Annotated in this window: 49 protein-coding genes and 1 pseudogene (1 of these 50 only partly in view); 22 read left to right on the top strand and 28 right to left on the bottom strand. The window is 71.3% G+C overall.

All coding sequences use genetic code 11. From position 1 onward, the window contains the following. Positions 1–540 carry the 5' portion of a D-Ala-D-Ala carboxypeptidase family metallohydrolase gene (locus AB0I73_RS15705; RefSeq protein ID WP_363037600.1) on the bottom strand. 195 nt of this gene lie to the left of the window's left edge, so only the first 540 of its 735 coding nucleotides appear in the window; its start codon is at positions 538–540; the stop codon falls past the left edge of the window. Positions 541–840: 300 nt separating this feature from the next. Between AB0I73_RS15705 and AB0I73_RS15700 the strand changes: the two genes are divergently transcribed. From AB0I73_RS15700 to AB0I73_RS15690, 3 genes are all read left to right on the top strand, one after another. Next, a complete protein-coding gene (locus tag AB0I73_RS15700) occupies positions 841–1,689 on the top strand; it encodes a 3-hydroxyacyl-CoA dehydrogenase family protein (RefSeq protein ID WP_363037598.1) in 849 nt (282 codons plus the stop codon). 197 nt (positions 1,690–1,886) lie between these two features. Continuing rightward, a complete protein-coding gene (locus tag AB0I73_RS15695; protein ID WP_363037596.1) occupies positions 1,887–2,210 on the top strand; it encodes an STAS domain-containing protein in 324 nt (107 codons plus the stop codon). A gap of 300 nt (positions 2,211–2,510) precedes the next feature. Continuing rightward, entirely contained in the window at positions 2,511–5,081 is a 2,571-nt protein-coding gene (locus AB0I73_RS15690) for an ATP-binding protein (protein WP_363037594.1), read from the top strand. 111 nt (positions 5,082–5,192) lie between these two features. On the opposite strand, the gene nucS is transcribed toward AB0I73_RS15690, so the two are convergent. After that, a complete protein-coding gene (gene nucS / locus AB0I73_RS15685) occupies positions 5,193–5,864 on the bottom strand; it encodes an endonuclease NucS (protein ID WP_109378005.1) in 672 nt (223 codons plus the stop codon). A 314-nt stretch (positions 5,865–6,178) separates the two neighbouring features. Here nucS and AB0I73_RS15680 point away from each other — a divergent pair, with 314 nt between their 5' ends. Beyond that, positions 6,179–6,571 (top strand): SCO5389 family protein, encoded by a 393-nt coding sequence (locus AB0I73_RS15680; RefSeq protein ID WP_363037592.1) that lies wholly within the window; start codon positions 6,179–6,181, stop codon positions 6,569–6,571. A gap of 82 nt (positions 6,572–6,653) precedes the next feature. On the opposite strand, the gene AB0I73_RS15675 is transcribed toward AB0I73_RS15680, so the two are convergent. Continuing rightward, positions 6,654–7,682 carry an LLM class flavin-dependent oxidoreductase gene (locus AB0I73_RS15675; protein WP_363037590.1) on the bottom strand — a complete coding sequence of 343 codons (1,029 nt, stop codon included), beginning with the start codon at positions 7,680–7,682 and terminating at the stop codon, positions 6,654–6,656. Between the two features lie 240 nt (positions 7,683–7,922). On the opposite strand from AB0I73_RS15675, the gene AB0I73_RS15670 reads away from it, so the two are divergent. Further along, complete coding sequence (locus AB0I73_RS15670; RefSeq protein WP_363037588.1) at positions 7,923–8,255, top strand: ATP/GTP-binding protein; 333 nt, start codon at positions 7,923–7,925, stop codon at positions 8,253–8,255. 31 nt (positions 8,256–8,286) lie between these two features. On the opposite strand, the gene AB0I73_RS15665 is transcribed toward AB0I73_RS15670, so the two are convergent. The 7 genes from AB0I73_RS15665 to mce form a co-directional block, all read right to left on the bottom strand. Continuing rightward, positions 8,287–9,144: an ABC transporter permease subunit gene (locus AB0I73_RS15665; protein WP_363037586.1), complete on the bottom strand. Its 858-nt coding sequence runs from the start codon at positions 9,142–9,144 to the stop codon at positions 8,287–8,289. After that, positions 9,141–10,412: an ABC transporter ATP-binding protein gene (locus AB0I73_RS15660; protein WP_363037584.1), complete on the bottom strand. Its 1,272-nt coding sequence runs from the start codon at positions 10,410–10,412 to the stop codon at positions 9,141–9,143. Before AB0I73_RS15660 ends, AB0I73_RS15665 begins: the two co-directional genes overlap by 4 nt. Before the next feature lie 173 nt (positions 10,413–10,585). Further along, entirely contained in the window at positions 10,586–11,362 is a 777-nt protein-coding gene (locus AB0I73_RS15655) for an ABC transporter permease (RefSeq protein WP_363037689.1), read from the bottom strand. Next, positions 11,359–12,312 carry an ABC transporter ATP-binding protein gene (locus AB0I73_RS15650; protein ID WP_363037582.1) on the bottom strand — a complete coding sequence of 318 codons (954 nt, stop codon included), beginning with the start codon at positions 12,310–12,312 and terminating at the stop codon, positions 11,359–11,361. The genes AB0I73_RS15655 and AB0I73_RS15650 overlap by 4 nt, the downstream gene beginning before the upstream one ends. Positions 12,313–12,413: 101 nt before the next feature. Next, positions 12,414–13,349: a cellulose-binding protein gene (locus tag AB0I73_RS15645; RefSeq protein WP_363037580.1), complete on the bottom strand. Its 936-nt coding sequence runs from the start codon at positions 13,347–13,349 to the stop codon at positions 12,414–12,416. 234 nt (positions 13,350–13,583) lie between these two features. Further along, positions 13,584–17,432 (bottom strand): polarized growth protein Scy, encoded by a 3,849-nt coding sequence (scy, locus tag AB0I73_RS15640; RefSeq protein ID WP_363037578.1) that lies wholly within the window; start codon positions 17,430–17,432, stop codon positions 13,584–13,586. A 273-nt stretch (positions 17,433–17,705) separates the two neighbouring features. Then, complete coding sequence (mce, locus tag AB0I73_RS15635) at positions 17,706–18,146, bottom strand: methylmalonyl-CoA epimerase (RefSeq protein WP_363037576.1); 441 nt, start codon at positions 18,144–18,146, stop codon at positions 17,706–17,708. A 147-nt stretch (positions 18,147–18,293) separates the two neighbouring features. Here mce and AB0I73_RS15630 point away from each other — a divergent pair, with 147 nt between their 5' ends. Further along, the gene (locus AB0I73_RS15630) at positions 18,294–19,535 is read left to right on the top strand and encodes an acetyl-CoA C-acetyltransferase (RefSeq protein WP_363037574.1); all 1,242 of its coding nucleotides are present in this window, start codon (positions 18,294–18,296) and stop codon (positions 19,533–19,535) included. Positions 19,536–19,582: 47 nt separating this feature from the next. After that, a complete protein-coding gene (gene meaB / locus AB0I73_RS15625) occupies positions 19,583–20,539 on the top strand; it encodes a methylmalonyl Co-A mutase-associated GTPase MeaB (RefSeq protein WP_363037572.1) in 957 nt (318 codons plus the stop codon). A gap of 57 nt (positions 20,540–20,596) precedes the next feature. On the opposite strand, the gene AB0I73_RS15620 is transcribed toward meaB, so the two are convergent. Further along, the gene (locus AB0I73_RS15620) at positions 20,597–21,304 is read right to left on the bottom strand and encodes a PepSY domain-containing protein (protein ID WP_363037570.1); all 708 of its coding nucleotides are present in this window, start codon (positions 21,302–21,304) and stop codon (positions 20,597–20,599) included. A 116-nt stretch (positions 21,305–21,420) separates the two neighbouring features. Here AB0I73_RS15620 and AB0I73_RS15615 point away from each other — a divergent pair, with 116 nt between their 5' ends. Then, on the top strand, positions 21,421–22,143 hold the full coding sequence (locus tag AB0I73_RS15615) for a response regulator transcription factor (protein ID WP_363037569.1): 723 nt from the start codon (positions 21,421–21,423) through the stop codon (positions 22,141–22,143). Then, positions 22,140–23,663, top strand: coding sequence for a HAMP domain-containing sensor histidine kinase (locus tag AB0I73_RS15610; RefSeq protein ID WP_363037567.1), 1,524 nt, complete (start codon positions 22,140–22,142; stop codon positions 23,661–23,663). The genes AB0I73_RS15615 and AB0I73_RS15610 overlap by 4 nt, the downstream gene beginning before the upstream one ends. A 13-nt stretch (positions 23,664–23,676) precedes the next feature. On the opposite strand, the gene AB0I73_RS15605 is transcribed toward AB0I73_RS15610, so the two are convergent. The 4 genes from AB0I73_RS15605 to AB0I73_RS15590 form a co-directional block, all read right to left on the bottom strand. Then, entirely contained in the window at positions 23,677–24,153 is a 477-nt protein-coding gene (locus tag AB0I73_RS15605) for a MarR family transcriptional regulator (RefSeq protein WP_363037565.1), read from the bottom strand. Between the two features lie 99 nt (positions 24,154–24,252). Further along, complete coding sequence (locus tag AB0I73_RS15600; RefSeq protein ID WP_363037563.1) at positions 24,253–25,065, bottom strand: AIM24 family protein; 813 nt, start codon at positions 25,063–25,065, stop codon at positions 24,253–24,255. After that, positions 25,062–25,712 (bottom strand): AIM24 family protein, encoded by a 651-nt coding sequence (locus tag AB0I73_RS15595; RefSeq protein ID WP_363037687.1) that lies wholly within the window; start codon positions 25,710–25,712, stop codon positions 25,062–25,064. Before AB0I73_RS15595 ends, AB0I73_RS15600 begins: the two co-directional genes overlap by 4 nt. Position 25,713: 1 nt before the next feature. Further along, positions 25,714–26,346, bottom strand: coding sequence for an AIM24 family protein (locus tag AB0I73_RS15590; RefSeq protein WP_363037561.1), 633 nt, complete (start codon positions 26,344–26,346; stop codon positions 25,714–25,716). Positions 26,347–26,524: 178 nt separating this feature from the next. On the opposite strand from AB0I73_RS15590, the gene AB0I73_RS15585 reads away from it, so the two are divergent. Beyond that, a complete protein-coding gene (locus tag AB0I73_RS15585) occupies positions 26,525–26,869 on the top strand; it encodes a DUF3817 domain-containing protein (protein WP_363037559.1) in 345 nt (114 codons plus the stop codon). Then, positions 26,866–27,177: an MTH1187 family thiamine-binding protein gene (locus AB0I73_RS15580; RefSeq protein WP_363037557.1), complete on the top strand. Its 312-nt coding sequence runs from the start codon at positions 26,866–26,868 to the stop codon at positions 27,175–27,177. Before AB0I73_RS15585 ends, AB0I73_RS15580 begins: the two co-directional genes overlap by 4 nt. Positions 27,178–27,234: 57 nt before the next feature. Here AB0I73_RS15580 and AB0I73_RS15575 read toward each other — a convergent pair whose 3' ends face one another. The 3 genes from AB0I73_RS15575 to AB0I73_RS15565 are packed head-to-tail and all read right to left on the bottom strand — an operon-like array spanning position 27,235 to position 29,290. After that, on the bottom strand, positions 27,235–27,876 hold the full coding sequence (locus tag AB0I73_RS15575) for a TetR/AcrR family transcriptional regulator (RefSeq protein ID WP_363037555.1): 642 nt from the start codon (positions 27,874–27,876) through the stop codon (positions 27,235–27,237). Continuing rightward, positions 27,873–28,553, bottom strand: coding sequence for a DUF4166 domain-containing protein (locus AB0I73_RS15570; protein WP_363037553.1), 681 nt, complete (start codon positions 28,551–28,553; stop codon positions 27,873–27,875). Before AB0I73_RS15570 ends, AB0I73_RS15575 begins: the two co-directional genes overlap by 4 nt. Continuing rightward, complete coding sequence (locus tag AB0I73_RS15565) at positions 28,550–29,290, bottom strand: hypothetical protein (RefSeq protein ID WP_363037551.1); 741 nt, start codon at positions 29,288–29,290, stop codon at positions 28,550–28,552. The genes AB0I73_RS15570 and AB0I73_RS15565 overlap by 4 nt, the downstream gene beginning before the upstream one ends. A gap of 173 nt (positions 29,291–29,463) precedes the next feature. Here AB0I73_RS15565 and AB0I73_RS15560 point away from each other — a divergent pair, with 173 nt between their 5' ends. Continuing rightward, entirely contained in the window at positions 29,464–29,973 is a 510-nt protein-coding gene (locus tag AB0I73_RS15560) for a MarR family transcriptional regulator (RefSeq protein ID WP_363037549.1), read from the top strand. 259 nt (positions 29,974–30,232) lie between these two features. Next, positions 30,233–30,604 carry a hypothetical protein gene (locus AB0I73_RS15555; RefSeq protein WP_363037547.1) on the top strand — a complete coding sequence of 124 codons (372 nt, stop codon included), beginning with the start codon at positions 30,233–30,235 and terminating at the stop codon, positions 30,602–30,604. 21 nt (positions 30,605–30,625) lie between these two features. Here the strand turns inward: AB0I73_RS15555 and AB0I73_RS15550 are convergent, their stop codons facing one another. Next, positions 30,626–30,967, bottom strand: coding sequence for a DUF3817 domain-containing protein (locus AB0I73_RS15550; RefSeq protein ID WP_363037545.1), 342 nt, complete (start codon positions 30,965–30,967; stop codon positions 30,626–30,628). A 94-nt stretch (positions 30,968–31,061) separates the two neighbouring features. On the opposite strand from AB0I73_RS15550, the gene AB0I73_RS15545 reads away from it, so the two are divergent. Then, complete coding sequence (locus AB0I73_RS15545; protein WP_363037543.1) at positions 31,062–32,762, top strand: methylmalonyl-CoA mutase family protein; 1,701 nt, start codon at positions 31,062–31,064, stop codon at positions 32,760–32,762. Positions 32,763–32,786: 24 nt separating this feature from the next. Here AB0I73_RS15545 and AB0I73_RS15540 read toward each other — a convergent pair whose 3' ends face one another. Further along, a complete protein-coding gene (locus AB0I73_RS15540) occupies positions 32,787–33,422 on the bottom strand; it encodes a TetR/AcrR family transcriptional regulator (RefSeq protein ID WP_363037541.1) in 636 nt (211 codons plus the stop codon). 257 nt (positions 33,423–33,679) lie between these two features. On the opposite strand from AB0I73_RS15540, the gene AB0I73_RS15535 reads away from it, so the two are divergent. The 4 genes from AB0I73_RS15535 (at position 33,680) to AB0I73_RS15520 (ending at position 38,085) form a co-directional block, all read left to right on the top strand. Beyond that, entirely contained in the window at positions 33,680–34,660 is a 981-nt protein-coding gene (locus AB0I73_RS15535; RefSeq protein WP_363037539.1) for a tetratricopeptide repeat protein, read from the top strand. A 646-nt stretch (positions 34,661–35,306) separates the two neighbouring features. Next, positions 35,307–35,951, top strand: a complete 645-nt coding sequence (locus tag AB0I73_RS15530; RefSeq protein WP_363037537.1) for a DUF6230 family protein — start codon at positions 35,307–35,309, stop codon at positions 35,949–35,951. Between the two features lie 192 nt (positions 35,952–36,143). Continuing rightward, on the top strand, positions 36,144–36,728 hold the full coding sequence (locus AB0I73_RS15525) for a DUF6114 domain-containing protein (protein WP_363037535.1): 585 nt from the start codon (positions 36,144–36,146) through the stop codon (positions 36,726–36,728). Between the two features lie 97 nt (positions 36,729–36,825). After that, positions 36,826–38,085 carry a hypothetical protein gene (locus AB0I73_RS15520; protein ID WP_363037533.1) on the top strand — a complete coding sequence of 420 codons (1,260 nt, stop codon included), beginning with the start codon at positions 36,826–36,828 and terminating at the stop codon, positions 38,083–38,085. A gap of 96 nt (positions 38,086–38,181) precedes the next feature. On the opposite strand, the gene pyk is transcribed toward AB0I73_RS15520, so the two are convergent. The 3 genes from pyk to pta all read right to left on the bottom strand — a co-directional run bounded on the left by pyk (position 38,182) and on the right by pta (position 43,092). Then, on the bottom strand, positions 38,182–39,609 hold the full coding sequence (gene pyk, locus AB0I73_RS15515; protein ID WP_363037531.1) for a pyruvate kinase: 1,428 nt from the start codon (positions 39,607–39,609) through the stop codon (positions 38,182–38,184). Between the two features lie 73 nt (positions 39,610–39,682). Further along, entirely contained in the window at positions 39,683–40,957 is a 1,275-nt protein-coding gene (locus AB0I73_RS15510; protein ID WP_363037685.1) for an acetate kinase, read from the bottom strand. A 26-nt stretch (positions 40,958–40,983) separates the two neighbouring features. Continuing rightward, positions 40,984–43,092 carry a phosphate acetyltransferase gene (gene pta / locus AB0I73_RS15505; RefSeq protein WP_363037529.1) on the bottom strand — a complete coding sequence of 703 codons (2,109 nt, stop codon included), beginning with the start codon at positions 43,090–43,092 and terminating at the stop codon, positions 40,984–40,986. A gap of 272 nt (positions 43,093–43,364) precedes the next feature. Between pta and AB0I73_RS15500 the strand changes: the two genes are divergently transcribed. Then, a complete protein-coding gene (locus tag AB0I73_RS15500; RefSeq protein WP_363037527.1) occupies positions 43,365–44,390 on the top strand; it encodes an ATP-dependent 6-phosphofructokinase in 1,026 nt (341 codons plus the stop codon). A 317-nt stretch (positions 44,391–44,707) separates the two neighbouring features. On the opposite strand, the gene AB0I73_RS15495 is transcribed toward AB0I73_RS15500, so the two are convergent. Beyond that, entirely contained in the window at positions 44,708–45,391 is a 684-nt protein-coding gene (locus AB0I73_RS15495) for a response regulator (protein WP_363037525.1), read from the bottom strand. Further along, complete coding sequence (locus AB0I73_RS15490; RefSeq protein WP_363037523.1) at positions 45,388–47,058, bottom strand: sensor histidine kinase; 1,671 nt, start codon at positions 47,056–47,058, stop codon at positions 45,388–45,390. Before AB0I73_RS15490 ends, AB0I73_RS15495 begins: the two co-directional genes overlap by 4 nt. A 156-nt stretch (positions 47,059–47,214) precedes the next feature. Here AB0I73_RS15490 and AB0I73_RS15485 point away from each other — a divergent pair, with 156 nt between their 5' ends. From AB0I73_RS15485 to AB0I73_RS15475, 3 genes and pseudogenes are all read left to right on the top strand, one after another. Then, positions 47,215–48,606 carry a cation:dicarboxylase symporter family transporter gene (locus AB0I73_RS15485; RefSeq protein WP_363037683.1) on the top strand — a complete coding sequence of 464 codons (1,392 nt, stop codon included), beginning with the start codon at positions 47,215–47,217 and terminating at the stop codon, positions 48,604–48,606. Positions 48,607–48,720: 114 nt separating this feature from the next. Beyond that, positions 48,721–48,900, top strand: a pseudogene (locus AB0I73_RS15480) (thioredoxin family protein); the annotation flags it as partial. 133 nt (positions 48,901–49,033) lie between these two features. Beyond that, positions 49,034–51,316, top strand: a complete 2,283-nt coding sequence (locus AB0I73_RS15475; RefSeq protein WP_363037681.1) for an ATP-dependent DNA helicase — start codon at positions 49,034–49,036, stop codon at positions 51,314–51,316. Between the two features lie 15 nt (positions 51,317–51,331). Here the strand turns inward: AB0I73_RS15475 and glgB are convergent, their stop codons facing one another. The 3 genes from glgB to AB0I73_RS15460 form a co-directional block, all read right to left on the bottom strand. After that, positions 51,332–53,866 (bottom strand): 1,4-alpha-glucan branching enzyme, encoded by a 2,535-nt coding sequence (gene glgB / locus AB0I73_RS15470; RefSeq protein ID WP_363037521.1) that lies wholly within the window; start codon positions 53,864–53,866, stop codon positions 51,332–51,334. A gap of 60 nt (positions 53,867–53,926) precedes the next feature. Then, positions 53,927–55,369, bottom strand: a complete 1,443-nt coding sequence (locus tag AB0I73_RS15465) for a maltokinase (protein ID WP_363037519.1) — start codon at positions 55,367–55,369, stop codon at positions 53,927–53,929. Between the two features lie 93 nt (positions 55,370–55,462). After that, a partial coding sequence (locus AB0I73_RS15460) for an alpha-glucosidase C-terminal domain-containing protein (protein ID WP_363037517.1) occupies positions 55,463–55,788 on the bottom strand: 326 nt, incomplete at its 5' end.

Below are 55,788 nucleotides of genomic sequence, written 5' to 3'. Positions count from 1 at the left end.
GCCGCCGACCGCGCTGTTGCAGGCGTAGGAGCGGAAGCCGCTGGAGATGGTGATCGGCACGTCACCGAGCGCGTGCCGCAGCGCTTCCAGCTTCCACATGGTCTTCAGGGCGTTCGCCTTGGCGGTGGCCGCCGAGACCGCGCCGCCCGACCAGGTGGAGTTGCACTTGTTGAGCTCGGCGTAGCTGAAGTGGACGGGCGTGCAGTCGGCGTCCTGGAGCGCGTAGATCTTGCTGAAGGTCTGCGGACCGGCGACACCGTCGGCGGGCAGTCCGTACGCCGACTGGAACTTCTTGACGGCGGCGGCGGTGCGGGCACCGTACTGGCCGTCGTAGGAGAGCCGCTCGCCCGAGGTCACCCAGCCGGCGACCCGGATCTGCAGCTGCGTCACGTCGCTGCCGGAGGAGCCCTGGGACAGGGTGCGGTTCCAGGTGTAGCACTCGTCGGCGTGCGCCGTGCCGGCGGTGGCGCCCACTCCGAGGACCGTGCCAGCCATGACCATGACAAATGAAAGAAGGATGCGTGTCGCGCGTCTCAACATTCCGGCCTCCCGACCGTCCGTCGCTGGATGGAACGGTGCCGCCCGCCCGGACGGCACCCGTCGACCAGCGTGCGGCACGGTGCTACGCGCGTCAACAATCCGTGGATGAATACCTGGAGTTGACGGTGGGGAGGGTTGACGGCCGAACCCGAGGGGGCTCGGAGGCGCCGGAGTGATGGGCGTCTCACTGCGTGAGACGTGACACGCATTACTAACCCCTCACACATCCGCTCGCGGGCGCTAGTGTCCGCGAGTGACGTACAGGAACAGCGTGTGAGTGTTTCGAAGGGGAGTCGCACAGTGGCACGGAAGCTCGCCGTCATCGGGGCCGGTCTCATGGGGTCCGGGATCGCCCAGGTCTCCGCTCAGGCGGGCTGGGACGTCGTCCTGCGCGACGTCACCGACGAGGCGCTCACACGAGGTACCGACGGAATCAAGTCGTCGTACGACAAGTTCGTGAGCAAGGGCAAGCTCGAGGCCCACGACGCCGACGCGGCCCTCGCCCGGATCACCGCGACCACCGACCTGGACGCCTGCGCGGACGCGGACGTCGTGGTCGAGGCGGTCTTCGAGAAGCTCGAGGTCAAGCACGAGATCTTCCGCGCCCTCGACGGGATCGTGCGCGACGACGCCGTGCTCGCCTCCAACACCTCCGCCATCCCGATCACCAAGATCGCGGCTGTGACGGAGCGCCCGGAGCGGGTCGTCGGCGCGCACTTCTTCTCGCCGGTGCCGATGATGCAGCTGTGCGAACTGGTCCGCGGCTACAAGACCAGCGACGAAACCCTCGCCACCGCAAGGGAGTTCGCCGAGTCGGTCGGCAAGACCTGCATCGTCGTCAACCGCGATGTGGCCGGCTTCGTGACCACCCGCCTCATCAGCGCCCTCGTCGTCGAGGCCGCGAAGCTCCACGAGTCGGGTGTGGCGAGCGCCGAGGACATCGACCTGGCCTGCAAGCTGGGCTTCGGTCACGCCATGGGGCCGCTGGCCACCGCCGACCTGACCGGCGTCGACATCCTGCTGCACGCCACCGGGAACATCTACACCGAGTCCCAGGACGAGAAGTTCGCCCCGCCCGAGCTGATGCGCCGGATGGTTGACGCCGGTGACATCGGCCGGAAGAGCGGGCAGGGCTTCTACACGTACTGATCGCCCCGAACGCCCCGGTGCTCATCACGCACCGGGGTGAATTCGGTATCGGTTCGCTCACGCGGGGCAACCCCTGCGGGCTCCACGCGGTCAGAGGTTGCATCACCGTCGTCAAAAACGCGAGAAGCCTGAAGCTCTCAAAACTTTAAAACCTGAAAACCTTAAAAACACGGAGCACGGCACGCACGGGAGCGCATATGCATATCAGGGGCGACCACGCCGAACTGGTCGTCGGGGGCCGCCTCGATGTCCGCAGCGCGGCGGACGCCCGTACGGTCCTGCACTCGGCCGTCGACGACGGGGTCGGCGATCTGCTGCTGGACCTGTCCGAACTGGACTCCTGGGACGCCACCGGACTCGGCGTGATCATGGGGGTCCACCGGCGGGCCGGCCGCTGCGGCCGGCGGCTGGTGCTGCGCGACGTACCACCGCAGCTGCAGCGCCTGTTGGTGGCCACCCGGCTGCACCGGATCCTGGCGATCGAAGGGGGCATCGGGGTGGACACGCTGCCCCGTGTGTGAGGTCGGTACGGGGATGAACCCGACGGACCTGGCGGACCTGACGACCGGCAGGGTCCGGCCGCCCTGACGAGAGACACCGGCGACCCGTGCGACGTGCGCACAATCCTCACGAGACTGTGATGTCCCGGACCGAGCGGTACCCCGGACTGTCGTAGATACTGGGAAAAGGTTTAGGGTTCGGCTGCCCGCTGCCTCACCGACCCTCGAGCGGGCCCGGGCCAGGAGCGACAGCGCGGTGTGCAGCAAGGCCAGGAGGGCTTGGACCCAGGCACACGACGCTTTTGGGGGGGCTAGGACCTTATGGACCCGAACAACCCGGGACCCGAGGAGTACGGTCGTGACGGTGACGGGCACGCGCCGCGCCAGCGCCCGCCCAGGGAATCCCTCACATCCGACTTCGGGCAGCCCGCGCCCGTGCTCGCCCGCACGGTGCAGCTCGTCTCCGGCGACTTCCTGCTCACCGTCAACCCCGTCGACGGCAGTGAAATAGAGCCCTGCCCGCCCGCCGAGCGGCCCGCCCGCCCCGTGAAGCTGACGGAGGCCGAGCGCGCCGAGACCGAACGGGCCGCCAGGCCGCCCGTCCCGCCCGGTCCGGCCCTGCCCGAGTTCCCGCTGACGGCCCGCCAGGACGAGCGCGAGAAGCTGGTCCGGCTGCTCGCCCGCGGCCGCTCCGTGCGCCTCACCGGTCCCGCGGGCTCCGGCCGTACCCGGCTGCTCGACGTCGTCGCCGAGGACTGCGCGGACCTCGCCCCCGACGGCGTGGTCCGCCTGGACGGCCACCGCCGCAGCGCCGACGATCTGCTGTACGACCTCTTCTACGCCGTGCACAGCGCGCCGCTGTACCGCCCGGGCCGGGACGAACTCGCCGACTGCCTCCGGGAGGTCGGCGCGGTGGTCGTCCTCGACGACCTCGGGTTCGGCGGCGCCGCCCTCGACGAACTGCTCGACGCGACGCCCGAGTGCGCCTTCCTGCTCGGCGCCACCCCGGACGTGCCCGCCCCGTCGGCCGACTCCGCCGTGGAGGAGGTCGTCCTCGACGGACTCGATCGCGCGGCCGGTCTCGACCTGCTGGAGCGCGCCGTTGACCGGGACCTCACCGAGGACGAGTCGAACTGGGCCGGTGACCTCTGGTTCGAGTCCGAGGGCCTGCCGCTGCGCTTCGTCCAGGCCGGCGCCCTGCTGCGGCAGCGCGACCGGCTGCGCGCCGGCACCAGCGCCGTCGACGAGTTCGGCGTCTTCGAGGACGTCTGGCCCGGCGACCCGTCCGACGAACTGCCCGCCGACGCCGTCGACGGCGAGGAGATCCCGCTGCCCTCGCTCGGTGAGGCGGCCGCTCCCGCTCCGCTGCTCGCGGCACGGCTCAGCGCCTCCGCCCGCGCCACCCTGCGGTTCGCCGTCGCGCTCGGCGGCGAACTCCCGCACCAGGCGCATCTGCCCGCGCTGGTCGGCGACACCCACGCCGACGCCGCGCTCGGCGAACTGGCCGCCTGCGGGCTGGTCGCCCCGGCCGGCTCCCGCTACCGGCTCGCCGCCGGCGTCCCGGCCCAGCTGGAGGCCGCCGGTTACGCCGACGGGGCGCAGGCGCAGGCACGCACCGCCGCCCAGCACTACGCCTGGTGGGCCGGACACCCCTCGGTCACCCCGGAACGGGTCTGCGCCGAGGCCGACGCGGTGCTCGCCGCGCTCGCCGTGCTGTCGCCGCTCGCCTCGGCCGCCGAGGAGGGCGAGACGGACGTGGCGGTGCAACTGGCCCGCACCGCCGCACCCGCGTTCGCCGCGGGCCTGCACTGGAACGCCTGGGAGCGGACCCTGCGGGCCGGCGCGGAGGCCGCCCGGCTCGCCGGGGACGTGGCGGAGGAGGCCTACTTCCACCACGAGCTCGGCATCCACGCCCTGTGCGCGGGGGAGCTGGACCGCGCCCGTGCCGAACTGGAGGCCTCCATCGGCCTGCGCGGGGCCGCCGCCGACAAGCGCGGCACCGTCGCCGGACGCCGGGCGCTGGCCCTGGTCAGCGACCGCTCCGGCATCCCGGTGGCGCTCGCGCCGACCGCGGGGGAGGAGGTGCCGGACGCCCAGTACGAGGAGTCGGCCTCGCCGCCCCGCGGGGTGCCGACGGCCTTCCCGGAGCTTCAGCCGCCCACCGACACCGGCCTGATCGTCCACCGCACCTCGCCCGTGCCGACGCCCATACCCACGTCCAAGGCCGGCGTCGGACTGAAGGGCCTGGCCCGGCGCAACCTCGTGGCGGCCGGTGCGGGCGCGCTGCTCGTCGCCGTGCTGGGCACGGTGGTCACGCTCGGAGCCACCTCGGAGAACAACCCCGGCACCCCGTCGGAGAACGTCGGCGTCAACCCGTCCGCGAGCCAGGGTGCCGACGACGGCAGCCTGGGTGCGGACCGGCGGACCGAGGAGGGCGGTGACACCGGTGACGCCACCAGTCGGCCGGCCGACCCCGGCCCGGACGGCGCCCCCGGCACCTCCGACGACCCGACGCCGACGGCCACGGAGTCGGGCGAGGCCTCGGCCGATCCGAGCGACACCGGGAAGCCGGACGACTCGACGCCCACGCCCTCCACGCCGACGAGGCCGCCGTCCTCGTCCGCGAAGCCGTCGACGTCGCCCAAGCCGAGCGATCCCACCGACAAGCCGACCGAGCCGACGGAGGAACCGACGGAGCCCACGGAGGAGCCGACCACCCCGACGACGGAACCGACGGACGACGACACCCCGCCGCCGGCCACGTCCGACTCTGCGAGCGGCCCCACCTCCTCCACCCCGACCCAGACGGAGTCGGGGACGAGCAGTTCGGCGAGCGCTCCGCAGAGCAGCGAGGCGGGCACGCCGAGCAGCTCCGGGACGACGGTGATCTGACGTCTCCGGACGTCTCCGGACGTCCGCGGACGCCCGGAGACGCTTTCGGGCATGTGCGAAGGGCCGGGCCCCCGACGGAGGCCCGGCCCTTCGCACATGCCGTGACGCCGCTCAGAACAGGCGCAGTTTGTCGTCCTCGATGCCCCGCATGGCGTCGTAGTCGAGGACCTGGCAGCCGATGCCCCGGTCGGTGGCGAGCACGCGGGCCTGCGGTTTGATCTCCTGGGCCGCGAACACGCCGCGCACCGGGGCGAGATGCGGATCGCGGTTCAGCAGCTCCAGGTAGCGCGTGAGTTGCTCCACGCCGTCGATCTCACCGCGCCGCTTGATCTCCACCGCGACGGTCTGTCCCTCGGCGTCGCGGCAGAGGATGTCGACGGGGCCGATGGCGGTCATGTACTCGCGGCGGATGAGGGTGTAGCCCTCGCCGAGGGTCTCGATGCGGTCCGCGAGCAGCTCCTGGAGGTGGGCTTCCACGCCGTCCTTGATCAGGCCGGGGTCGACGCCCAGTTCGTGCGAGGAGTCGTGCAGGACCTCCTCCATCGTGATGATGAGTTTCTCGCCCGCCTTGTTGACGACGGTCCAGATCCCCTCCTCGTCACCGCTGCCCTCTTTGAGCGTGCAGGGCGGCGACATCCAGTTCAGGGGCTTGTAGGCCCGGTCGTCGGCGTGGATCGAGACACTTCCGTCCGCCTTGACCAGGATCAGGCGGGGTGCCGAGGGCAGGTGCGCGGTGAGCCGCCCGGCGTAGTCCACGGAGCAGCGGGCAATGACGAGACGCATGGTCGGCAACGCTACTCGACGGGCCGCGGTCGATGCGATTCGCCCGGTCCCGCGAACAACTCGGAACCGAGTCACAGGAACCACTCCAGCCCCTCGCGACGTGTCCTGTATCTCCTGGAAAACGCGTGTTCGGCGGTGGCCGATTCCCGGCCCACAGCAAGTCCCGCATCCGGGGATTCTCCTGGTGCGGCCCCGGCCAGTTGCTTACGGTATTGAACGGGAGGTCGCGGCGTGTGCACGCAGCGTGTCGGATTGTGCGAACTCCCTTATCTGTCAGGCAACCCCCGCCCGGCGGGGGTGCGAGAGGAGAACCCATGTCGCTCGACGTCTCACCGGCCCTACTCGAACAGGCCGAGCGAGGCGAGGTCGACGAAGTAGACTTCGTCGACTGCGTCCGGACCTCCCTGCCCTACGCGTGGGAGATGATCAGCTCCCTGGTGGCCCAGTTGAAGGTGGACGGCGGAGAGTTCGCCGACAACCAGACGCCTCCGCCGGACGAGCAGGCTCGCGGTCAGCTGCTGCGTGCGCTCGCGAGTGACGCGATACGCGGCGCGCTGCAGCGGCACTTCGGTGTCCGGCTGGCCTTCCAGAACTGCCACCGGGTGGCCGTGTTCCCGCTCGACTCCTCGGTCGACGAGAGGCTGGCCAAGTTCACCTCGGTCCGTGGGCAGCTGCTGAACCAGTCGCCGGAACTGCGCGACTGCTGACGTGCTCCGCCGCTTGCCGCTCCGTACGCGGGAGGTGCGCTCTGTACCGGGGCGGCAAGTCTCACCGGAATCCCCCGCTCGTTCAGACGAGTTGGGGGATCACCTCGGCGCCGAGCCGGCGTACGTTCTCCTCGGTCGCCGCGAGGTCGCCGGAACCCTCGACGAGCAGGGCGAACCGGGAGATGCCGGTCCGCTCGCTGGTCGCGGCGAGCCGGTCCGCGCACAGCCGCGGGGTGCCCACCGGGTGCAGCCCGCAGAGGAGTTCGGTGTAGGCCAGCGGGTCGCGCATCCGCCGCTCCCGGTGGTCCACCGTGACATGGGCCTCGAGCCCCTGCCGCAGCCAGCCGGGCAGCGCCTTGAGCAGCGTCTCCGCCGCGTCGGTGCGCCGGTCGGCGATCTGCACGACACCGGCCGACACATGGGCCGCGCGGTGGATCTCCGCCGCCGGCCGTCCGCACGCACGCGCGTGCCGCTGCCACAGGGCGACCATCTCGGCCTTCTCCTCGTCCCCCACATGCATGCCGAGCAGCATCGGCAGCCCGCGCTCGGCCGCGAGCCGCACGCTCGCCGGGGAGGTGCAGGCGACCACGACCTCGGGACCCTCCACCTCGGTGAGGCACTCCGACGGGCGCGGGACGACGGGCACTTCACGGAACCGGAAGCGCTCCCCGGCGGCCGCGACGGAGGGTTCGCGCAGCCAGCGCATCAGGAGATCGAGTGATTCGGGGAATCCCTTCTCGTACGCCTCGAGGCCGGACCCGAAGACCTCCAGGTCGACCCACGGCCCGCCGCGCCCGACGCCCAGCGAGAACCGCCCGCCGCTGGTGACGTGCAGCAGTGCGGCCTGCTCGCCGAGCGCCACCGGATGGACGGTGGGCAGCACGCTGACCGCCGTGCCGACCCGGATGCGGCGGGTGCGGCCCAGCAGCAATGCCGCCAGGGTGACCGCCGACGGACAGGTGCCGTACGGCACGAAGTGGTGCTCGCCCAGCCAGACCGCGTCCAGCCCCGCCTCCTCGGCCACCTCGGCCGAACGGACCGCTCGGTGCAGTGCCTCCCCTTCGCCCTGTCCGGGGAACCGGGCGGCCAACACGAAACTTCCCACGCGCATCGCTTTCCTGCTTCCTTGGCTCCGACACGGAGCTCCCCCGCAGGGCATAACCGTCTGACACGTGCCGAGGACACGGCTCGGAGAGGAATTTACGGATTGTCTGCAGAATGGGCGGTTCTGGGGCGAGTGTTGCGCCCTTGTGAAGGGAAGCTTGTGATGTCTGGTTCCGTACGCGTACCCCGGTCGGCGCCGCGTAGGCTGGAAGCGGTCCCGCATCCTGTATAGCCCGTGAGGTGTTCTGTGTCCCCGCGTCGTAACCGACCCAAGGGAGCCGGTTCGTCCGGCCGGAGCGCCGCGGACGACCGTTCCGGACGGTACGGCGGCTGGCAGTCCACCGAGAGCTGGCAGGGCGAGGAGTGGAGCGTGCGGCACGTGGCGGGCTCCAGTGCCCAGGGCAAGGCGTACCGCTGTCCCGGCTGCGACCAGCTGATCCCGGACGGGGTGCCGCACGTGGTGGCCTGGCCGGAGCACGCGGGGGTCGACGACCGCCGGCACTGGCACAAGGCCTGCTGGAACGCGAAGGACCGCCGCACCACGCGGGCGCAGCGGTCCCGTAACGCGCCGAGGTTCTGAGCCCGGCGCTCTCCCGTTCCGGCCGGGACTCCTACACGTCCCGCTTCCCCAGCAGGGCGAAGGCGCCGCCGAGCGCCGCGGCCGTGACCCCGAGCATGATCCACAGCGGGTCCCAGCCGGACGGACCGGACGTGCTCAGGGAGTTGGCGTAGAAGACGCTCATCTGGTTCGGGATGGAGTACTCGAACAGGGCCATGCGCACGTCCTCCAGCGAGGTGGAGAACATGAACATCGCGATCACCAGCGGGGCGAGCACGGCGCCGATCATGATGGTGATGGCGCCCGCCGAGTGCCGGATGATCGAGCCGACGGCCAGCGAGAGCGTGCCGAGCAGCGCGATGTAGAGCGAGATGCCGACGGTGGCCTTCAGCCACTCGCCGCCGGTGGGCTCCCCCGCGTTGTTGCCTTCCATCATCACCGTGTGCAGGAACGCGACGGCCGTCGCGGACAGCAGCGTCACCACGAAGGCGACCAGGAAGAACACCAGGGCCTTCGCCGCGAGCACCCGCCCGCGCGAGGGGCAGGCCACCATGGTGGTGCGGATCATGCCGGTGCCGTACTCCGTGGCCGTGGTCAGCACGCCCAGCGTGATGACGCACATGCCGCCCAGGAGCAGTCCGAAGAAGCCCATGGACAGCGCGCTCTCGCCGTTCAGGTCCGTGTCGGTGCTCGCCACCACCGCACCGGTCAGCAGGCCGATGCCGACGACGAGCAGCACGAACACGCCCAGCGTCCACATCGTGGAGCGCACCGACCGGATCTTCGTCCACTCGGAGGCGATCGCGTGCCCCAGGTGCGTGCGCACCACCGGGATCGGCGAGTGGTAACCGGGTTCCGTCGCCTGCCATACGGGCGCGGCCTGCGGAGTCGGGGGCTGGGGCGTGCTCATCGGGCGTCCTCGGGCTTGGTCACGTCGGAGCTGGACGGGCGGGGCGGGCTGGGCGGGGCGGTCGGTGGAGCGGCCGGAGCCGTGTCCCGAGCCGGCTGAGCGGCGGCGGGCGGCTGCGGGACGGGCTGGGCGTACGGGTTGGCCATCGGGGCCCCCGGAGCGGCTCCGGGGGCGCCCGGAGCTCCGTACGGTCCCGTGGGAGCCTGCGGTGTGCCCGGGGCCGCCGCGAACTGCGGGCCGCCCTGCTGGGGCGGCGGCGGGGCGTACCAGCCGGGCTGGCCCTGGCCCGGTACCGGCGCCGGAGGCTGCACGCCCGGCGGCAGCGGCTGCTGGAGCCCTGCCTTCTGGTCGTCGGTCGAGCGGTAGTCGACCGCTCCCTGCGTCATCCGCATGTACGCCTCCTCCAGCGAGGCCTGGTGCGGTGACAGCTCCCACAGCCGTACGCCGGTGTCGTGCGCGATGTCACTGACGCGCGGCAGCGGCAGCCCCATCACGCGCAGCGCGCCGTCCTGCTCGGGCAGCACCTGGCCGCCGGCCTCGCTGAGCGCGGCGGACAGCTTCTCGCGCTGCTGCGGCTCGGTGTCGGGCGTGCGCACCCGCGCGAAGTCGGCGGAGTTGGCCGAGATGAAGTCCTTCACACTCATGTCGGACAGGAGCTGTCCCCGGCCGATCACGATGAGGTGGTCGGCGGTCAGCGCCATCTCGCTCATCAGGTGGGAGGAGACGAAGACCGTACGGCCCTGCGCGGCGAGCGACTTCATCAGGTTGCGCACCCAGAGGATGCCCTCGGGGTCGAGGCCGTTGACCGGCTCGTCGAACAGCAGCACCTGGGGGTCGCCGAGCAGCGCGGCGGCGATGCCGAGCCGCTGGCCCATGCCCAGGGAGAAGCCCTTGGAGCGCCGCCCGGCCACCTCGTGCAGCCCGACCACACCGAGCACCTCGTCCACCCGCCGGGCCGGGATGCCGGACAGCTGGGCCAGGCTCAGCAGGTGGTTGCGGGCGGACCGGCCGCCGTGCACGGCCTTGGCGTCCAGCAACGCGCCGACCTGCCGGGCGGCGTTGGGCAGCCTGCGGTAGGGATAGCCGCCGATCGTGACGTGACCCGCGGTGGGGTTGTCCAGACCGAGGATCATCCGCATCGTCGTGGACTTGCCCGAACCGTTGGGGCCGAGGAAGCCGGTGACGGCGCCGGGACGCACCTGGAAGGAAAGGTTGTACACAGCGGTCTTGTCGCCATACCGCTTGGTCAGGCCGACTGCCTCGATCATGCTCCGCCCCATCGAGAGGTTCAGGACAACGAGGGCACACGCCCCCCGTAAGGGTTAGGAGGATATCGAGACGCTGACGGTTCCACCCAAGGGGAGGTAAAGCCGGTGGAAACCCAGCCCCGCCCCGCCTCCGGACCGGCCGGGGCACCTCCTCGCCCGGCCCGTGCCCTGCCCTACGCGTCGCGTCTCCGCAGCACCAGATATCCGCCGACGAGTGCCGCGACCACCCACAGCGCCATGATGCCGAGGCCGCCCCAGGGCCCGTACGGGGTGTCGTCGCCGAGCGGCGTGACCACCTGCATGATCCTGCTGCCCGCCTGGTCGGGCAGGAACCGGCCGACCTTCTTCGTCGCGTCGACGTTGGCCAGGATGTTGGAGATCAGGAAGAAGAACGGCATCAGGATGCCCAGCGACAGCATCGGGGAGCGCAGCATGGTGGCGACGCCCATCGAGAACACCGCGATCAGGGTCATGTAGAGACCGCCGCCGATGACGGCCCGCAGCACCCCCTCGTCCCCGATGGACGCCTTGTGCTCGCCGAGCATCGCCTGCCCGAGGAAGAAGGCCGCGAAGCTGGTGACCATGGAGACGACGAGCGCGAGCGCGGTGGCCACGCCGAGCTTGCCGACCAGGAAGGCGCCGCGCTGCGGTACCGCGGCCAGCGAGGTGCGGATCATGCCGGTGCTGTACTCATTCGACACCACCAGCACCCCGAACACGATCATCGCGAGCTGACCGAGACTCGTCCCGGCGAAGCTGATGAACGTCGGGTCGAAGGAGAGACGGCTCTGCGGACTCATGTTGTCGAACTCGTTCGCCGACAGCGCCGAGATCAGCATGCCGAGCGCGATGGTGACGACCACCGCCAGGGAGAGCGTCCACACCGTGGACGCCACCGACCGGATCTTGGTCCACTCGGACCGGACGACCTGTGCCGCCGACATGCTCAGCCCCTCTTCCAGCCGTCGCCCCACTGCTGCGGGGGCGCGGACGTGCCGGAGTGCGCGTGGTACTCCACCGACTCCGCGGTCAACCGCATGAACGCCTCCTCCAAGGAGGCCTGCTGCGGGCTCAGTTCGTGCAGTACCAGTTGGTGGGCGGCCGCCAGCTCCCCGACCTGCTCGGCCTTGGCACCGTCCACCTCCAACACCCCGCCGCCGCTCTCGACGACCGTGACCCCGGCCTCGTGCAGCACGTCCAGCAGCTGTTCCCGCTGCGGGCAGCGGATCCGGACGTACGAACGGGAGTTGTGCTCGATGAAGTCGGCCATGGAGGTGTCGGCGAGCAGCCGGCCCTGCCCGATGACGATGAGGTGGTCGGCGGTCAGCGCCATCTCGCTCATCAGGTGGGAGGAGACGAAGACCGTACGGCCCTGCGCGGCGAGCGACTTCATCAGGGTGCGGATCCAGTGGATGCCCTCGGGGTCGAGGCCGTTGACCGGCTCGTCGAACATCAGGATGCGCGGATCGCCGAGCAGGGCGCCGGCGATGCCGAGCCGCTGGCCCATGCCGAGCGAGAACCCCTTGGTCTTCTTCCTCGCGACGGACGTCAGCCCCACCGTCTCCAGTACCTCGTGCACCCGCTGCCGGGGGATGCCGTTGCTCTGGGCGAGGCACAGCAGATGGTTGAAGGCGCTGCGGCCGCCGTGCAGGGCCTTGGCGCCCAGCAGCGCACCGATGTACTTCAGCGGGTCCTTGAGCCGGTCGTAGTGCCGGCCGTCGATGCGGACGTCGCCGGCCGTGGGCCGGTCCAGGCCCAGCATCATCCGCATGGTGGTGGACTTGCCCGCGCCGTTGGGACCGAGGAACCCCGTGACGATGCCCGGTCTGACGGTGAACGTCAGGTTGTTGACCGCCACCTTCTCGCCGTACCGCTTGGTCAGCCCCTCAATCTCGATCATGCCGCCACGCTAGAACGGGACGAAGCCCTCTGCCAACTCCGTGGCAGAGGGCTTCACCGATGTTCGGCCGCCGTATCCCGGCCGGTTACCGCAACCGCCGGTTACCGGGTCTGCTGGGCCGGAACCCCGCGGGAGGCGGTCTCGTCCTCGGCCGGCGAGCCGGCCGCGGCCACCGCGGCGCCCGTGAGCGTCGCCAGCATCTCGCGGACGTTGGTCAGCTGGGCGTTGATGGAGTCGCGGCGGTTGGTCAGCGCGGCCAGCTCCCGCTCGGATTCCGAACGGATCCGGTCGGCCTTGGCGTTGGCGTCGGCCACGATGTCCTCGGCCTGGCGCTGGGCGGTCTCCACCGTCTGGCGGGCCCGGCGCTCGGCGTCGGTGCGCAGCTTCTCCGCCTCCAGGCGCAGCTGCTCCGCGCGGTGCTCGATCTCGGCGAGCCGCTTCTCGGCCTTGGCCTGACGCGACGCCAGGTCACGCTCGGACTGCTCGCGGCGCTTGGCGAGGTTCGTCTCGAAGTCGGCGGCGGCCTGCGCGGCCTTCGCGCGGGTCTCCTCGAAGAGGGCGTCCGCCTCCTCGCGCTTGGACTGCGCGTCCTTCTGCGCGTCCGACCGCAGCTGGGCGGCCTCGCCCTGGGCCTTCTCGACGATCCGGACGCCCTCGTCCTCGGCCTTCGCCTTGCGCTCGGCGGAGTACGACTCCGCGTCGTTGCGCACCTGCTGGGCGGCCGACTCGGCGAGCTCGCGGTGCTGCTCGGCCGCGCGCCGGGCCTCCTCGCGGAGGTCCTTCGCCTCCTCCTCGGCCAGGCGCAGGATCTTCTCCACGCGCGCGCCGAGACCCGCGTACGACGGCTCGGCGTCGGTGACCTGGGTCTGGGCGTTCTGCGTCTCGAGGTGGAGTTCCTCGATGCGCTTTTCCAGAGCGGTGATGCGGGCGAGAGCGCTGTCACGGTCGGAGACGAGCTTGGAGATGCGTTCGTCCACCTGAGCGCGGTCGTATCCACGCCGCACAAGCTCGAAGCCGTAGGGGGAAGTGTCGCTCATGGGGTTCCTGTCGAATGAGACCGGTGAGGTGATAGGGGGAATCCTAGGCGCCGAAGCGCTGTGTCATCGAGTGGATGCACGTTTGATACGGAGAATGGCACCCCTTTTGAGTGGCCGGCATCCGGAGCGCTTGCCAAGTGCATGCCCAAACACCCTTGTCGGCACGGGAGTTGACATGCCGACAGGGGGTCTCCCGCACCGTCGAAGAGCTTGACCGGTTCGTTATACGGCGCCCTAACTGTCCGAAGACTTGCTCCGCTGGCCCGGCGGACCGGCCGCCGCGGCGGCCTTCACCCCGTTGTCCTTGCCGCCGCCCGGAACCTCGAACGACTCCAGCGCCTCCAGGACGTCCTGCACGCGGGAGATCTCGGCGTTGATGTCCTCGCGCCGCCGCACCAGGACCTCCAGTTCGCGCTTGCCCTCCTCGACCGTGGCCCGTGCCTCGCGGATCGCCTCGGCCTTGAGCTCCTCGGCCTCCCTGATGAGCGCGGCCTTCTTCTGCTCGGCCTCCTTCAGCAGCCCCTCGGCCTTCTTCACCGCGGCGATACGCACCTTGCCCGCCTCGGAGTTGGCCTCGGACACGAGCTCCTTGGCCTTCGCCTGGGCCTTGGCGAGCTGCTCCTCGGCCGCCTTGACGAGCGCGTCGCAGCGGTCGCCGGTGGACTTCATCGTCTCGGCCGCCTCACGGCGGGCCCGCTCGTGCAGCTCCTCGATCTCGCCGGTGATGCGGTCCCGCAGCTCCTCGGCGCGCTCCCGGATCCGGGTCGCGTCCTGGCGGGCCCCGACCAGCAACTCGTCCGCGTCCGTACGGGACTTCTCCACCCGCGAGTTGCCCTCGACGGTCGCCTCGGAGACGATCCGGTCGGCCTCGGTGCGGGCCGCTCCCACCATCGAGTCGGCCTGGGCCTCCGCGTCCGCGGTGGTCTTCTGCGCCTGCTGCTGCGCCTCGGTGAGCAGCTTGTCCGCCTCGGCGGTGGTCTCCGTGATGAGCGTGTCCACCTGTTCGGCCGCCTCGGAACGCCGCTTGTTGGCGTCCTTGCGAGCCTCGTCCAGCGTGCGCTCGGCCTCCTCGCGCGCCGAGGTCACCAGACGCTCGGCCTCCTGCTCCGCGTCGACCTTGAGCCGCTCCGCCTCGCCCCGGACCTGCTCCGCGTGCTGCTGCGCCGAGTTGACCGTCCGGGACGCCTCGGCCCGCAGCCGCTCCGCGTCGCCCGTCGCGTCCGAGATCAGCTTCTCGGCCTTGGCGACCGACTCCGCGCGCTGCCGGTCGGTCTCCGCGATCGTCTCCGCGGTGAGCCGCTCCGCCTCGCTCCGCGCCTCGGTGATGAGGGTGTCCGCCTGCGTCGCCGCCTCCGAACGGATCCGGTTGGCGTCCTGGCGGGCATCGGCCCGGGTACGCGCGGCGCTCTGCTCGGCCTCGGCGACCGTGTCCGACGCCTCCGTACGCATCCGCTGGGCCTGCTCGGAGACCTCCGAACGGACCCGCTCCGCCTCGGTGATCGCCTCGGACACCGTGCGCTCGGCGAGCGACTTGGCGGCCTCCGTCTCCTCCTGCACCTCGCGCCGCAGCCGACTCGCGTCCTCGCTCGCCCGCTCCCGCTCCGCGTAGGCGTCGGCCCGGACCCGGTCCGCCTCCTCCTCGGCCTCGCGCCGGGTACGGTCCGCCGCGTGCTCGGCGGCGCTGCGCAGCCCGGTGATCTCCTCCTGCGCCTGCTCGTGCAGTTCCGCGACCGAGTCCCGGACCTGCTGCGCGTGCTGCTCGGCCGCCGACACCATCTCGGTGGCACGCCGGTCGGCCTCCTCGACCAGCCGTACGGCCTCGGCCTGCGCCTCCTCCACGCGCGTGCGCGCCGCGGCCAGCAGCTCCTCGCTCTGCTCCCTGGCCCGCTCGCGCTCCTGGTCGGCCTCCTGCCGGGCCGCGCCCAGCAGCTCCTCGGCCTCGCGGCGGCGCCGGGCGGCCTCCTCCTGCGCCCCGGCCAGCGCCTGGGACGCCTCCGTGCCGAGCCGCTCGGCGGCGGCCAGCGCCTCGGCCCGCATCCGGTCGGCGCTGTCCTGCGCCTCCGACTTGAGCCGCTCCGCCTCCGCCGCGGCCTCCGAACGCAGCCGCACGGCGACCGACTCGCCCTCCGCGCGGGACGCCGACGCGTCCGCCGCGGCCTCGGTACGCAGCCGCTCCGCCTCCGCCTCCGCCTGCTCACGGAGCGTGCGACCCCGCTCCGCCGCCTCGACGCGCAGCCGTTCGGCCTCGTCCGAGGCCTCCCGGCGGATGCGGCCCGCCTCCTCACGGGCCTCGCTCAGTGCCTGTTCGGCCGAGGCCAGCCGCTGCTCGGCCTCCGTGTGCAGCCGGGTCAGTTCCTCGGCGGCCTCCGCGCGGCGTGCCGTGACGGCCTGCTCGGCCTCCTCGTGCAGCTCGCGCGCGGCCCGCTCGGCGTCCTCCTTGAGCGCGTCGGCCTGCTCGGCGGCCTCCGCGCGGTGCCGCTCCGCCTCCTTGCGGGTGCGCTCCAGCGTCTCCTCGGCCTGCCGGCGCAGCGTCGTGGCGCGCTCGATGGCCTCGGTACGGACCTTCTCGCTGTCCGTCTGCGCGGTGGAACGCAGCTCGTCCGCGTCCGCCTTCGCCTTGGCCAGCAGTTCCTCGGCGGACCGGGCCGCCTCCTCGATCTGCGCCACGGCCTCCTTGCGGGCCTCCGCGCGGATCTTCTCGCCCTCGGCGACCGCGTCGGCACGCAGGTGCTCGGCCTCGCCGCGCAGCCGTCGGGCCTCTTCCTGCAGCTCGACCGTCTTGGCGCGGTACTCCTTGGTGTCGTCCTTCGCCGCGCCCTTGAGCTGGGTGGCGATGTCGTGCGCCTCGGCCCGCAGCCGGTCCGCCTCGGCCTCGGCCTCCCCACGGATCCGCTCGGCCTCCTCGGCCGCCGCCCTGGTGGTCCGCTTGGCGTCCTCCGACGCTTTGTTGAGCACGTCCTCGGCGGTCTTGGCGGCCTTGGACAGCTGGGTGGCGCTCTCCTCGGCGGTGATCGTGCGGGCCTTCTCGGAGGCCTCCGCGACGATCTTCTCGGCTTCCGCACGGGCGTCCGCGACGATCTGCTCGGCGTCCGCCTTGGTGGACTCGGCCTCCTTGGTGGCCTCGCCGACCAGCCGGGCGACCTGCTCCTTGGCCGTACGGGTACGGGTCTCGTTGGCGGCCTCGGCGGAGGCGAGCGCCTTCGACGCGGCCTCCTTCGCCTCGGCGAGCACCTTGTCCGCCTCGGCACGGGCCTCGCGCAGCGCCGCCTCGGCGTCCGCCATGCGCTGTTCGGCCGCCCTGGCGAGCTCCTGGGCCTCGCGGCGGGCGGACTCCGACTCGCTGGCCGTCGACGCCCGCAGCTGCTCGGCGTGGTCGGTGGCCTCCTGCGCCTGCGCGGAGGCGGCGTTCAGCAGCCGCTCGGCGTCCGCGCGGGCCCGGCGCAGGGTCTGGTCGGCCTCCGCGCGCGCCGCCTCGGCCTCGCCGCGCAGCCGCTGGCGGGCCTCGGCGGTCACCCGTTCGGCCTCCGCGCGGGCGGCGGCCAGGGCCTGTTCGGCCTCCGCGCGGGACTCGTCGAGCAGCCGGCGGGCCTGCTGCTCGGAGCGGGCCCGCACCTGCTCCGCCCACGCCACGTTCTCGTTGACGTGCGACTCGACGGTCTGCCGACGCTCCGCCAGCTCCTGGTCGAGCTGCTGGCGCCGGGTCACGGCCTCCTGGTGCAGCTCCGACTGGAGCCGGGCCGCCTGCTCGGCGTGCTCCTGGAGGATCCGCTGGGTCTGCGCCCGCACCTGGCTCAGCTCACGCTCGGCGTCCGCACGGAGCTGGTCGGCCTGCACCTGCGCGTTACGCAGCAACTGCTCGGCCTGATAGCCGATGTCGCCGCCCTCGTAGGCGGGCCGGGACATGATGGTGCGCCGCGCCTCGTGCAGCTTGGCGCGCAGCACCTCGACCTGGTAGCCGAGGTCATCGGCGTGCTGGATCGCCTTTTCCCGCTCGGTCTTCAGCCGCTTCATCTCGGCTTCGAACCGAGAGAGGTGGTCGACGTCAGCCGCCGGCTCTCGCTCCTGGCTCTCGTAGCCCCGCACTGCGCGGTCCCATCCGTCCCCTGGTCGCAACTCTGGCCGAGCCCCGCCCGTCCGCCGAACGGGGCCCCCGGGGAATGGTGTCAGATCGGTGGAGGAGCATGCGCTGCTGCCCCCGCGCTCGCCCCCCGAAACCCGGACCCCGGTGAGTCCTGCGGTCAAGAAGGACGACGTTCACCCGAATGGAGGCAGTCGTCACCTTTTTGACGGCAGGACCTGATCGCCCTGGACCGAGCGGCGACCGCACCCAACCCTACCGGCCCTTATGTACGTGGGTCAGTGCTCAGGTGACTCAACAGGCGCCGAAGTGACCAGTTCGGTCAGTACGCCGTGGCAGTCCTTGGGGTGCAGGAAGGTGATCCGTGACCCCATGGAGCCGCGCCGGGGCTCTTCGTACAACACGCGTACGCCCTTGTCCTTGATGTCGGCGGCCTCGGCGTCGACGTCCGCCGTGCCGAAGGCGATGTGGTGGACCCCCTCCCCGTTCTTCGCGAGCCACTTCGCGACGGTGGAGTCCTCCCGGGTCGGCTCGAGCAGTTGGAGGTAGGACGCGCCTCCGTCCGAGGTCTCGTTGATCTTGAGCATGGCCTCCCGCACGCCCTGCTCCTCGTTGACCTCGGAGTGGAACACCTCGAAGCCGTACGTGGCCCGGTAGAACTCCACGGTCGCGTCGAGGTCGTGGCAGGCGATCCCGATGTGGTCGATTCGCGTCAGCATGGAATCAGTGGAGCGCTACCGGGGCGGTTACGCAACGTGCGCGCGATCACACCGTAAGCCCGATGACGGGGCGGACCGCAGCTCAGTACATTCGAAGTAAACCCTCGTTCACTCCTCGGCTGTGCAGCCGGAAGGGGATCGCAGCTCATGACTTCTGCAGCTTCTGAATCCACCGCATCATCAGCGCCTTCCGCCACGAACGGCACGACGTCCGTCATCGTCGCGGGCGCCCGGACCCCGATGGGCCGGCTGCTCGGCTCGCTGAAGTCCTTCTCCGCGGCCGACCTCGGCGGCTTCGCGATCAAGGCCGCCCTCGACCGTGCGGGGATCGGCGGCGACCAGGTCCAGTATGTGATCATGGGGCAGGTGCTCCAGGCCGGGGCGGGGCAGATCCCCGCACGTCAGGCCGCCGTCAAGGCCGGCATCCCGATGAACGTCCCGGCGCTCACCGTCAACAAGGTGTGCCTGTCCGGTCTCGACGCGATCGCGCTGGCCGACCAGTTGATCCGGGCGGGTGAGTTCGACGTGGTCGTCGCCGGCGGCCAGGAGTCCATGACCAACGCCCCGCACCTGCTGCCGAAGTCCCGTGAGGGCTTCAAGTACGGTGCGGTCCAGATGATCGACGCCATGGCGCACGACGGACTGACCGACACCTTCGAGGGCATCGCCATGGGCGAGTCCACGGAGAAGCACAACACGCGCCTCGGCATCGGCCGCGCCGAGCAGGACGAGATCGCCGCCCTGTCCCACCAGCGGGCCGCCGCCGCGCAGAAGAACGGCGTCTTCGCGGCGGAGATCACCCCCGTCGAGATCCCCCAGCGCAAGGGCGACCCGGTCCTCTTCAACCAGGACGAGGGCATCCGCGGCGACACCACCGCCGAGTCGCTCGGCAAGCTGCGCCCCGCCTTCACCAAGGACGGCACGATCACCGCCGGCACCTCCTCGCAGATCTCGGACGGTGCGGCGGCCGTGGTCGTGATGAGCAAGGCCAAGGCGCAGGAGCTCGGCCTGGAGTGGATCGCCGAGATCGGCTCCCACGGCAATGTGGCCGGTCCCGACAACTCCCTCCAGTCGCAGCCGTCCAACGCGATCGCCCACGCCCTCAAGAAGGAGGGCCTGGAGGTCTCCGACCTCGACCTGATCGAGATCAACGAGGCCTTCGCCGCGGTGGCCGTGCAGTCGATGAAGGACCTCGGGGTCTCCACGGAAAAGGTGAACGTCAACGGCGGCGCCATCGCCCTCGGCCACCCGATCGGCATGTCCGGCGCCCGGCTGGTGCTGCACCTGGCGCTGGAGCTGAAGCGGCGCGGCGGCGGCGTCGGCGCGGCGGCGCTGTGCGGCGGCGGCGGCCAGGGCGACGCCCTGATCGTACGGGTGGCCAAGGCCTGACCCGGCTCGGACGGTCGGCCGGTTCTTCTCTCGTGAACGGAGCTGTGATGCAGGACGTCTCCACTCTGGTGGCCCAGGCCAGGGACGGCAGACCGCGGGCCGTGGCCCGGCTGATCTCCTTGGTGGAGGGGGCGTCCCCGCAGTTGCGGGAGGTCATGGCGGCCCTGGCGCCGCTGACCGGCAACGCGTACGTGGTCGGGCTGACGGGATCGCCGGGCGTCGGCAAGTCGACGTCCACCTCGGCGCTGGTGACCGCGTACCGCAAGCGGGGCAAGCGGGTCGGCGTCCTGGCCGTCGACCCGTCCTCGCCCTTCTCCGGCGGCGCGCTGCTCGGCGACCGGGTCCGGATGTCGGAGCACGCCTCCGATCCCGGCGTCTACATCCGCTCCATGGCGACCCGCGGCCACCTGGGCGGCCTCGCCTGGGCCGCGCCGCAGGCCATCCGCGTCCTGGACGCGGCGGGCTGCGAGGTGGTCCTGGTGGAGACGGTCGGCGTGGGCCAGTCAGAGGTGGAGATCGCCTCCCAGGCCGACACCTCGGTGGTGCTGCTGGCACCCGGCATGGGCGACGGGATCCAGGCGGCCAAGGCGGGGATCCTGGAGATCGGCGACGTCTACGTCGTCAACAAGGCCGACCGCGACGGCGCGGACGCCACCGCCCGCGACCTGAACCACATGCTGGGCCTCGGCGAGGCCCGGGCCCCCGGTGACTGGCGCCCGCCGATCGTCAAGACGGTCGCCTCGCGCGCGGAGGGCGTCGACGAGGTCGTCGAGGCCCTGGAGAAGCACCGCGCGTGGATGGAGGAGCACGGGGTCCTGGCGGAGCGCCGGCGGGCCCGCGCCGCCCGCGAGGTCGAGACGATCGCCGTCACGGCCCTGCGGCAACGGATCGGCGACCTGCACGGCGACCGACGGCTGGACGCGCTGGCGGACCGGATCGTCGGCGGCGAGCTGGACCCGTACCGCGCGGCGGACGAACTGGTGGCGGGGCTGACGGGGGACTGACGGGAAGGGGCGGTACGGGCGAATGCGCCCGCACCGCCCCTTCGCTCACCGGTTCGTTCAGCGGTCGTCGCGGTCGTCGTCACCGCGGTCGTCGTCATCGTCCGCCGTGACCTTGCCGCTGTTCAGGCCGACCAGCCATTCCCGGTCGTCGTCGCCGGAGGTGACCGTCTCGACCTCCCAGCCCCGGTCGTCGCGGTCGTCGTCGTCCAGGTCCACCGAGGTCACCGTGCCCTTGGCGGCGGCCGCCTTCGCGGCCTGCTCGGCCGTCACCGAGGTGCCCTTCAGCGCCGCCCGCACCTCGTCGGCGTCGTCGTCATCGTCGTTGTCGACCTCCGAGCCCAGCACCTTGCCGGTGTTCGGGTCGATCCACACGCTGTACCAGGTGTCGCCCTTGCCGAGGATGTCGACCTCCCAGGCGGCCTTGCCGCGGTGGCTCCGGTCGTCGTCATCGTCGTTGTCGTCATCGTCCATCTCGACGGAGACCGCGGTGCCCGACCGGTGCTCCAGGGCGGCGGCGACGGCGTCGGCCGCGTTCACCTTCGCGGAGAGCGCCAGAGCGTCGTCGTCATCGAGGTCGTCGCGATCGTCCCGGTCCTCGAGGTCGTCACCGTCGTCGTCCCGCCGGTCGTCGTCCGATCCCAGCGTCTCCGCCGGGTGCGTCGTCGTCGGCGTTTCGTCGTCCCCCGAGATCGCGATCGCCGTCGCGGTGCCTCCCCCGATGAGTGCCGCGGCGGTGACGACGGCGATCACGATGTTGCGCTTCATGGTGGTTCCTCCCCGGTCGCTTCGTTTTCGACGTCCTCAATCTCGCCGATCGATCCTGAGGGGAACCTGAAACCACCTGAAGTGATCTTCAGGTTCACTCTGAGACCCTTGTGCGCATGCGCCCACCCGTCACCCACCACCACCCTGCAGGAGGCGCTTCGCGCCGCACCTTTCGGATCTTGATCGTGGAGGACGAAAAGCGCCTCGCCCTGTCCCTGGCCAGGGGCCTGACCGCCGAGGGATACGCCGTGGACGTCGTCCACGACGGCAGGGAGGGCCTGCACCGGGCCACCGAGGGCACCTACGACCTCGTGATCCTCGACATCATGCTGCCGGGCCTCAACGGCTACCGCGTCTGCGCCGCCCTGCGTGCCGCCGGTCACGAGGTGCCGATCCTGATGCTCACCGCCAAGGACGGTGAGTACGACGAGGCCGAGGGGCTGGACACCGGCGCCGACGACTACCTCACCAAGCCGTTCTCCTACGTCGTCCTCGTCGCCCGCGTGAAGGCGCTGCTGCGCCGCCGGGGCCAGGGCGCCGGGGCCTCCCCGGTGCATGTGCACGGGGACCTCAAGGTGGACACCGCGGCTCGCCGGGTCTTCCTCGGCGAGGCCGAAGTGGCGCTCACGACCAAGGAGTTCTCCGTGCTGGAGCAGCTGGTGCTGCGGGCCGGCGAGGTGGTCTCCAAGGCGGAGATCCTGGAGCACGTCTGGGACTTCGCCTACGAGGGCGACCCGAACATCGTCGAGGTCTACATCAGTGCCCTGCGCCGCAAGCTCCGCGCCGAGCTGATCCGGACGGTGCGCGGCGCCGGTTACCGGCTGGAGACGGCGCCATGAGGCGGCTGTTCGGCTCGGTCCGCTCCCGGGCGACGCTCGGTGCCACGCTCGTGGTCGTGGTCGCGCTGGTCGTGACCGGCACCGCGGTCCTGCAGGCGCTGCGCTCCAACCTGACCGCCGAGGCGGGCACCGAGGCGGAGCGCAAGGCGCGGTCGGTCGCCTCCGAGCTCGCCGAGCGGACCCCGTACGACGAGCTGTCGGGACTGGACGGCGAGGCCGGGCCGGTGCAGATCGTCGACGAGGACGGGAACCTGGTCAAGGCCGCCGAGGGCCTTCGGTGGATCAGCGGCACGGCCACCGACGAGGTGAGTCCCCGGCCGTCGCCCTCGCCCTCAGCCTCGGCCTCACCCTCGCCCCCGGCCCGCGAGGACGACGATGATGACGACGACGAAGACGACGAAGACGAAGAGGACGAGCACGAAACGGAGGACCCCGACGACTCGGACGAAGCGGAGGAGTCGCAGGACGCCGCTGAGGCCGCCCCGTCCCTCGCCCCCGGCGAGACCAGCCGGCAGGCCACCTACGGCAGCGGCGCCGCGACGATCGGCGACGAGACCGCCGACTACCGCTTCGCGGCCGTCGACGTGCGGACCCACGAGCGGGGCCTGCTCACCGTCTACGCCGGTGCTCCGCTGGCCGCCGAGCACAGCGCCGTACGGACCGCGCTGACCGTGATGCTGATCGGTTTCCCGCTGCTGGCGGCGCTCGTCGCCGGCATGACCTGGGTGCTCACCGGGCGTGCCCTGCGCCCGGTCGCCGCGATCCGCGAGGAGATGGCCGCGATCACCGCCTCCGAGGACCTCACACGCCGCGTCCCGGAGCCGGCGACCCACGACGAGATCGCGCGGCTCGCCCGCACCACCAACGAGACCCTCGCCGCCCTGGAGACGTCCGTGGAGCGGCAGCGGAGCTTCGTCGCCGACGCCTCACACGAGCTGCGCAGCCCGATCGCGTCCCTGCGCACCCAGCTGGAGGTGGCCGCCGCCCATCCCGAACTCCTGGATCTGAACGGCGCCGTCGAGGACACCGTGCGGCTCCAGCACCTCGCCGCCGACCTGCTGTTGCTCGCCCGGCTGGACGCGGGGGAGCGGCCTGTCGAGGGCAGGGTGGACCTGGCGGCTCTGGCCCGCGAGGAGGCGGCGGGGCGGACGGGTGTGACGGTGGACGCGGAGACGGCGGAGGTGGCCGGGTCGCGGGGGCAGCTGGGCCGGGTGCTCGGCAACCTGCTCGACAACGGCCGTCGGCACGCCCGCGAGACGGTCTCGGTGACCGTGCGGCGCGAGGGCGACTGGGCGGTGCTCGGCGTGGCCGACGACGGCGACGGGGTGGCCGAGGCCGACCGGGAGCGGATCTTCCAGCGGTTCGTGCGGCTGGACGACGCCCGAAGCCGTGACGACGGCGGGGCCGGCCTGGGCCTCGCCATCGCGAGGGACGTCGCCGTACGGCACGGCGGGACGCTCACGGCCGGTGCGGCGCCGACAGGCGGAGCCCTGTTCGAGCTCCGCCTGCCGCTCGCCTGAGGAGAACCGGTGGTCAGAGGCGCCCGCGCTGGTCGCGCAGGTGCTCCGCGATGGGCTTGAGGGCCTTGTCCAGCTCACCGAGGGTCTCGGAGGAGAGCAGGTCGATGAAGTGCCGTCGCACCGACGCCACGTGGTGGGGCGAGACCTTCTGCATGGTTTCCATGCCGTGGTCGGTGAGGACGGCGAAGAGGCCGCGCCGGTCGGACTCGCAGTGCTGCCGCCGGACCAGGCCCGCGTTCTCCATCCGGGTGACCTGGTGCGAGAGTCGGCTCTTGGACTGCATGGTGGCGGAGGCGAGGTCGCTCATCCGCATTCTGCGGTCGTCCGACTCGGACAGGTTCACCAGGATCTCGTAGTCGTTCATTGTCAGGCCGAAGGGCTGCAGATCCTTCTCGAGCTGGTACGTCAACAGCCTGTTGACCTCCAGGTGGGTGCGCCAAGCGCACTGCTCCGCATTGGTCAGCCAGCGTGTGGCCGTTTCGGTCTCCATGAATGAAGTCTACCTAAAAAGTTGAAAGGCGAACTAGTGACGGTTTCCGTGACAGTGGCAGCGTGCACGCGTTCGACGTCACACTCCGCAGACTACCGCTCACAGCCCGAAGCGACGCTGGAGGTCTCCCAGCTGTCCGGGAAGGCGCGGTGCCCCCGTGGTCTGTCCGGGCGCTCCGGAAACCCCGCCGCCGGGCACCCCTGACACCTGCGGAACGGCCCCCGTGGACTGCTCCGCCATCAGGGTCTCGGAGGACTGCAGCAGCACGGTGCCCGCCCCCACGAACTCGAACTGGTGCTCCTCGCCGGAAGCCCCGCCGAGGCCCGTCAGTGCACGTAGACCGCCCATGACACCGGTCATGTAGCCGTGGTCGTAGTGGTGGCACGGGGAGGGGCAGTCGGCCCATCCCACCAGCGCCTGCGGGTCCACCCGGAGCGGGGGCTCCATGAACACCACCGGACCGTTCGACACGGCCACGAACTTTCCGGTTCCGATGAGGGTCAGGAAACCTGGCACGATCGACTGCTTCAGCGACAGACTTGGCTGAAAAGCGAGCAAGTTGCCCGAGCGAATGGTCAGATTGCCGTCCTCGAGGTCGTACGAATTCACGTCGAAGGCCCGGTCGGCGAGGAGCATCTTGCCCGAGCCCTCCGCCACGACCCAGTCGCTCGCGTGCAGTGGTGAATGGAACGACGTACGGACAAGTCGGTCGAGTCGGCCGTGCCCGATGCCGTTGAACTCGATCGTGCCGTAGTAGGCGATCATCTTCCCCTTCTGCAGGAACCACCGGCTCCCCCGGAGCTCCACGCAGAAGGTGTAGGCGTCGACGTTGTCGTCGGACGGCAGCGTCGTCGGGTCGAAGACCGTGACGGCGGGCCCGGGGCCGCCGCCCGGGAATCCGTAGGGGCTCACAGTTTCTCCTCCGACGCCTGGACGTACACCGCTCCGCTGCCGCTGAGCTCCAACTGGAACGCCTCACCGGAACCGCGCCCCACCATGTCCCGCCAGCCGAGCGCGGTGGACAGCCTGTTGCGGACGTCGCCGTGGTGGGCGACATAGGCCTGCGGGTCGACGTGCACCGGGCGCTGCGGGGTGATCGGGATCTCGATCACGCCCCCGTGCGCCATGACGGCCACGGAACCGTGCCCCCTGAGCGTGGTGGTGAACAGGCCCTGCCCGGAGACCTGACCCCGGACCATGCCCATCACCCCGCCCTGCGAGCCCAGGAACACCGTGCCCTGCTCCAGCGTGCCCTCGAACGCCAGCAGGCGGTCCGCCTCGACGTACAGGGTGTCCCCGGAGAGGTCGATCACCTGGACGTGGTGGCCGCCGTGCCCGAACAGGACCGTGCCCTCGCCCTCGACGCTCATCAGGGGCGTGGCCTCCCCGGCCACCCGCCGGCCGATCATCGACCGCAGCCCGCCCTGACCGCCCGCGATGTCGGGCGTGAAGCCGACCTCCCCCCGGTACGCGAGCATCGCGCCGCGCTGGCTGAACAGCCGCCGGCCGGGCGTCACGGTCGCCTCGACCACCTTCGAGTTGATCTCCCGGAAGCCCACGTCAGACATCCCCCGCGATCGTGTTCCGCTCACTGGGCTGCACGTAGACCAGCCCGTCGCCCTCGAACCTCATCTGGAACGCCTCGCCGCCGCCCTCCCCGATCAGTGTGCGGAACGTCACCCCGGACTGGAGGGACTGCCGCAGATTCCCCTGGTGGGCGACGTAGGCACCGGGGTCGACGGTCAGCGGGTACTGCGGGCCGACCCGGAGCACCACGGCCGGCCCGTCCGACATGATCGCCGCCTGGCCGTGCCCCTCGACGGTGGTCGTGAACAGCCCGTTGCCCTGCGACGCCCCGCGCAGGCCCGTGAAACCGGTCCCGGTGCGCAGGCCGCCGTCGGTCGCCAGCAGGTTGCTCGACTCCACGTGGAGCTTGTCCCCCTGGAGGCTGATGAGGTTGATGTCGGCGGCGCGATCGGCGAACCAGCAGGTTCCGCGTCCCTTCACCTCCATCACCGTCATCTGCTCACCGGTCAGCCGCCGGGTCACCATCCCCCGGATGCCCTCCCCGCCGCCCGTGAGCTTCTTGAACGCCATCTCGCCGTCGTACGCGACCATCGAGCCGTTCTTCGCCTTCACGGCATCCCCGGTCATGTCGACGACGAGCACCTTGCTGCTCTGAAGTCGGAACATCGCCACATCTGTGACGGTAACCGCCGCCCCGCCCCGCCGACAGGTCCTGTGGGGTGAGTCGCACCCGGACGATTCCCCTAGGGACCGCCCCCGCTCCGGTGATCGGGGACGGGGTTTGTCACAATGGACAAACGCTTGTGCGTGCATTCACAAACGTCTCTCCCATCGAAGGTGACCCGTGGACATCAAGACCGCCAGTGCCCTCCGCCGTCTCCGCCTGGTATCGGGCCCCGAGGCGATCTCGTTCCTGCTGCTGCTCGTCGCCTCGGTCCTGAAGCGGACCACGGAGTTCAACGCCGTCCCGGCGCTGGGCTGGATCCACGCCGTCCTCTTCATCCTGTACGTGCTCTTCTGGGCCGACGCCTGGAACCGCGCCAAGTGGACGCTGAAGACCGCCGCCTTCTACTTCCTGATGTCGGTGCTGCCCACCGGCGGCTTCTTCGCCGACCGCCGGCTGAAGGCCGAGGTCGAGGACGCGGTCATCGCCTCCCGGGCCCGCGCCGAGGGAGTGGTGGGCGCGTGATCGTCGCCTTCTCCGTGACACCGCTGGGCGTCGGCGAGGACGTGGGGGAGTACGTCGCCGACGCCGTGCGGGTGGTCCGCGAGTCCGGGCTGCCGAACCGCACCGACGCCATGTTCACCTCGATCGAGGGGGACTGGGACGAGGTGATGGACGTCGTGAAGCGCGCCGTGGCCGCGGTCGAGGCACGCGCGCCGCGGGTCTCACTCGTCCTCAAGGCGGACCTCCGCCCCGGAGTCGAGGACGGCCTCACCGCCAAGGTCGACACCGTCGAGCGGCACCTGGCGCGGAACCCGGAACACACGGAATAGCGGACCCGCGTCCTGCCCGACGGCCGGACGGCGCTGCCCGGCCGGCCGTCCCGCGGGTCAGCGGGGGCCGGCTGTCCGGCGCAGGTGATGACGCACCGCGCGGTGCGCGATCGGGCCGAGATCGTCGAGCGCGGCGACGAGGGCCCCGAGCCGCTCCAGGGTGTCCAGCGCCGCCCCCGCCCCCGCCGGGTCCACCCCTTCGTACAGCTCGAGACCCACGAAGGACGCCGCCACCGCGCGGGCGAGTCCTCCGGATTCGGTGAACTCGCCGAACGGTGTTCCCGGCAGGACCCGGTCGAGGACCTTCTCGATCTCCACGATCCACAGGTCGAGCCCCGCCGCAGTCGCCGGCTTCAGGGCGTCGTGGGTCTGCGCACCGGCCAGCAACTGCCCGAGCAGGGCCACGTGGCCCGCAGCGCGCTCCTCGGCGTGCATCTCCCGGCCGAAGGCGAGGAGTTCCGTGAGGGAACCGATGGTCGCGAGGCGGGGGCGGTGGCGGGCGACCCGCTGCTCGGCCCCGTACCGGCAGGCGGCGGAGAGCAGTTCGTCCACCGAGCCGAAGTGGTAGAAGACCAGCGCCTGATTGACTCCGGCCGCCGTTGCGATCGTGCGGGCCGAGACCTTGGCGATGCCCTGTTCGGCGAGCGTGCGCAGGGTGCCCTCCAGCAGCTTCTTCCTGGTGTCGGGGGCGGGACTCATGCGCGCGGCTCCTCACGGACCGGACGCAGATCCGGGCGTACCCCGTGTGTGCGCACGTCGCTGTAGACGGCGGTGAACGAACCCTCGTAGCCGAAGAGGGGCCCGAGACGGTGGTGAGTGACATCGACCCGGATGCGGAAGCGGCCGCTGCGTTCGTCGTAGGACTCGCGCACCTCCGCCGTCCCGTTGACCGCTTCGGGGACGCGTACGTCCACCGGGCCCTGCCGGAAGCGGTGCCGGTCCGAGCGGATCAGCAGGGAGCCGTCGGGTTCCGCGCCGAAGTGGAGGTCGCAGGCGAGGTGCTGGTGGGTGCCGAGGTAGTCGACGATGTGGTCGCCCCGGGGGCCGAGCACCATCTGGGCGTCGAACCGGCGGGGGCGGCCGGGCAGGTGGAAGGTGCGCACGAAGGTCACCGTCTCACGGCCGAAGCCGTCGGTGTACGGGACGTTCTCGATGGTGAAGGGGACGTGCCTGCCCTGCCGGGGGACCAGGATGTTCCGGGTCGCGCCGAGGGCGAGGAACGGCTTCACGAAGGCGCCGCCGTGCCAGAGGCGGTCCATCACGCCGTGGCCGGTGCAGGCCTCGCCGCTCGTCAGGCCGACGGAGAAGCGGCGGCGCAGCGCGGGGTGGAGGCGGTCGAAGTCGGCGCCCATCACGGTGCGGAAGATCGAGGTCATCGCGGCGTCTCCAGGGAACGCAGCAGGCGGGGCGGGCGGACCCGGGCCGGTGCGGTGCGCAGGCAGCGACGGGCGGCCGGCGTGCGGGGCAGCGGCGGGGCGAGCAGTGCCGCGCCGGCCGCCGAGGCCAGGAGCAGCGGGACCGGAAAGGCCCCGGCGGGGCCGAACGGGGCGGCGGGACCCGAGGCGAGGGCGGCGCAGGCGGCGGAGGCCACCAGGGCCCGGAGCGTCAGCTCCGCCAGCCAGTTGCGGCGGGCGCGCTCGGGGGTGACGCCGTGCTCGAACCAGATCCGCAGGCGGTCGAAGGACCAGGCCGTCGCCCAGCCCATCAGGGGCCGCAGGACCAGCCGGTCCGCGAACGCGCCGAGGGCGCCCCAGCGGGGCCGGTAGTCGTACCCGGTCAGGAAGCGGACCCCGTCCCCGTCGGGGACGTAACGCCAGTAGCCGCTGCCGTCCGCGAGCAGGGAGAGCGGGTGCGGGCAGGAGAAGCGGAGGGCGGAGGTGCGGGTGCCGTCCGGGCGCTCCTTCTCCCCGGCCGAGACACCGGTGCCGGCGAGGGTGAGGAACGGCAGCACGCGCGTGGCGTACCGGAAGTGCTGAGGCTCGTCGTCCGCGCGCGGGAGGTTGCGGATCTCGGTGAAGCGGAGGTCCCAGCGCCGGTGCTCGGCCGGATCCTGGGTGCGTGCCCACAGCTCGTCGAGATCCGCGCGGACGTGCGTCTCTATGTACAGCCCCATGTCGCCCCCGGTCAGCCGTGTGTTTGAGCGAGTGCTCAAAATCTGTGGAGCACAGGCTAGCGCTGTTTTGAGCGACTGCTCAACCGGTCGGCCCGCCCTCGGACGCCGTACCGCGCGGACCGAAGGGCGAGACGGGGCTGACCGGCATATGACCGGCCGGTAGGGTCGGCCGCGTGCCGAAACCGCTCAGTCTCTCGTTCGATCCCATCGCCCGCGCCGACGAACTCTGGAAGCAGCGCTGGGGAAGCGTGCCGTCCATGGCCGCGATCACCTCGGTCATGCGTGCCCACCAGATCCTGCTGGCCGAGGTCGACGCGGTGGTCAAGCCGTACGGGCTCACCTTCGCCCGGTACGAGGCTCTGGTGCTGCTCACCTTCTCGAAGTCCGGCGAGCTGCCGATGTCCAAGATCGGCGAGCGGCTCATGGTGCACCCCACCTCGGTGACGAACACCGTGGACCGGCTGGTGCGGTCGGGCCTGGTCGCCAAGCGCCCCAACCCCAACGACGGCCGCGGCACCCTCGCGAGCATCACCGACAAGGGGCGCGAGGTCGTCGAGGAGGCCACCCGCGACCTGATGGCCATGGACTTCGGCCTCAGCGCCTACGACGCCGAGGAATGCGCCGAACTCTTCGCCGCCCTCCGCCCGCTGCGACTCGCGGCGGGGGACTTCGCAGAGGGTTGACGCCGTCAGCACCAGGCCGGGGTTTACCACTTGACAGTGGTTTCCTCCCCGTCAGCCCGCAGAAACGCTCAAGCACTCATTTCCGGCTGAGATCCTGCCGATCGGCTCTCATGCGGAGGGCTGACGTCCGTTTCCTTCGGGTGGGAGCTCGCGCGTGAGTCTTCGTTGTTTTGTCCGTGGTGTCCTGGCCGCCACCGCTGTGCTGGGTTTCGCCGCAGTCGGCCCCCTGGGTACGGCGGGACCGGCGCACGCCGGCGCCTTGGGGTCCACCGCCATCGGTACTTTCACCTACGAGGTGCGGGGTGCCGCGGTGAAGGTCCCTGTCGGTTGCTTCCTGACCCACAGGATCGACGGCTCCGGGAAGCGGGTCTCCGGCCAGCTCGCGGGCGTCGACTGCGTCGGTGCTGCCGCGACCTTCTCGCGGTTCTGCAACTGGCGGATCGACTTCGCCTACGCCGACACGAACGGCAGGGCGTACCGGACCGCGCGGGGTGCTACGCACGCCGAGTGCGACGGCGCCCCGCTGCGCCGGGTCGGCGCCCGGACGCTGCCGACCTACGGCAAGGCCTGCGCGAAGCTGTTCGTCAACGGCAAGCTGCGTGCCACACAGTGCCACTACATCACGAAGTGAGGCAGTGCCCCGCGACAGCGGTCAGGCTGTCGCGGGCGTGGTGTCGGCGTCCTTCGCGATGAGCGGTTCCGCCTCGCGGGTCACCCGGCGTTCGACGAAGAAGGCCGCCGTCGGGACGGTTCCGGCGAGCAGCACCCACAGTTGCCGTCCCACGGGCATCTTCATCTTGCTGCCGAGGTCGAACGCGAAGATCAGGTACAGCACATAGAGCCAGCCGTGAGCGATGCCGACCACCGAGACGAAGCCGTCGAAGCCGTCCAGGCCCAGTACACGCTTGCCGATCACGCCGACGGTCAGCAGAACCAGAAGGACTGCGGTGACATGTGCCAACACCCGGTACCGGGTCAAGACGCTCTTCTTCATGCCGTCGAGGGTATCCGGTCCGCTGTGATGTCCCGTCCCCCGTCCTGGCCTGCACCACTATCGTTTACTAGGACGTCCTAGTAAATTCGAAGGCATGGACGCTGACGCCATCGAGGAAGGCCGCCGTCGCTGGCAGGCCCGGTACGACGCCGCGCGCAAGCGCGAGGCGGACTTCACCACGCTCTCCGGCGATCCCGTGGAGCCGGTGTACGGGCCGCGGCCCGGGGACGCCTACGAGGGGTTCGAGCGGATCGGCTGGCCCGGTGAGTACCCCTTCACCCGCGGTCTGTATCCGACTGGCTACCGGGGGCGCACCTGGACGATCCGGCAGTTCGCCGGGTTCGGCAACGCCGAGCAGACCAACGAGCGCTACAAGATGATCCTGAACAACGGCGGCGGCGGGCTCTCCGTCGCCTTCGACATGCCGACGCTCATGGGCCGCGACTCCGACGACCCGCGCTCCCTGGGCGAGGTCGGGCACTGCGGGGTGGCCATCGACTCGGCTGCCGACATGGAGGTCCTGTTCGACGACATCCCCCTCGGGGACGTGACGACCTCCATGACGATCAGCGGGCCCGCCGTGCCCGTCTTCTGCATGTACATCGTCGCCGCCGAGCGCCAGGGCGTGGACCCCGCCGTACTCAACGGCACGCTGCAGACGGACATCTTCAAGGAGTACATCGCCCAGAAGGAGTGGCTCTTCCAGCCCGAGCCGCATCTGCGCCTCATCGGCGACCTGATGGAGCACTGCGCGGCCGGCATCCCCGCCTACAAGCCGCTCTCCGTCTCCGGCTACCACATCCGCGAGGCCGGGGCGACGGCCGCCCAGGAGTTGGCGTACACGCTGGCGGACGGCTTCGGGTACGTGGAGCTGGGGCTCAGCCGCGGGCTCGACGTGGACGTGTTCGCGCCCGGCCTGTCCTTCTTCTTCGACGCGCACCTCGACTTCTTCGAGGAGATCGCCAAGTTCCGTGCCGCGCGCCGCATCTGGGCCCGCTGGATGCGGGACGTGTACGGCGCGAAGAGCGAGAAGGCGCAGTGGCTGCGGTTCCACACGCAGACCGCGGGCGTCTCGCTGACCGCGCAGCAGCCGTACAACAACGTCGTGCGGACGGCCGTGGAGGCGCTCGCCGCCGTGCTCGGCGGGACCAACTCCCTGCACACCAACGCCCTGGACGAGACGCTGGCCCTGCCCAGCGAGCAGGCCGCCGAGATCGCCCTGCGCACCCAGCAGGTGCTCATGGAGGAGACCGGCGTCGCCCATGTGGCCGACCCGCTGGGCGGTTCCTGGTTCGTGGAACAGCTGACGGACCGGATCGAGGCGGACGCGGAGAGGATCTTCGAGCAGATCAAGGAACGAGGGCTGCGCGCGCACCCCGACGGGCAGCACCCCATCGGGCCGATCACCTCAGGCATCCTGCGCGGTATCGAGGACGGCTGGTTCACCGGCGAGATCGCCGAATCGGCGTTCCGCTACCAGCAGGCGCTGGAGAAGGGCGACAAGAAGGTCGTCGGTGTCAACGTCCACACTGGCTCGGTCACCGGTGACCTGGAGATCCTCCGGGTCAGCCACGAGGTGGAACGCGAGCAGGTGCGGATCCTGGGTGAGCGCAAGGCCGCCCGCGACGACGCGGCGGTACGGGCCGCCCTGGCCGCCATGCTCGACGCGGCCCGCTCCGGCGCCAACATGATCGAGCCGATGCTGGACGCCGTACGCGCCGAGGCGACCCTCGGCGAGATCTGCGACGCGCTGCGGGACGAGTGGGGGGTGTACACCGAGCCCGCGGGGTTCTGACCGCCGTCCCCACCCCGATCCCGACTACGGAATGGGGTCGGGGGTGGTGAGGCCGGTGAGGAGGACGTGGGTGAGGTCGTGGACCCACTCCTCGTCCGCCGGGCGTCCGCTGACCAGCGTGCGGTGTACCACCGCGCCGGCGACCATGTCGAAGATCAGGTCCACGGTGCGGGCCGCCTCGGCCGGGTCGGGGTCGGGCGGCAGTTCGCCGCGTGTCTGGGCGCGGGCGCGGCCGGTGTGGACCAGGCGTTTCTGCCGTTGGACGATCGAGGTGCGGATGCGTTCGCGCAGGGCCTCGTCGAGGGTGGACTCCGCGACCGCCGCCATCAGTCCGCACCTGGCCTCCGGGCGGGACAGCAACGCCGCGAGCTGGAGGACCACGCCCTCGATGTCCGCGGCGAGGCTGCCGCGGTCGGGGAGTTCGAGTTCGTCGAAGAGTTCGGCGACCGCGTCCACGACCAGCTCGTTCTTGCCCGCCCAGCGCCGGTAGAGGGTGGTCTTGGCGACTCCCGCGCGGCTCGCGACGTCCCCCAGGGTGAGTCTGGACCATCCCAGTTCGACCAGGGCCTCCCGCGTCGCGGCCAGGATCGCGGTGTCCGCCGCGGCGCTGCGCGGGCGTCCGGTGCGCGTGGCGGGGGACCGACTGGCGCTGCTCTGCATGGGCACGACCCTATCCGCCGGTTCCCGTGTCGCGGTGAGGGGAGCGTGAGGGAGATCACCGGGGTGGCCCGGCCCGTGCGCCGCGCCGGGCGTTACGCTACGAGCCGTAGCGAAAGTGGGGGCGGCCCGGGCGGAACGGCCGACCCGCTCGAGCGACGACCACTGGCGCGGGTGGGGACCCGGTGCCGAAGAGGACGCGGACGCCCGGGTTTCCCGGCGTTTTCACAGACACGCGGGGTACGGGGGAGGATAGACGTATGCAGCCACGGAACATGTCCATGAGCGGAGTCGTCGACCTCGCCGCGGTGAAGGCGGCCCAGGAGGCCAAGACGAAGGCGGAGCAGGCCCGCGCGGAGGCGGCCCGGCAGGGCGGCGGGGGCGCGGTCTCCCCGGCCGACCTCGTCATCGACGTCGACGAGGCCGGCTTCGAGAGCGACATCCTGCAGCGGTCCACCGAGGTCCCGGTCGTCATCGACTTCTGGGCCGAATGGTGTGAGCCCTGCAAGCAGCTGAGCCCCGTCCTGGAGCGGCTCGCCGTCGAGTACAACGGGCGCTTCCTGCTCGCCAAGATCGACGTCGACGCCAACCAGATGCTGATGCAGCAGTTCGGTGTCCAGGGCATCCCCGCGGTGTTCGCGGTGGTGGCCGGGCAGGCGCTGCCGCTCTTCCAGGGGGCCGCGGGCGAGACGCAGATCCGCCAGACCCTGGACCAGCTGGTGCAGGTCGCCGAGGAGCGCTTCGGTCTGACCGGACTCACCGTCGACCCCGACGCCGTGCCGGGCGGCGGCGGTGCCGCCTCGGGCGCCGAGGCGCCCGTCGGTCCGTACGACGCCCTGCTGGAGGCCGCCGTGCGGGCGCTGGACGCCGGCGACCTGGGCGGTGCGATCCAGGCGTACAAGAACGTGCTCACCGACGACCCGGGCAACCCGGAGGCTCAACTGGGGCTCGCCCAAGCCGAGTTGCTCCAGCGGGTGGAGGGTCTGGACCCGCAGCGGGTGCGCGCGGACGCCGCCGGGAAGCCGCAGGACGTCGAGGCGCAGATCACCGCCGCCGACCTGGACCTGGTGGGTGGTCATGTCGAGGACGCCTTCGGCCGGCTCATCGAGACGGTGGGGCGCACGGCCAGCGACGACCGCGAGGCCGTACGGGTGCGCCTGCTCGAGCTGTTCGAGGTGGTCGGGGCCGAGGATCCGCGCGTGATCGCCGCGCGCAGAGCGCTGGCGCGTGCCCTGTTCTGAGCGGATCGGTGCCCTTTGCCCGGCCGTCCGAGGCGGTTTCCGGGCCGGTGGTGCCCGAGTGAGAGATTGGCCGACCGGAGGCCCCTGCGGCCGCGCTTTGCCAAAACTTGGCAATCGCGGCCGCTGTTACTGCGAGTAAGTCGCGCATGTCGATCTGTCGGGCTCTGTCCAGTCGTCAACTGTTTTGTCCGCCCCCTGCGAGACACCGAGGGTCGCCGTCCGGCGCCGGTGGGTCGCCCTCCGGTTGTTCGGCCGTTACCAGCGAGTAATGAACCCCCTTGTGCGGGCGGCGAGAATGCACCACGATCGGCGACGCTCGGTCCATTGCCCGTACTCCGACAGCCGGTCGGGACACGGGCGTTCCTGGGTCCCCACCGAGCAGAACCGGCGGCAGTGGAGCCGGTTCTCGGACAGGGGGGTCTTCGCTCACCCGGCGAAGCCTGTCCAGCAGGTTGTGCGTGATGCGTGTCAGGCGCGACCAGTGGTTGTCGCTCGGGGGGTGATCGCCGGTGATTCGGGCGCTTCGTGCGTTGCCGGGCGCGGCGCTCTCCTTCCCGAGGACGTAGCACTTCTCCCATCCCTGCCCGGCTGCCCGCCTGTCGGCGGTGCGTCAGAGCAGGAGATGTACGTCCGAGAAGGAGGAAATATGGAGTCCCAGGTGCGTGGCGGGACCAGATGGAAGCGGTTCGCCGTGGTGATGGTGCCCAGCGTGGCCGCCACGGCGGCGGTGGGCATCAGCCTGGCGCAGGGCGCCCTCGCGGCGTCGTTCAGCGTCTCCGGCCAGGAGTTCAAGGTGACGGCCAGCCATCTCGAGGGATGGGGCTTCGCCCAGTACGGCGGTATCGACACCGGCTACACGTCGACCGACGGCAAGACCAAGACCCAGCGTCCGGTGGCGATCTCGTCGTTCGACCGTGCCGAGATCACCAAGATGTGCCAGTCCGTCAAGACGGAGATTCCCCTCATAGGGAAGACGGTCTACCTCCGTCTCGAGGCGGGTCCGAACGCGCAGCAGAAGGTCAAGGCCAAGAACCTCTACATCGACGTCGCCCAGCTCGACGCCGATGCGACCTTCACCAACATCGACATCGGTGTTGCGGTCCAGGACAAGACCCGCGGTCCCGCGGTGAAGGACGGTGAGAACGCGCTGCCGGGCGGCTTCGCCCAGCAGGCGGAGAAGGCCGACCTCAGGAACGTCAAGCAGACGGCGTGGGCGACCACGGCCGGTACGTTCAAGCTCAGCGGCCTGAAGATGCGTCTGGGCGGGGACCCCAAGATGGAATGCTACTGACGGACTCCGTCCCGGAGACGTCCTTGGCCGGCTGAGCGGCCGAGTGCGGGGCGGGGAAGCGGTCGCTTCCCCGCCCCGCACACCCAGCCCGGTGCTTCGTGCCCGGGTGTACGCACAGACTCAGACCTTCCGGCTTCTCCACCCCCAGGCCGAGCCGGTATGTAACTCCACCGGACCAGGGAGCTGTTTTCCATGAGTGCCGAGACTCCGGTCCAGAGCGCCGGGACCTTCACCCGGCTGCGTCTGCGATTCCGTGACTGGCGGGGCCACCGGCCGTTCTGGGCGGGCCTGTTCACCCTGCTCGGCGGGGTGCCCATCGCTTACTTCCCCTATGCCACGCTGAAGCTGGGCCATATGTCGATCGCCATGGCGACGACCGCCGGCGCGGGCTCTCTGATCATCGGTGTCCTGCTGGTCACGCTGGGCCTGACCATGTGGTTCCAGCAGGCCACCAGGATCTTCGCCGGTGTGGCGTCGATCCTTCTGGCCCTGGTGTCCCTGGTGGTCTCCAACATCGGTGGCTTCCTGGTCGGCTTCCTGCTCGCCCTGATCGGCGGTGCGCTGGCCCTCTCCTGGGTGCCGGACAAGCCGCAGGCCGAGGCGCACGGGCACCGGGAGTCCTCCGGCGGGCCCGCCGGAGACGGCGCCCGGAAGGGCGCCGCTGAGGGCACCGGCGGTGAGGCGGGAAAGCCGCACCCTCCGTACGAGGACGGCGACCTTGGGGAGGCGGACGAAACCCGGATCGAGGACCGCGACAGGGGGCACCGTGTCGGCTGACGAGACGCGAGACCAGAGTGCCGCCGTGGCCCTGACTCCGGAGAGAGGGGGACCACGCCACGCGGCCCCCAGGAAGCCGCTGCTCACCAAGTTCCACATGCCCGCGGGGAAGGCGATCGCCTTCGCGGCGATGCCGACCGCGCTCCTCATGGGAATGGGGTTCACGCCGACGCTGGCCCAGGCCGACGAGCGGCCGCACTCCAGGAGCCTGACCGCCGACGAGTACAAGGACTGCGTGGCGGCCCTGGAGGAATCAGAGGGCGGCGCGTCCTCCTCGCCCGGTCCGTCCGCCTCGGCGAGCGACACGGCGACTCCGTCCCCCGACGCCGACGCCGGCACGGAGTCGAGCTCCCCGGCCACCGCCGGGGAGCGCAGGACCGCGAACCCGGGCGAGGGCAGGGGCACGGCCAACGGCTCGTCCCCTTCAGCTCCTTCCTCGGATGCGGGTTCCGACGACAAGGACGACAAGGGCAACAAGAGGGAGCCCGCGCCCGCCCCGTCCGCGACCTCGGGCGAGCAGGACTCCGGCGACCGGGCCGAACCCGTGCCCACCCCCTCGGAGACCGAGCGCGACCTCCTGGAGGACATCGGGGACGCCGTCAAAGACGTCTTCACCCCCAAGGACAAGAAGGCCGAGGAGAGCCCGAGCCCCACCCCGTCGGCCTCCGCCGTCGAGGCCGCCCAGAAGGCCGTCGAGAAGGCCACCGAAGCCGCGAAGGACACCGCTGAGGAAGCCGCCGACACGGCGGCCGAGACCCCGGTGGCCCCGGAGACTCCGGAAACCCCGGCGGCCCCGGAGTCGGCGGATCCCGTCACCGCCTCGCCGAGCCCGGCCGCCCCGGTCGATCCGGCCGACCCGTCCGGGAGTGCCACGGCCGACCCCGACGACTGCCCGGTGGCCACCGACGCCGAGGGCGGGGTCGACAACAGGGTCCCGTTGCCCGACGACCCCTGGTTCCTGAACGCCAGTTCGCTGCTGCTGAAGGGTGCCGACTACCAGGGCATCGTCGAGGTCCGGACCGCGAGCGGCAAAGTCAAGAAGGTCCTGAAGTACGTCGTCTCCGACGGCACCGACATCGGCGACCTGCACCAGACGGTCGAGGACAAGTCGATCGGCAGGACCCACCACGTGCAGGCGGCCAAGGGGTCGATGTCCACCATCCGCGACGGCGACACCGTGATGTACACGGAACGCATCTCCGGCAAGCTGCTCGGGCTGATCCCGGTCACCTTCGACCCCGAGAACCCGCCGCCGCTCAACATCCCCCTGATCTACTTCACCGATGTGACGGTCCAGCAGGCCGGCCAGTTCGGCGGAACCCTGCACGTGCCGGGCCTGCGGCAGTACGTCACCTGAGGATCCGTCGGTTCCGTCGGACCACTCCGGGAGCCGCACGACGCCGAGGGCGCTCCCTCTCCAGGGGGCGCCCTCGGCGTCGTGCACGCGGGTGGGTCAGCCGGTGGCGCCGCCCATGTGGTGGACGCGGACCATGTTGGTGGTGCCGGGGACGCCGGGCGGCGAGCCGGCGGTGATCACCACGATGTCGCCCTCGTCGAAGCTGTGAAGCCGGACCAGCTCCTGCTGGACCAGGTCGACCATCTCGTCGGTGCTGTTCACGAACGGCACGACGTGCGGCTCCACACCCCAGCTGAGCGCGAGCTGGTTACGGGTGGACTCGTCCGTGGTGAACGCCAGGAGCGGCTGGCCGGCGCGGTAGCGGGACAGCCGCCGGGCCGTGTCGCCGGACTGGGTGAAGGCCACCAGGCCCTTGGCGCCGAGGAAGTCGGCGATCTCGGCGGCGGCCCGGGCCACCGAACCGCCCTGGGTGCGGGGCTTCTTGCCGGGCACCAGCGGCTGCAGGCCCTTGGAGAGCAGCTCCTGCTCGGCCGCCTGGACGATCCTCGACATCGTCCGCACGGTCTCGATCGGGTACGCGCCCACGCTCGACTCGGCCGACAGCATGACCGCGTCGGTGCCGTCCAGGATCGCGTTGGCCACGTCGGAGGCCTCGGCGCGAGTCGGGCGGGAGTTGGTGATCATCGACTCCATCATCTGGGTCGCCACGATCACCGGCTTGGCGTTACGACGGCACAGCTCGATCAGGCGCTTCTGCACCATGGGGACCTTCTCGAGCGGGTACTCGACGGCCAGGTCGCCGCGGGCGACCATCACACCGTCGAACGCCATCACGACGTCCTCCATGTTCTCCACCGCCTGCGGCTTCTCCACCTTGGCGATGACGGGCACCCGGCGGCCCTCCTCGTCCATCACGCGGTGGACGTCGGCCACGTCCTTGGCGTCCCGGACGAAGGACAGCGCGACCAGGTCGCAGCCCATGCGCAGCGCGAACCGCAGGTCCTCGATGTCCTTCTCGGACAGCGCGGGCACGTTCACGGCCGCACCGGGCAGGTTGATGCCCTTGTGGTCGGAGATGACACCACCCTCGATGACGATCGTCCGCACCCGGGTGCCCTCGACGTCCAGCACCTTCAGCTCGACGTTGCCGTCGTTGATCAGCACCTGGTCGCCGCGGGAGACGTCGCCCGGCAGGCCCTTGTAGGTCGTTCCGCAGATGGTCCGGTCGCCGGGGACGTCCTCGGTGGTGATGGTGAACTCGTCACCGCGCACCAGCTCGACGGGACCCTCGGCGAAGGTCTCCAGGCGGATCTTCGGGCCCTGGAGGTCGGCGAGGACGCCGATGGCCCTGCCGGTCTCCTTGGCGGCGGCACGGACCCTGTCGTACCTGCCCTGGTGCTCGGCGTGCGAGCCGTGGCTGAAGTTGAAGCGGGCCACGTTCATGCCGGCTTCGATCAGGGCGACGAGCTGCTCGTGGGAGTCGACCGCGGGGCCGAGAGTACAGACGATTTTGGAACGGCGCATGGGGCGATCCTATCGGTTTGTTTCGCTCCGGAATATTCCGTCTGGCGGAAGATACACATGAGAAAGCCGCTGCTCAATTGCGCTTTCCGGCCAGTGCGTAGGTCTGTGTGGCGATCTCCATTTCCTCATCCGTCGGTACCACGGCGACCGCGACCCGCGCACCCGCGGGCGAAATCAGCCGCGACCCGTCACCGCGCGCGCCGTTGCGTTCGGCGTCGACCGCCAGACCCAGTTCCGTCAGGCCCGCCACGGCCGCCTCCCGCACCGGAGCGGCGTTCTCGCCGACCCCGGCGGTGAACGCCACCGCGTCCACCCGTCCGAGAACGGCGTAATAGGCACCGATGTACTTCTTCAGCCGGTGAATGTAGATGTCGAACGCGAGCTTCGCCTGTTCGTCGCCCGCGTCGACCCGGCGGCGGATCTCCCGCATGTCGTTGTCACCGCACAGACCGACCAGTCCGCTCTTCTTGTTGAGGAGAGTGTCGATCTCGTCGGCGGACATTTCGCCAACACGCATCAAATGGAAGATGACGGCCGGGTCCATGTCTCCGGACCGGGTACCCATCACCAGTCCCTCCAAGGGCGTCAGTCCCATGGAGGTGTCCACGCACTTCCCGCCCCGCACCGCCGAGGCGGACGCCCCGTTGCCCAGGTGCAGCACGATGACGTTCACGTCCTCGGGCGCCTTCCCGAGCAGCCGGGCCGTCTCCCGGGACACATACGCGTGCGAGGTGCCGTGGAAGCCGTAGCGGCGGACGCGGTGCTCGTCGGCGGTCGCCACGTCGATCGCGTAGCGGGCGGCCGACTCCGGCATGGTGGTGTGGAAGGCGGTGTCGAAGACGGCGACCTGCGGCAGGTCCGGGCGCAGCGCCATGGCGGTGCGGATGCCCGTCAGGTTGGCCGGGTTGTGCAGCGGGGCGACCGGGATGAGCCGCTCGATCTCGGCGAGCACTGCCTCGTCCACGACGGTCGGCTCGGTGAAGTGCATCCCGCCGTGCACCACCCGGTGCCCGATCGCGACCAGTGCGGGGGAGTCGAGCCCCAGCCCGTCGAGGGCCAGTTCCTCGGCCATCGCCTTCAGGGCGGCGTCGTGGTCGGCGACCGGACCGGTCCGCTCCCGTGTCTTCCCGCCCACCCCGTCCCCGGGTCCCCCGCCCGGCGCCAGCGGTGTGTGCCGGACCAGCGAGGTCTGCTCGCCGATCCGCTCGACCAGGCCGGACGCGAGCCGGCTGCGGTCCCCCATGTCCAGCAGCTGGTACTTCACCGACGAGGAGCCGGAGTTGAGGACGAGGACTCTAGAAGGATGTGAAGGACGGGAAGGAGCGGTCGCGCTCGGCTCGTCGGGCAGGGCGGAGGTGGGGGACGGGTGGGCGCTCACTGGGTGGCTGCCTTCTCGTTCGGGGCCGGGGACCCGGCGGCGGACTGGGCCTGGATCGCCGTGATGGCGACGGTGTTGACGATGTCCTGGACGAGGGCGCCCCGGGACAGGTCGTTGACCGGCTTGCGCAGACCCTGCAGCACCGGGCCGACCGCGATCGCGCCGGCCGAGCGCTGCACGGCCTTGTAGGTGTTGTTGCCGGTGTTCAGGTCGGGGAAGATCAGCACGGTCGCCTGCCCGGCGACCTCGGAGTCCGGCAGCTTGGTCGCCGCGACCGACGGCTCCACGGCCGCGTCGTACTGGATCGGACCCTCGATCCTGAGGTCGGGGCGGCGGGCGCGCACCAGCTCGGTCGCCTCGCGCACCTTGTCGACGTCGGCGCCGGAACCGGACGTCCCCGTCGAGTACGACAGCATCGCGATCCGCGGCTCCACCCCGAACCGCGCGGCCGTGGCCGCCGACTGCACGGCGATGTCGGCGAGCTGCTCGGCGTCCGGGTCGGGATTGACCGCGCAGTCGCCGTAGACCAGGACCCGGTCGGCCAGGCACATGAAGAAGACGGAGGACACGATCGAGGAGTCCTGCCGGGTCTTGATGATCTCGAAGGCCGGCCGGATGGTCGCGGCGGTGGAGTGCACCGAGCCGGACACCATGCCGTCGGCGAGGCCTTCCTCCACCATCAGCGTGCCGAAGTAGTTCGGGTCCGAGACGACGTCGTAGGCCAGCTCGACACTGACCCCGCGGTGGGCGCGCAGGGCGGCGTACTTCTCGGCGAAGGCGTCGCGCAGCTCGGAGGCGGCCGGGTCGATCAGCTGGGTGTCGCCGAGGTCGATGCCGAGGTCGGCGGCCTTCTTGCGGATGTGGTCGACCGGCCCCAGCAGGGTGAGCTCGCACACACCCCGGCGCAGCAGCACCTCGGCCGCGTGCAGCACCCGCTCCTCGCCGCCCTCGGGCAGCACGACCCGCCTGAGGTCGGAGCGGGCCTGTTCGAGCAGCTTGTGCTCGAACATCATCGGCGTGACGCGGTCGCTGCTGGGCGCGGAGACCCGCCGGGTGAGGTCGGCGGTGTCGGCGTACCGCTCGAAGAGGCCGAGCGCGGTCTCCGCCTTGCGCGGGGTGGCCGCGTTCAACTTCCCCTCCAGGGAGAACAGCTGCTCGGCGGTGGGGAAGCTGTTGCCGGGCACCGACAGGACCGGGGTGCCGGGGGCGAGGCGGGAGGCGAGGGTGAGGATGCGGTCGTCGGGCACCTCGTCCAGGGTCAGCAGCACCCCGGCTATCGGCGGGGTGTTGGTGCTGTGCGCGGCCAGCGTGCCGACGACCAGGTCGGCGCGGTCGCCCGGGGCGATGACCAGGCAGCCCGGGGTCAGGGCGGCGAGGAGGTTGGGCAGCATGGCGCCGCCGAAGACGAAGTCCAGGGCGTCGCGGGCCAGTCCGGAGTCGTCGCCGAGCACCACCTTCGCGCCCAGGGTGTGGGCGATCTGGGCCACGGTGGGGGCGGCCAGCGCGGGTTCGTCGGGCAGGACGTAGCAGGGCACCGGCAGCCGGGAGGCGAGCCGCTCGGCGATCTCGTCCCGATCCTCGACGGCCACCCGGTTGACCACCATGGCGAGCACGTCGCAGCCCAGCGTCTCGTAGGCGCGGAAGGCGTTGCGGGTCTCGTCGCGCACCGACTCGGAGGTCTGCCTGCGGCCGCCCACGACCGGGATCACCGAGGCGCCGAACTCGTTGGCGAGGCGGGCGTTGAGGAACAGCTCGTCCGGGAACTGGGTGTCGGCGTAGTCGGTGCCGAGGACGAGGACAACGTCGTAGTCGCGGGCGACGGCGTGGAACCGGTCGACCAGCGTCGACACCAGTGCGTCGGAACCGCGTTCGGCCTGGAGGGCGGACGCCTCCTGGTAGTCCATGCCGTAGACGGTCGCCGGGTCCTGGGTGAGCCGGTAGCGGGCGCGCAGCAGCTCGAAGAGACGGTCGGGGCCTTCGTGCACCAGGGGACGGAACACGCCCACCCGGTCGACCTGCCGGGTCAGGAGTTCCATGACTCCCAGTTCGACGACCTGGCGGCCGTCGCCTCGGTCGATGCTGGTCACGTACACACTGCGGGTCACGCGTGCTCCGTTTCATAGGGGGTCTCGCGGTGCTTGTCGGCCCTGCGGGATCCGGCCCGGATGCCGCGCTCGCCGTAGCGGGCTGGTCCCCCTCGACAGTACCTCCGGCGCTGGTGGGGAGGCCTGCCCGTGGGGCGCGGCCCCGAGCCCAGGGCTCGGGGCCGGGGCGGGAGACCGGTGGGCGACCTGGACGGGGGACCGGTGTGCCGGGCGGCGTGGAACAATCGAAGGTGGCCCACCGGGATACAAAGCGACCAGGAGACGACAACACGATGCGTATCGGAGTTCTCACCGCAGGCGGCGACTGCCCCGGCCTGAACGCCGTGATCCGGTCGGTCGTGCACCGAGCGGTCGACAACTACGGCGACGAGGTCATCGGCTTCGAAGACGGCTACGCGGGTCTGCTCGACGGCCACTACCGGACCCTCGACCTCAACGCGGTCAGCGGCATCCTGGCCCGCGGCGGCACCATCCTCGGTTCCTCCCGGCTGGAGCGCGACCGGCTCCGCGAGGCCTGCGAGAACGCCTCCGACATGATCCGCGACTTCGGCATCGACGCGCTCATCCCGATCGGCGGCGAGGGCACGCTCACCGCCGCCCGCATGCTGTCGGACGCGGGACTGCCGGTGGTCGGCGTCCCGAAGACGATCGACAACGACATCTCCTCCACCGACCGCACCTTCGGCTTCGACACCGCCGTCGGCGTCGCCACCGAGGCGATGGACCGGCTGAAGACCACCGCCGAGTCCCACCAGCGGGTGATGGTCGTCGAGGTCATGGGTCGGCACGCGGGCTGGATCGCCCTGGAGTCCGGCATGGCCGCCGGCGCCCACGGCATCTGCCTGCCCGAGCGGGCCTTCGACCCGGCCCAGCTGGTCAAGATGGTCGAGGCGCGCTTCGCCCGCGGCAAGAAGTTCGCGGTGATCTGCGTCGCCGAGGGCGCCCACCCCGCCGACGGCACCATGGACTACGGCAAGGGCGAGATCGACAAGTTCGGCCACGAGCGCTTCCAGGGCATCGGCACGGCGCTGGCCGGTGAACTGGAGCGTCGCCTCGGCAAGGAGGCCAGGCCGGTCATCCTCGGCCACATCCAGCGCGGTGGCACGCCGACCGCGTACGACAGGGTGCTCGCCACCCGCTTCGGCTGGCACGCGGTGGAGGCCGCGCACCAGGGGCAGTTCGGCCGGATGACCGCGCTGCGCGGCACCGACATCGTGATGGTCCCGCTCGCGGAGGCCGTCACCGAACTGAAGACGGTCCCGCAGGACCGCATGGACGAGGCCGAGTCGGTCTTCTGACCGGCCCCGGCGGTCGGGGAGAAGACGTGCGCGGACCCACCCGCGCCGGCCCCGGCCGCCTCACCCTCACCCCTTGACCGCCCCGCCCGGCGCGAAACCGGGACCATGAACGCGGTGGTCGGCGGACTCGGCGCGAAGAGGAGCGTCAGCGGGAACGGCCGGTTGAGGCGGTTGAGGCAGCCGAGTCGGTTGCGGCGGAGCGGAAACGGGAGAGCGGACAGGCCGCGAGCGCCCGCACCACCCGGGCCCGCAGGAGGCACGGCGGGACGCGCGGGGCGGGCACCGTACCCGGTGAGGGCTTCGTGTGCCCCAGCACCTCACCGTCCCGTCACCCACCGGTACTGCAACTCCGGCCGTCCCACGGTTCCGTACTGCGGGCGCCGGGCCGCGCGGCCCGCGTCCACCAGGTGTTCCAGGTAGCGGCGGGCGGTGATGCGGGAGATGCCCACCGCCTCCGCCACCCCGCTCGCGGTCAGGCCCTCATCGGCGTCCCGCAGGGCCACCGTCACCCGCTCCAGGGTCGGTGCGCTCAGCCCCTTGGGCAGGCCGGCCGGTCCGGGGGCGCGCAGGGTGGCCAGCGCGCGGTCCACCTCGGCCTGGCCGCTGGCCTCGCCCACGGCCGCGCGGAACTCGGCGTACCGCACCAGGCGGTCCCGCAGCGTCGCGAAGGTGAACGGTTTCAGCACGTACTGGACGACGCCCAGCGACACCCCCTCGCGCACCACCGCGAGGTCCCGTGCCGACGTCACCGCGACGACGTCCGCGTGGTGTCCGGCCGTCCGCAGCGAGCGGGCCAGCTGCAGTCCGTGCACATCGGGCAGATGCAGGTCGAGGAGGAGCAGGTCGACGGGGGTGCGTTCCAGCGCCCGGCGGGCCTCGGCGCCCGTCGTCGCCTTGCCCACCGCGACGAATCCCGGCACCCGGCCGACGTACATCACATGGGCGTCGGCGGCGACCGGGTCGTCCTCCACCACCAGGACACGGATGGGTCTGTCGGTCATGCCCCGCCTCCCGCGCCGGAGCCGACGCCCTCCGCGTCCGCGCCGCTGCCGGCCGTGACCCCGTCGGCGGCCCGCAGCGGGAGCCGTACCTCGAAGCAGGCGCCGCCTTCCTCCGCCGAGGTCACCGCCAGCGTGCCGCCGTGCCGGCGCACCACCTGCCGTACCAGCGCCAGCCCCAGCCCACGGCCGTCCGGCCCCGACGGCTTGGTCGTGAAGCCCCGCTGGAAGACCGCCTCGGTGTGGTCCGGGGCCACGCCCGGGCCGGTGTCGGACACCTGCAGGATCAGCTCCGCGCCGGCGTCGGTGAGGGCGGTGACCGTCACCCGGGCACTGAGGCCGCCCTGCGCCGCGTCCACCGCGTTGTCGATCAGGTTGCCCAGGACGGTGACCAGGTCGCGGGCGGTCAGGCTGTCCGGCAGCAGCCCGTCGTCCAGCCGGCTGGCCGGTGATACCACCAGCTCCACGCCCCGCTCGTGGGCCTGGGCCGTCTTGCCCAGCAGCAGTGCGGCCAGCACCGGCTCGCCCACCGCCGCCACCACCTGGTCGGTGAGCGCCTGGGCGAGTTCCAGCTCGGCGGTCGCGAAGTCCACCGCCTCCTCGGCCCGGCCCAGCTCGATCAGCGAGACGACGGTGTGCAGCCGGTTCGCCGCCTCGTGCGCCTGCGAGCGCAGTGCCTGCGTGAAGCCCCGCTCCGAGTCCAGCTCGCCCATCAGCGACTGGAGCTCGGTCACATCGCGCAGGGTCACCACCGAACCGCGCCGTTCACCGCCCGACACCGGTGAGGTGTTCAGGACCAGTACCCGGTCCGCGGTGAGGTGCACCTCGTCCACCCGGGGCTCCGAGGCGAGCAGCGCGCCCGTCAGCGGTGTCGGGAGGCTGAGTTCCGCGACCGACCTGCCCACCACGTCCTCCTCAGGAGCCACACCCAGCAGCTCCCTGCCACCGTCGTTGATCAGCGCCACCCTGTACTGCCCGTCCAGCATCAGCAGTCCCTCGCGCACGGCGTGCAGCGCGGCCTGATGGTAGTCGTGCATGTGGCTGAGTTCCCTCGCGTTCATCCCGTGGGTGTGCCGGCGCAGGCGGGCGTTGATGACGTACGTGCCGATCGCGCCCAGTCCGAGCGCACCGGTCGCGACGGTGAGCAGGGCCGTCAGCTGGGCCTGCGCGCGCTGGCTGATCTCGTCGACCCGGATGCCCGCGCTGACCAGGCCGACGATCCGGTCGCCGTCCCGGACCGGGGTGACCGCGCGGACGGACGGACCGAGGGTGCCGGTGTAGGTCTCGGTGAACGTCCGGCCCGCCAGGGCGGGCGCGGTGTGGCCGCGGAAGGGCAGGCCGAGCTGGCCCGGGTCGGGGTGGGTCCAGCGGATGCCCTGCGGATTCATGATCGTGACGAAGTCGACGTCGGTGTCGCGCACCACCGCCAGCGCGTACGGCTGGAGCGTGGCCGAGGGGTCGGAGGTACGGATCGCCTCGCGCACCGAGGGGGAGTCGGCCACCGAGAGGGCCACGGCCCGTGCCTGGTGGCTCGCCGCCTCCTCGGCCTGGCCGCGGTCGCTGAAGTAGCTGAACAGCGCGTATCCCACCACGAGGACCGCTATCAGCACCGCCTGCATGGCGAAGAGCTGGCCCGCGAGGCTGCGGGGTCGGGGGAGGGCGATGCGCATTCCGACAGTCTGCCTGCCGTGTAGGCGTGAACTAAATGAACGGAAGGGTGACCACGCTCACAAGACGGGACATAGTCACGGCGTTCCCCGAAATCTCATCCCCCGGACGTGAGCCGCACGCCGGTCGATGCCGACGACGTCATCAAGGAGGCCGCCGTGACCAGCACCACCGATACGGCACCTGCCGCTCCCAAAGTGAAGCGGGACCGCACGCACTATCTCTACATCGCGGTGATCATCGCGGTCGCCCTCGGTATCGCCGTCGGTCTGACAGCCCCCGACTTCGCGGTCGAGCTGAAGCCGATCGGCACCGGCTTCGTGAGCCTGATCAAGATGATGATCTCGCCGATCATCTTCTGCACCATCGTGCTGGGCATCGGCTCCGTGCGGAAGGCCGCCAAGGTCGGCGCCGTCGGCGGTATCGCCATGGTCTACTTCCTGGTCATGTCGCTGGTCGCGCTCGGCATCGGCCTGGTCGTCGGCAACATCCTGGACCCCGGTACGGGTCTCGCGGTCACCGACGCGGTCAAGGAGACCGGTCAGGCCCAGGTCGACGCGGAGGCCAAGGACACCACCGAGTTCCTGCTCGGCATCATCCCGACCACGATCGTTTCCGCCTTCACCCAGGGCGAGGTCCTGCAGACCCTGCTGATCGCCCTGCTGTGCGGTTTCGCGCTGCAGGCCATGGGCAACGCCGGCCAGCCGGTTCTGCGCGGCATCGAGCACATCCAGCGGCTGGTCTTCCGGGTCCTCGCCATGATCATGTGGGCCGCCCCGGTCGGTGCGTTCGGCGCCATGGCCGCGGTCACCGGCTCGGCGGGCCTGGACGCGCTGAAGAGCCTCGCGGTGCTGATGCTCGGCTTCTACATCACCTGTGTGCTGTTCATCTTCGTGGTGCTCGGCGCGCTGCTGCGGATCGTCGCGGGCCTGAACGTCTGGAGCCTGTTCAAGTACCTCGGCCGTGAGTTCCTGCTGATCCTGTCCACCTCCTCGTCCGAGTCGGCGCTGCCGCGGCTCATCGCGAAGATGGAGCACGTGGGTGTCAGCAAGCCGGTGGTCGGCATCACCGTCCCGACCGGTTACTCCTTCAACCTCGACGGCACCATGATCTACATGACCATGGCCTCGCTGTTCATCGCCGACGCCCTGGGCACGCCGATGTCGGTGGGCGAGCAGGTCACGCTGCTGCTCTTCCTGCTGATCGCCTCCAAGGGCGCCGCCGGTGTCTCCGGTGCCGGCCTGGCGACGCTGGCCGGTGGTCTGCAGTCGCACAAGCCGGCCCTGGTGGACGGCATCGGCCTGATCGTCGGCATCGACCGCCTGATGAGCGAGGCCCGTGCCCTGACCAACTTCGCGGGCAACGCGGTCGCCACGGTGCTGATCGGCACCTGGACCAAGGAGATCGACAAGGAGCGGGTGAACCAGGTCCTCTCCGGGGCCATCCCCTTCGACGAGTCCACCCTGCTGGACGACCACGACGGCGTCGGCCCCGCCGACCGCGCCGAGGCCCCCGCAGCGGGCGGCGAGAAGGAACTCGCCAAGGCCTGACGCGCACAGCCCTCCCGGGCTTCCCCCGCCGCCGAGCGGCCGGACTCCTTCCCCCGTGAGCCCGGCCGCTCGGCCCTTTCGCCGCCCCGCCCGGTCTTGCCCTGACGCCGACGTCAAGGCGTACGTTCAAAGGTCGTGCAGCTGAACGTGGACGCCAACCCGGCGACCACCAACGCGTACGAGGTGCTGTCGATGCCGACGTTCACGGTGTTCCGGGGCGGCGAGCCGCTGCGGTCGATGGTGGGCGCCAGGCCCGAGCGGCGGCTGCCGGAGGAACTGGTCGAGGTGATCTGAGCCGCCGTCCCGCGCCGCTACCGGACACGGGAAAACCCCCGGGTAATTGCGCCCGGGGGTTTTCGTTGCGTATATTCATTGACTTGCGACTTCAATTGCGGCAAGTCACAGTGAAGTTCAGTGGGCACAGTGTATCCGGGCGGGAGCGGAATTGTCAAACAGCGAATTTCCGGACCATGAATTCCGACAGGAACAGGAATTCATCGACGGACTGTACGCACGGGTGGACGCCCTGCGCGGCGACACCGAGGTGTCCGTCACGGACGCGCTCGGCCAGGGCGACACGCCCATGCAGGCCAGGCTGGAGCGGGACATCCTCGTCGCCGAGCGGTCCGGGCTGCTCGCCGCGCTGAACGCGGTGGACGGCTCCCTCTGCTTCGGCCGGATCGACCTCTCCAGTGGCGACACCCACCACATCGGCCGTATCGGTCTGCGCGCAGACGACGAGGAGCGCACTCCCGTCCTGATCGACTGGCGCGCCGACGTCGCCCGCCCCTTCTACCTGGCCACCGGCCACACCCCGATGGGCCTCAGGCGCCGCCGGCACATCACCAGCGAGGGACGCCGGGTCACCGCCCTGCACGACGAGATCCTCGACCTCGGCGACGAGACCCGCACCGGCCACGAGGACCCGACCGGCGACGCGGTGCTGCTCGCCGCGCTCAACTCCGCGCGCACCGGCCGCATGGGCGACATCGTGCGCACCATCCAGGCCGACCAGGACCGCATCATCCGGGCCCCGCACCGGGGCGTGCTGGTGGTCGAGGGCGGCCCCGGCACCGGCAAGACCGCGGTCGCCCTGCACCGCGCCGCCTACCTCCTCTACGAGTACCGCGAACTGCTGGCCCGCCGCGCCGTCCTGATCGTCGGACCCAACCCGGCGTTCCTCGGCTACATCGGAGAGGTGCTGCCCAGCCTCGGCGAGACCGGGGTGCTCCTGTCGACCGTCGGCGAGCTGTTCCCCGGCGTGCGGGCCACCCGGGCGGACACCCCCGAGGCCGCCGCCGTGAAGGGCCGGGCGGACATGGCGGACGTCCTCGCCGAGGTCGTCCGCGGCCGGCAGGCGCTGCCCGACCCGGTGATCACCATCGAGCACGACCGCGAGATCCTGATGCTCGACGACGGCCTGGTGCGGGTCGCCCGGGAACGCACCCGCGCCGCCAAGCTGCCGCACAACGCGTCCCGCGAGTACTTCGAGGGCCACATCCTCAACACGCTCACCGACATGGTCGCCGAACGCATCGGCACCGACCCCTACGACGGCTCCAATCTGCTCGACCCCAGCGACATCACCCAGATCCGCGACGAACTCGCCGAGAACCCCGAGGTGTGGTCCGCCGTCGACCGGTTGTGGCCCCTGCTCACCCCGCAGCGGCTGGTCGCCGACTTCCTCGCCGAGCCCGAGGACTTCCTGCCCGCCGAGGACGCCGCCGCGATCCGCCGCCCGGTGACCAGGCACTGGACCGTCGCCGACGTGCCGCTGCTCGACGAGGCCGCCGAACTCCTCGGCGAGGACGACCGGCCGGCGCGGGAACGGGCCGACCGCGAGCGGCGCACGCAGATCGCCTACGCGCAGGGCGTACTGGACGTGTCGTACGCCTCCCGGACCTTCGAGTTCGAGGACAAGGAGGAGGACGACCCCGAGTCCTCCGAGGTGCTGTCCGCGCACGACATCATCGACGCCGAGCGCTTCGCCGAGCGGCACGAGCAGGACGACCACCGCAGCGCCGCCGAACGGGCCGCCGCGGACCGCACCTGGGCGTTCGGGCACATCATCGTCGACGAGGCGCAGGAACTGTCGCCGATGGCCTGGCGGCTGCTGATGCGGCGCAGCCCGACCCGCTCGATGACCCTGGTCGGAGACCCCGCGCAGACGTCGGAGGCGGGCGGTGTCGGCTCCTGGGAGGACATCCTCGCCCCGTACGTCGAGGACCGCTGGGAGCACACCCGGCTCGGCGTCAACTACCGTACCCCGGCCGAGATCATGGACGTCGCGGCGGCCGTGGTCCGCGCCGAGCACCCCGGCTTCGAGCCGCCCGGTTCGGTCCGCTCCACCGGCGTACGCCCCTGGGCCCGCGCCACCGACGACCTGCCCGGCGCCGTCGCCGAGGCCGTCGCGGAACTCGGCGGACCGAAGGACGGCCGGCTCGCCGTCGTCGCCCCGCGCGAGCTGCACCGCGCGCTGGCCACCCGACTGGACGGGGTGACGGCCGGCGCCGAGCCCGATCTGACGCACGGCGTGGTCCTGCTCGACCCGCGGCAGGCCAAGGGGCTGGAGTTCGACTCCGTCCTCGTGGTCGAGCCGGGGCGCTACGGCACCAGCGACCTGTACGTGGCACTGACCCGCGCCACCCAGCGGCTCGGCGTCCTGCACACCGAGCCGCTGCCGAAGCCGCTGGCCGACGCCCTGGCGTAGCGCACCTGCCAGGGCTCAGGCCGGGCGCAGCCACACCGTCGCCAGGGGCGGCAGGGTCAGCCGGATGCTCGCCGGGAAGCCGTGCCGTCCCTGCGGCTCCGGCTTGACCGGGTCCGGCCGGCCCACGTCGCTGCCGCCGTAGCGGGCCGCGTCGGTGTTCAGGACCTCGTGCCAGGCGGGCACGTCGTCGGGGACACCGATGCGGTACTCGTGCCGGACGACGGGGGCGAAGTGGGACACCGCGAGCAGCGGGGAGCCGTCGGAGTCGTACCGCAGGAACGCCAGCACGTTGTCCTCGGCGTCCTCGTCCGTGTGCCCGGCCACCCACCGGAAACCGGACGGCTCGGTGTCGCACCGCCACAGCGCGGGGGTGCGCCCGTACTCGGTGTTGAGGTCGCGCACCAGATCGCGCACCCCGCGGTGGTCGGCCTCCGCGCCGTAGGCCGGATCCAGCAGCCACCAGTCCGGGCCGTGCGCCTCCGACCACTCGGCGCCCTGCGCGAACTCCTGTCCCATGAACAGCAGTTGCTTGCCGGGGTGGGCCCACATGAAGCCGAGGTAGGCGCGCAGGTCGGCGCGCTGCTGCCACCAGTCGCCGGGCATCTTCGACACCAGGGACCGCTTGCCGTGCACGACCTCGTCGTGCGAGATCGGCAGCACGTAGTTCTCGCTGTAGGCGTACACCATCGAGAACGTCATCTCGCCGTGGTGGTAACGGCGGTGGACCGGTTCGTGGCTCATGTACCGGAGCGAGTCGTGCATCCAGCCCATGTTCCACTTCAGCCCGAAACCGAGCCCGCCGAAACCGCTCGGGCCCCCGTGGTGGGTGGCCCGGGTGACCCCGTCCCAGGCCGTGGACTCCTCCGCGATCGTCACCACTCCCGGCACCCTGCGGTAGACCGTCGCGTTCATCTCCTGGAGGAACGCCACCGCGTCCAGGTTCTCCCGGCCGCCGTGCTCGTTCGGCGTCCACTGGCCGGGCTCGCGCGAGTAGTCGAGGTACAGCATCGAGGCGACGGCGTCGACCCGCAGCCCGTCGATGTGGAACTCCTCGCACCAGTACACGGCGTTGGCGACCAGGAAGTTGCGCACCTCGCGCCGCCCGAAGTCGAACTCCAGGGTCCCCCAGTCGGGATGGGCGGCCCGCAGCGGATCCTCGTGCTCGTACAGCGGCCGTCCGTCGAACTCGGCCAGCGCCCACTCGTCGCGCGGGAAGTGCGCCGGCACCCAGTCCATCAGCACCCCGATGCCCGCCCGGTGCAGCGCGTCCACCAGGTACCTGAAGTCGTCCGGGGTGCCGAGCCGGGCCGTGGGCGCGTAGAAACCCGTGACCTGGTAGCCCCAGGACGGACCGTAGGGGTGCTCGGCGACCGGCATCAGCTCGACATGGGTGAACCCGAGGTCCTTGACGTACGCGGGGAGCTGCTCGGCGAGTTGACGGTACGTCAATCCAGGTCGCCACGACGGGAGGTGAACCTCGTACACCGAGAACGGGCTCTGGTGCGCGGGTACTTCGGCACGGCGCTCCAGCCACCGCGCGTCACCCCACTCGTACCGCGAGGACGTGACGATGGACGAGGTGGCCGGCGGGACCTCCGTGCGGCGCGCCATCGGGTCGGCGCGCAGGGTCCGCGAACCGTCGGGGCGGGTGATCTCGAACTTGTACAGCTCGCCCTCGCCGACCTCCGGCACGAACAGCTCCCACACCCCGGACGAGCCCAGCGACCGCATCGGGTGCCCGGTGCCGTCCCAGAAGTTGAACCCGCCCGCCACCCGCACCCCGCGCGCGTTCGGCGCCCACACGGTGAAGCGGGTGCCGCTCACGCCCTGATGGGCCATGGGGTGCGCGCCGAGCGCCGTCCACAGCTCCTCGTGCCGCCCCTCGCCGATCAGATGCAGGTCGAACTCGCCGAGCGCGGGCAGCAGACGGTACGCGTCCTCGATCTCCCGCACCGTCTCCTCGTACGTCACGAGCAGCCGGTACGCCGGGATCTCCCGGAACGGCAGCAGTGTCGAGAAGAACCCGTCCCCGTCGTCGTGCAGGTCGACGGTGAGGCCCCCGGACACCACGGACACGGCCCGGGCGTACGGCTTGAACGTGCGGAACACGACCCCGCCGGGCACCGGGTGCGCGCCGAGCACGGAGTGCGGGGTGTGGTGCGTGCCGTTCAGCAGCCGCTCCCGGTCGTCGGTGCCCACGGCGGGGGAGACCGCGATCTCCGGCTCGGGCGGCGCGGACCGCCCGACGGCCGGGGGCCTGCCGACGGCCCGCCGCGCCTTGGTCTTCCGCGCCCCGGCCTTCTTCGTTCCCGCCCTCTTCGTTCCGGCGTTCCTCGTCCCGGGTTTCTTCTCGGCGGCCTTCGCCGCCCCGGCTTTCTTCGCGGCAGCCTTCTTCGCGACGGTCTTCTTGACCCCGGTCTTCTTCGCGGCGGCGGCCCGCTTCACCGTGGTGTCTTTCCGCACGGTGGCCTTCTTCACCGTGGTCTTCCGGGACATCTGCTCGGCCGGCTGCTCCGGATGCGAACCGCTGGCCTCGGGACGGGGGGTCACGGACGGAGCCTCCTGGTCGACGTGCGGGGCGGACGGAAGTGAAGCGTGTGGATCACCGGATCACCCTGGTCCGGGTTCGGCGAGCCGGCGTACGGCGGCCATCGGGACCCGCAGCCACTCCGGGCGGTGCCGGGCCTCGTACAGCACCTCGTAGACGGCCTTGTCCGTCTCGTACGCGCGCAGCAGCACCGGATCGGTGCGCGGGTCCCGGCCCGCGGTCTCCGCGTAGCCGGAGCAGTACGCCGCACGGCACCGCACGGCCCAGTCCGGCTGCGGCGGGTCCGCGGAACGTGCCGCGTAGTCGAAGGACCGCAGCATCCCGGCCACGTCCCGTACCACGGGCTGCGGCATCCGCCGCTCGGCCAGCGGCCGTGCCGGTTCGCCCTCGAAGTCGATCAGCGACCACTCCCCGGCCGGGGACCGCAGGCACTGGCCGAGGTGCAGATCGCCGTGCACACGCTGGGCGGTCCAGGGCTGCCCCTCGGCGGCCAGGTCGTCCAGCGCCGTGTACGCGGTGCCCAGCCCGTCCGCGTACGGCCGCAGCGCGGGCACCGCCTGCACCGCCGCCCCCAGCCGCTCGGCCATACCGGCGACCATGCGCCGCAGCCGGCTCCGGCCCAGGGTGACCGTCGGCAGCGCGCGGGCCAGGGCGGTGTGCACCTCGGCGGTGGCCCGCCCCAGCGCCCGTGCCTCGGCGACGAAGTCCTCGCCCTTGGCCAGCTCCCGCAGCGCCAGCTCCCAGCCGTCCGTCGCGCCCCGCACGAAGGGCTGGAGCACACCCAGCACATGAGGCTCGGGTGCGGCCGGCGCCCCGGCGGCACCATGACCACCGGTGGCGCCGGTGCCGTCGGGATCTGCCACCAGCCAGGCCGTGGGCGGGGGCACTCGGGGGCAACCTTCGCGGGCCAGCGCCAGCGGCAGCTCCAGGTCGGGGTTGATCCCGGGCACGATCCGGCGCAACAGCTTCAGAATGAACGTATCTCCGTAGACGAGGGACGAGTTCGACTGCTCGACGGTCATCAGCCGCGGCACCAGACCGGACGCGATCTCCTGTCCCGGATCCCGCTCGAAGCGCAGCCCGCCGATCCGGGCCCGGGAGCGCAGGGCTTCCAGGAGCAGTTCGGCGGGCCGGGTGTCGTACAGGGCCTCGTACACCGTCCGCCCGGCCAGCGGGCCCTGACTCAGGTGCCCGATCAACGCGGGTGCGAGCCTGGGCGGCAGTGCCTCGCGCACGCCCAGCAGCAGCTGGTAGCAGTCGCCGGGGCGGTCGGCCCCGCCCTGGGCGGCCAGGGCGGGCTGGTGGGCGCGGACGAGCAGGTGGTACAGGCCCAGCCTGGCGCTGGGCGGAAGTAACTCGGTGGCCGCGACCAGGGTGAACCCGGTGACCGGGCGTCCCTTGCCCGCGAACCAGCGCTGTCGCGGCAGCCACTGCCTCAGCAGCGGATCCAGCGACGCAAGGAGGCCGGGCGGGGGTGCGACCGTACGTATGACGGCTTCCGACATTTCAGTCGCGTCCTTTCCCCGGATCGTCGGGGTGTTACTGATGCGTGCCCCGGGCGGCGCGGGGGAAACCGCCCCACCCGGGGTCGGCGGGTGCTACGCGGCGTCCCCGCGCAGGCGGAACCAGTAGAAGCCGTGGCCCGCCAGGGTCAGCAGATACGGCAGCTCGCCGATGGCCGGGAAGCGCACCCCGCCGAACAGCTCGACCGGATGCCGGCCCTCGAACGCGCGCAGGTCGAGCTCGGTGGGCTGGGCGAAGCGGGAGAAGTTGTTCACGCACAGCACCAGGTCGTCCCCGCCGTCCTCGGCCGGGGGGGCCTGGCGCAAGAAGGCCAGCACGGCCGGGTTGGAGGACGGCAGCTCGGTGTAGGAGCCCAGGCCGAAGGCGGGGTTCTGCTTGCGGATCTCGATCATGCGGCGGG

The sequence above is a fragment of the Streptomyces sp. NPDC050388 genome, assembly GCF_040655635.1.
Classification (GTDB): domain Bacteria; phylum Actinomycetota; class Actinomycetes; order Streptomycetales; family Streptomycetaceae; genus Streptomyces.
This window is presented reverse-complemented; position numbering and strand designations above follow the sequence as displayed.

What these genes read in the sequence shown, in the direction of transcription:
- AB0I73_RS15695 (WP_363037596.1), top strand. Translation starts at nt 1,887, where the DNA reads ATGCATATCAGGGGCGACCACGCCGAACTGGTCGTCGGGGGCCGCCTC.
- AB0I73_RS15690 (WP_363037594.1), top strand. Translation starts at nt 2,511, where the DNA reads ATGGACCCGAACAACCCGGGACCCGAGGAGTACGGTCGTGACGGTGAC.
- nucS (WP_109378005.1), bottom strand. Translation starts at nt 5,864, where the DNA reads ATGCGTCTCGTCATTGCCCGCTGCTCCGTGGACTACGCCGGGCGGCTC.
- AB0I73_RS15680 (WP_363037592.1), top strand. Translation starts at nt 6,179, where the DNA reads ATGTCGCTCGACGTCTCACCGGCCCTACTCGAACAGGCCGAGCGAGGC.
- AB0I73_RS15675 (WP_363037590.1), bottom strand. Translation starts at nt 7,682, where the DNA reads ATGCGCGTGGGAAGTTTCGTGTTGGCCGCCCGGTTCCCCGGACAGGGC.
- AB0I73_RS15665 (WP_363037586.1), bottom strand. Translation starts at nt 9,144, where the DNA reads ATGAGCACGCCCCAGCCCCCGACTCCGCAGGCCGCGCCCGTATGGCAG.
- AB0I73_RS15660 (WP_363037584.1), bottom strand. Translation starts at nt 10,412, where the DNA reads ATGATCGAGGCAGTCGGCCTGACCAAGCGGTATGGCGACAAGACCGCT.
- AB0I73_RS15650 (WP_363037582.1), bottom strand. Translation starts at nt 12,312, where the DNA reads ATGATCGAGATTGAGGGGCTGACCAAGCGGTACGGCGAGAAGGTGGCG.
- AB0I73_RS15645 (WP_363037580.1), bottom strand. Translation starts at nt 13,349, where the DNA reads ATGAGCGACACTTCCCCCTACGGCTTCGAGCTTGTGCGGCGTGGATAC.
- mce (WP_363037576.1), bottom strand. Translation starts at nt 18,146, where the DNA reads ATGCTGACGCGAATCGACCACATCGGGATCGCCTGCCACGACCTCGAC.
- AB0I73_RS15630 (WP_363037574.1), top strand. Translation starts at nt 18,294, where the DNA reads ATGACTTCTGCAGCTTCTGAATCCACCGCATCATCAGCGCCTTCCGCC.
- meaB (WP_363037572.1), top strand. Translation starts at nt 19,583, where the DNA reads ATGCAGGACGTCTCCACTCTGGTGGCCCAGGCCAGGGACGGCAGACCG.
- AB0I73_RS15620 (WP_363037570.1), bottom strand. Translation starts at nt 21,304, where the DNA reads ATGAAGCGCAACATCGTGATCGCCGTCGTCACCGCCGCGGCACTCATC.
- AB0I73_RS15615 (WP_363037569.1), top strand. Translation starts at nt 21,421, where the DNA reads ATGCGCCCACCCGTCACCCACCACCACCCTGCAGGAGGCGCTTCGCGC.
- AB0I73_RS15610 (WP_363037567.1), top strand. Translation starts at nt 22,140, where the DNA reads ATGAGGCGGCTGTTCGGCTCGGTCCGCTCCCGGGCGACGCTCGGTGCC.
- AB0I73_RS15605 (WP_363037565.1), bottom strand. Translation starts at nt 24,153, where the DNA reads ATGGAGACCGAAACGGCCACACGCTGGCTGACCAATGCGGAGCAGTGC.
- AB0I73_RS15590 (WP_363037561.1), bottom strand. Translation starts at nt 26,346, where the DNA reads ATGTTCCGACTTCAGAGCAGCAAGGTGCTCGTCGTCGACATGACCGGG.
- AB0I73_RS15575 (WP_363037555.1), bottom strand. Translation starts at nt 27,876, where the DNA reads ATGAGTCCCGCCCCCGACACCAGGAAGAAGCTGCTGGAGGGCACCCTG.
- AB0I73_RS15570 (WP_363037553.1), bottom strand. Translation starts at nt 28,553, where the DNA reads ATGACCTCGATCTTCCGCACCGTGATGGGCGCCGACTTCGACCGCCTC.
- AB0I73_RS15565 (WP_363037551.1), bottom strand. Translation starts at nt 29,290, where the DNA reads ATGGGGCTGTACATAGAGACGCACGTCCGCGCGGATCTCGACGAGCTG.
- AB0I73_RS15550 (WP_363037545.1), bottom strand. Translation starts at nt 30,967, where the DNA reads ATGAAGAAGAGCGTCTTGACCCGGTACCGGGTGTTGGCACATGTCACC.
- AB0I73_RS15545 (WP_363037543.1), top strand. Translation starts at nt 31,062, where the DNA reads ATGGACGCTGACGCCATCGAGGAAGGCCGCCGTCGCTGGCAGGCCCGG.
- AB0I73_RS15540 (WP_363037541.1), bottom strand. Translation starts at nt 33,422, where the DNA reads ATGCAGAGCAGCGCCAGTCGGTCCCCCGCCACGCGCACCGGACGCCCG.
- AB0I73_RS15535 (WP_363037539.1), top strand. Translation starts at nt 33,680, where the DNA reads ATGCAGCCACGGAACATGTCCATGAGCGGAGTCGTCGACCTCGCCGCG.
- AB0I73_RS15530 (WP_363037537.1), top strand. Translation starts at nt 35,307, where the DNA reads ATGGAGTCCCAGGTGCGTGGCGGGACCAGATGGAAGCGGTTCGCCGTG.
- AB0I73_RS15525 (WP_363037535.1), top strand. Translation starts at nt 36,144, where the DNA reads ATGAGTGCCGAGACTCCGGTCCAGAGCGCCGGGACCTTCACCCGGCTG.
- AB0I73_RS15520 (WP_363037533.1), top strand. Translation starts at nt 36,826, where the DNA reads ATGCCCGCGGGGAAGGCGATCGCCTTCGCGGCGATGCCGACCGCGCTC.
- pyk (WP_363037531.1), bottom strand. Translation starts at nt 39,609, where the DNA reads ATGCGCCGTTCCAAAATCGTCTGTACTCTCGGCCCCGCGGTCGACTCC.
- AB0I73_RS15500 (WP_363037527.1), top strand. Translation starts at nt 43,365, where the DNA reads ATGCGTATCGGAGTTCTCACCGCAGGCGGCGACTGCCCCGGCCTGAAC.
- AB0I73_RS15495 (WP_363037525.1), bottom strand. Translation starts at nt 45,391, where the DNA reads ATGACCGACAGACCCATCCGTGTCCTGGTGGTGGAGGACGACCCGGTC.
- AB0I73_RS15490 (WP_363037523.1), bottom strand. Translation starts at nt 47,058, where the DNA reads ATGCGCATCGCCCTCCCCCGACCCCGCAGCCTCGCGGGCCAGCTCTTC.
- AB0I73_RS15465 (WP_363037519.1), bottom strand. Translation starts at nt 55,369, where the DNA reads ATGTCGGAAGCCGTCATACGTACGGTCGCACCCCCGCCCGGCCTCCTT.